The 54,825-nt window shown below is 65.7% G+C and carries 62 protein-coding genes (2 of these 62 only partly in view); 44 read left to right on the top strand and 18 right to left on the bottom strand.

The genetic code is table 11. The annotated features are described in order from the left end of the window. The 8 genes from ABS45_RS13425 to ABS45_RS13390 form a co-directional block, all read right to left on the bottom strand. A protein-coding gene (locus tag ABS45_RS13425) for an aromatic ring-hydroxylating dioxygenase subunit alpha (RefSeq protein WP_291556188.1) crosses the window boundary here: on the bottom strand, positions 1-398 show its 5' end (the start). It extends 715 nt beyond the left edge of the window; only the first 398 of its 1,113 coding nucleotides appear in the window; its start codon is at positions 396-398; its stop codon lies off the left edge, out of view. After that, positions 395-865 (bottom strand): FkbM family methyltransferase, encoded by a 471-nt coding sequence (locus tag ABS45_RS13420; protein ID WP_291556186.1) that lies wholly within the window; start codon positions 863-865, stop codon positions 395-397. Before ABS45_RS13420 ends, ABS45_RS13425 begins: the two co-directional genes overlap by 4 nt. A 12-nt stretch (positions 866-877) precedes the next feature. Next, positions 878-1,552, bottom strand: a complete 675-nt coding sequence (locus tag ABS45_RS13415) for a hypothetical protein (protein WP_291556184.1) — start codon at positions 1,550-1,552, stop codon at positions 878-880. A gap of 24 nt (positions 1,553-1,576) precedes the next feature. Further along, entirely contained in the window at positions 1,577-2,221 is a 645-nt protein-coding gene (locus tag ABS45_RS13410) for a NeuD/PglB/VioB family sugar acetyltransferase (protein ID WP_291556182.1), read from the bottom strand. 6 nt (positions 2,222-2,227) lie between these two features. Next, the gene (locus tag ABS45_RS13405) at positions 2,228-2,995 is read right to left on the bottom strand and encodes an SDR family oxidoreductase (RefSeq protein ID WP_291556180.1); all 768 of its coding nucleotides are present in this window, start codon (positions 2,993-2,995) and stop codon (positions 2,228-2,230) included. Between the two features lie 90 nt (positions 2,996-3,085). Further along, a complete protein-coding gene (locus tag ABS45_RS13400) occupies positions 3,086-4,123 on the bottom strand; it encodes a ketoacyl-ACP synthase III (RefSeq protein WP_291556178.1) in 1,038 nt (345 codons plus the stop codon). 19 nt (positions 4,124-4,142) lie between these two features. Next, the gene (locus tag ABS45_RS13395; protein ID WP_291556176.1) at positions 4,143-4,370 is read right to left on the bottom strand and encodes an acyl carrier protein; all 228 of its coding nucleotides are present in this window, start codon (positions 4,368-4,370) and stop codon (positions 4,143-4,145) included. Positions 4,371-4,469: 99 nt separating this feature from the next. Further along, positions 4,470-5,699: a flagellin gene (locus ABS45_RS13390; protein ID WP_291556174.1), complete on the bottom strand. Its 1,230-nt coding sequence runs from the start codon at positions 5,697-5,699 to the stop codon at positions 4,470-4,472. A gap of 327 nt (positions 5,700-6,026) precedes the next feature. Between ABS45_RS13390 and ABS45_RS13385 the strand changes: the two genes are divergently transcribed. From ABS45_RS13385 to ABS45_RS13325, 13 genes are all read left to right on the top strand, one after another. Next, the gene (locus tag ABS45_RS13385; RefSeq protein WP_291556172.1) at positions 6,027-7,238 is read left to right on the top strand and encodes a flagellin; all 1,212 of its coding nucleotides are present in this window, start codon (positions 6,027-6,029) and stop codon (positions 7,236-7,238) included. Between the two features lie 180 nt (positions 7,239-7,418). Further along, positions 7,419-8,750: a flagellar filament capping protein FliD gene (fliD, locus tag ABS45_RS13380; protein WP_291556170.1), complete on the top strand. Its 1,332-nt coding sequence runs from the start codon at positions 7,419-7,421 to the stop codon at positions 8,748-8,750. 86 nt (positions 8,751-8,836) lie between these two features. Next, a complete protein-coding gene (fliS, locus tag ABS45_RS13375) occupies positions 8,837-9,250 on the top strand; it encodes a flagellar export chaperone FliS (RefSeq protein ID WP_291556168.1) in 414 nt (137 codons plus the stop codon). Positions 9,251-9,253: 3 nt separating this feature from the next. Next, positions 9,254-9,553: a flagellar protein FliT gene (locus ABS45_RS13370; RefSeq protein WP_291556167.1), complete on the top strand. Its 300-nt coding sequence runs from the start codon at positions 9,254-9,256 to the stop codon at positions 9,551-9,553. 121 nt (positions 9,554-9,674) lie between these two features. Then, positions 9,675-10,535, top strand: a complete 861-nt coding sequence (gene motA, locus ABS45_RS13365; RefSeq protein WP_291556165.1) for a flagellar motor stator protein MotA — start codon at positions 9,675-9,677, stop codon at positions 10,533-10,535. A 28-nt stretch (positions 10,536-10,563) separates the two neighbouring features. Next, the gene (gene motB / locus ABS45_RS13360; protein WP_291556164.1) at positions 10,564-11,523 is read left to right on the top strand and encodes a flagellar motor protein MotB; all 960 of its coding nucleotides are present in this window, start codon (positions 10,564-10,566) and stop codon (positions 11,521-11,523) included. Positions 11,524-11,591: 68 nt separating this feature from the next. Continuing rightward, the gene (gene cheY / locus ABS45_RS13355) at positions 11,592-11,984 is read left to right on the top strand and encodes a chemotaxis response regulator CheY (protein ID WP_291556162.1); all 393 of its coding nucleotides are present in this window, start codon (positions 11,592-11,594) and stop codon (positions 11,982-11,984) included. Then, on the top strand, positions 11,981-12,616 hold the full coding sequence (locus ABS45_RS13350) for a protein phosphatase CheZ (RefSeq protein ID WP_291556160.1): 636 nt from the start codon (positions 11,981-11,983) through the stop codon (positions 12,614-12,616). The genes cheY and ABS45_RS13350 overlap by 4 nt, the downstream gene beginning before the upstream one ends. A 174-nt stretch (positions 12,617-12,790) precedes the next feature. Then, a complete protein-coding gene (locus ABS45_RS13345) occupies positions 12,791-13,948 on the top strand; it encodes an EscU/YscU/HrcU family type III secretion system export apparatus switch protein (protein WP_291556158.1) in 1,158 nt (385 codons plus the stop codon). Next, on the top strand, positions 13,945-16,029 hold the full coding sequence (gene flhA / locus ABS45_RS13340; RefSeq protein WP_291556155.1) for a flagellar biosynthesis protein FlhA: 2,085 nt from the start codon (positions 13,945-13,947) through the stop codon (positions 16,027-16,029). Before ABS45_RS13345 ends, flhA begins: the two co-directional genes overlap by 4 nt. After that, positions 16,026-17,537 carry a flagellar biosynthesis protein FlhF gene (flhF, locus tag ABS45_RS13335; RefSeq protein WP_291556153.1) on the top strand — a complete coding sequence of 504 codons (1,512 nt, stop codon included), beginning with the start codon at positions 16,026-16,028 and terminating at the stop codon, positions 17,535-17,537. The genes flhA and flhF overlap by 4 nt, the downstream gene beginning before the upstream one ends. After that, positions 17,530-18,291, top strand: coding sequence for a hypothetical protein (locus ABS45_RS13330; protein WP_291556152.1), 762 nt, complete (start codon positions 17,530-17,532; stop codon positions 18,289-18,291). Before flhF ends, ABS45_RS13330 begins: the two co-directional genes overlap by 8 nt. Positions 18,292-18,300: 9 nt before the next feature. Continuing rightward, a complete protein-coding gene (locus tag ABS45_RS13325; protein ID WP_291556150.1) occupies positions 18,301-19,026 on the top strand; it encodes an RNA polymerase sigma factor FliA in 726 nt (241 codons plus the stop codon). 160 nt (positions 19,027-19,186) lie between these two features. Here the strand turns inward: ABS45_RS13325 and ABS45_RS13320 are convergent, their stop codons facing one another. The 3 genes from ABS45_RS13320 to flgA form a co-directional block, all read right to left on the bottom strand. Then, entirely contained in the window at positions 19,187-19,534 is a 348-nt protein-coding gene (locus ABS45_RS13320) for a hypothetical protein (protein WP_291556149.1), read from the bottom strand. Positions 19,535-19,550: 16 nt separating this feature from the next. Continuing rightward, the gene (flgM, locus tag ABS45_RS13315) at positions 19,551-19,892 is read right to left on the bottom strand and encodes a flagellar biosynthesis anti-sigma factor FlgM (protein ID WP_291556147.1); all 342 of its coding nucleotides are present in this window, start codon (positions 19,890-19,892) and stop codon (positions 19,551-19,553) included. Positions 19,893-19,992: 100 nt separating this feature from the next. Further along, positions 19,993-20,718, bottom strand: a complete 726-nt coding sequence (gene flgA / locus ABS45_RS13310) for a flagellar basal body P-ring formation chaperone FlgA (RefSeq protein ID WP_291556145.1) — start codon at positions 20,716-20,718, stop codon at positions 19,993-19,995. A gap of 214 nt (positions 20,719-20,932) precedes the next feature. Here flgA and flgB point away from each other — a divergent pair, with 214 nt between their 5' ends. Genes flgB through ABS45_RS13270 form a run of 8 tightly spaced genes read left to right on the top strand, consistent with a single transcriptional unit; the run spans position 20,933 to position 27,005 of the window. Then, positions 20,933-21,343 (top strand): flagellar basal body rod protein FlgB, encoded by a 411-nt coding sequence (gene flgB, locus ABS45_RS13305; protein ID WP_291556143.1) that lies wholly within the window; start codon positions 20,933-20,935, stop codon positions 21,341-21,343. A gap of 21 nt (positions 21,344-21,364) precedes the next feature. Further along, on the top strand, positions 21,365-21,769 hold the full coding sequence (gene flgC / locus ABS45_RS13300; RefSeq protein ID WP_291556140.1) for a flagellar basal body rod protein FlgC: 405 nt from the start codon (positions 21,365-21,367) through the stop codon (positions 21,767-21,769). Positions 21,770-21,785: 16 nt separating this feature from the next. Further along, positions 21,786-22,448, top strand: coding sequence for a flagellar hook capping FlgD N-terminal domain-containing protein (locus tag ABS45_RS13295; protein WP_291556138.1), 663 nt, complete (start codon positions 21,786-21,788; stop codon positions 22,446-22,448). 30 nt (positions 22,449-22,478) lie between these two features. Continuing rightward, the gene (flgE, locus tag ABS45_RS13290) at positions 22,479-23,735 is read left to right on the top strand and encodes a flagellar hook protein FlgE (RefSeq protein ID WP_291556136.1); all 1,257 of its coding nucleotides are present in this window, start codon (positions 22,479-22,481) and stop codon (positions 23,733-23,735) included. 26 nt (positions 23,736-23,761) lie between these two features. Next, positions 23,762-24,502, top strand: a complete 741-nt coding sequence (gene flgF / locus ABS45_RS13285) for a flagellar basal-body rod protein FlgF (protein ID WP_291556133.1) — start codon at positions 23,762-23,764, stop codon at positions 24,500-24,502. A 12-nt stretch (positions 24,503-24,514) separates the two neighbouring features. Continuing rightward, positions 24,515-25,297: a flagellar basal-body rod protein FlgG gene (gene flgG / locus ABS45_RS13280; protein WP_291556131.1), complete on the top strand. Its 783-nt coding sequence runs from the start codon at positions 24,515-24,517 to the stop codon at positions 25,295-25,297. A gap of 12 nt (positions 25,298-25,309) precedes the next feature. Further along, on the top strand, positions 25,310-26,014 hold the full coding sequence (locus ABS45_RS13275; protein ID WP_291556129.1) for a flagellar basal body L-ring protein FlgH: 705 nt from the start codon (positions 25,310-25,312) through the stop codon (positions 26,012-26,014). Positions 26,015-26,021: 7 nt separating this feature from the next. Beyond that, a complete protein-coding gene (locus ABS45_RS13270) occupies positions 26,022-27,005 on the top strand; it encodes a hypothetical protein (protein WP_291556127.1) in 984 nt (327 codons plus the stop codon). Between the two features lie 86 nt (positions 27,006-27,091). Here ABS45_RS13270 and ABS45_RS13265 read toward each other — a convergent pair whose 3' ends face one another. Continuing rightward, positions 27,092-28,036, bottom strand: coding sequence for an IS1595 family transposase (locus ABS45_RS13265; RefSeq protein ID WP_291556125.1), 945 nt, complete (start codon positions 28,034-28,036; stop codon positions 27,092-27,094). 212 nt (positions 28,037-28,248) lie between these two features. On the opposite strand from ABS45_RS13265, the gene ABS45_RS13260 reads away from it, so the two are divergent. The 8 genes from ABS45_RS13260 (at position 28,249) to ABS45_RS13225 (ending at position 37,707) form a co-directional block, all read left to right on the top strand. Then, a complete protein-coding gene (locus tag ABS45_RS13260; protein WP_291556123.1) occupies positions 28,249-29,370 on the top strand; it encodes a flagellar basal body P-ring protein FlgI in 1,122 nt (373 codons plus the stop codon). After that, positions 29,370-30,281: a flagellar assembly peptidoglycan hydrolase FlgJ gene (gene flgJ, locus ABS45_RS13255; protein ID WP_291556120.1), complete on the top strand. Its 912-nt coding sequence runs from the start codon at positions 29,370-29,372 to the stop codon at positions 30,279-30,281. The genes ABS45_RS13260 and flgJ overlap by 1 nt, the downstream gene beginning before the upstream one ends. Before the next feature lie 13 nt (positions 30,282-30,294). Continuing rightward, positions 30,295-32,250: a flagellar hook-associated protein FlgK gene (gene flgK, locus ABS45_RS13250; RefSeq protein ID WP_291556118.1), complete on the top strand. Its 1,956-nt coding sequence runs from the start codon at positions 30,295-30,297 to the stop codon at positions 32,248-32,250. 11 nt (positions 32,251-32,261) lie between these two features. Continuing rightward, entirely contained in the window at positions 32,262-33,521 is a 1,260-nt protein-coding gene (gene flgL, locus ABS45_RS13245; RefSeq protein WP_291556116.1) for a flagellar hook-associated protein FlgL, read from the top strand. 71 nt (positions 33,522-33,592) lie between these two features. Beyond that, positions 33,593-34,825 carry an HDOD domain-containing protein gene (locus ABS45_RS13240; RefSeq protein ID WP_291556115.1) on the top strand — a complete coding sequence of 411 codons (1,233 nt, stop codon included), beginning with the start codon at positions 33,593-33,595 and terminating at the stop codon, positions 34,823-34,825. A 23-nt stretch (positions 34,826-34,848) separates the two neighbouring features. Beyond that, positions 34,849-36,300, top strand: coding sequence for a nitronate monooxygenase (locus tag ABS45_RS13235; protein ID WP_291556113.1), 1,452 nt, complete (start codon positions 34,849-34,851; stop codon positions 36,298-36,300). 63 nt (positions 36,301-36,363) lie between these two features. Next, complete coding sequence (locus tag ABS45_RS13230) at positions 36,364-36,963, top strand: LysE family translocator (RefSeq protein WP_291556111.1); 600 nt, start codon at positions 36,364-36,366, stop codon at positions 36,961-36,963. A gap of 72 nt (positions 36,964-37,035) precedes the next feature. Further along, positions 37,036-37,707, top strand: coding sequence for a histidine phosphatase family protein (locus ABS45_RS13225; protein ID WP_291556109.1), 672 nt, complete (start codon positions 37,036-37,038; stop codon positions 37,705-37,707). Here ABS45_RS13225 and ABS45_RS13220 read toward each other — a convergent pair. The 3 genes from ABS45_RS13220 to ABS45_RS13210 all read right to left on the bottom strand — a co-directional run bounded on the left by ABS45_RS13220 (position 37,698) and on the right by ABS45_RS13210 (position 39,469). Continuing rightward, positions 37,698-38,528 carry a creatininase family protein gene (locus tag ABS45_RS13220; protein ID WP_291556106.1) on the bottom strand — a complete coding sequence of 277 codons (831 nt, stop codon included), beginning with the start codon at positions 38,526-38,528 and terminating at the stop codon, positions 37,698-37,700. The genes ABS45_RS13225 and ABS45_RS13220 overlap by 10 nt on opposite strands. A gap of 13 nt (positions 38,529-38,541) precedes the next feature. Beyond that, positions 38,542-39,030: a copper chaperone PCu(A)C gene (locus ABS45_RS13215; protein WP_291556104.1), complete on the bottom strand. Its 489-nt coding sequence runs from the start codon at positions 39,028-39,030 to the stop codon at positions 38,542-38,544. Between the two features lie 76 nt (positions 39,031-39,106). After that, the gene (locus tag ABS45_RS13210; RefSeq protein WP_291556102.1) at positions 39,107-39,469 is read right to left on the bottom strand and encodes a hypothetical protein; all 363 of its coding nucleotides are present in this window, start codon (positions 39,467-39,469) and stop codon (positions 39,107-39,109) included. A 201-nt stretch (positions 39,470-39,670) separates the two neighbouring features. Here ABS45_RS13210 and ABS45_RS13205 point away from each other — a divergent pair, with 201 nt between their 5' ends. Next, positions 39,671-41,734, top strand: a complete 2,064-nt coding sequence (locus tag ABS45_RS13205; RefSeq protein WP_291556100.1) for a protein-disulfide reductase DsbD domain-containing protein — start codon at positions 39,671-39,673, stop codon at positions 41,732-41,734. Positions 41,735-41,746: 12 nt separating this feature from the next. On the opposite strand, the gene rsmI is transcribed toward ABS45_RS13205, so the two are convergent. Beyond that, positions 41,747-42,673, bottom strand: a complete 927-nt coding sequence (gene rsmI, locus ABS45_RS13200) for a 16S rRNA (cytidine(1402)-2'-O)-methyltransferase (RefSeq protein ID WP_291556097.1) — start codon at positions 42,671-42,673, stop codon at positions 41,747-41,749. Here rsmI and ABS45_RS13195 point away from each other — a divergent pair. Next, on the top strand, positions 42,673-43,065 hold the full coding sequence (locus tag ABS45_RS13195; protein ID WP_291556095.1) for a YraN family protein: 393 nt from the start codon (positions 42,673-42,675) through the stop codon (positions 43,063-43,065). The two genes, rsmI and ABS45_RS13195, sit on opposite strands and share 1 nt — an antisense overlap. 24 nt (positions 43,066-43,089) lie before the next feature. On the opposite strand, the gene ABS45_RS13190 is transcribed toward ABS45_RS13195, so the two are convergent. Next, positions 43,090-43,458: a DsrE family protein gene (locus tag ABS45_RS13190; RefSeq protein WP_291556093.1), complete on the bottom strand. Its 369-nt coding sequence runs from the start codon at positions 43,456-43,458 to the stop codon at positions 43,090-43,092. Positions 43,459-43,610: 152 nt separating this feature from the next. Next, on the bottom strand, positions 43,611-43,922 hold the full coding sequence (gene fliE / locus ABS45_RS13185) for a flagellar hook-basal body complex protein FliE (RefSeq protein ID WP_291556092.1): 312 nt from the start codon (positions 43,920-43,922) through the stop codon (positions 43,611-43,613). Positions 43,923-44,095: 173 nt separating this feature from the next. Between fliE and fliF the strand changes: the two genes are divergently transcribed. From fliF to fliR, 13 genes are all read left to right on the top strand, one after another. After that, positions 44,096-45,793: a flagellar basal-body MS-ring/collar protein FliF gene (gene fliF / locus ABS45_RS13180; protein WP_291556090.1), complete on the top strand. Its 1,698-nt coding sequence runs from the start codon at positions 44,096-44,098 to the stop codon at positions 45,791-45,793. A 27-nt stretch (positions 45,794-45,820) separates the two neighbouring features. Next, positions 45,821-46,816 (top strand): flagellar motor switch protein FliG, encoded by a 996-nt coding sequence (gene fliG, locus ABS45_RS13175; RefSeq protein ID WP_291556087.1) that lies wholly within the window; start codon positions 45,821-45,823, stop codon positions 46,814-46,816. A gap of 12 nt (positions 46,817-46,828) precedes the next feature. Continuing rightward, a complete protein-coding gene (locus ABS45_RS13170; RefSeq protein ID WP_291556085.1) occupies positions 46,829-47,551 on the top strand; it encodes a FliH/SctL family protein in 723 nt (240 codons plus the stop codon). Then, positions 47,541-48,944, top strand: coding sequence for a flagellar protein export ATPase FliI (gene fliI, locus ABS45_RS13165; RefSeq protein ID WP_291556083.1), 1,404 nt, complete (start codon positions 47,541-47,543; stop codon positions 48,942-48,944). Before ABS45_RS13170 ends, fliI begins: the two co-directional genes overlap by 11 nt. An 8-nt stretch (positions 48,945-48,952) precedes the next feature. After that, the gene (gene fliJ, locus ABS45_RS13160) at positions 48,953-49,417 is read left to right on the top strand and encodes a flagellar export protein FliJ (protein ID WP_291556082.1); all 465 of its coding nucleotides are present in this window, start codon (positions 48,953-48,955) and stop codon (positions 49,415-49,417) included. A gap of 3 nt (positions 49,418-49,420) precedes the next feature. Further along, the gene (locus ABS45_RS13155) at positions 49,421-50,845 is read left to right on the top strand and encodes a flagellar hook-length control protein FliK (RefSeq protein WP_291556080.1); all 1,425 of its coding nucleotides are present in this window, start codon (positions 49,421-49,423) and stop codon (positions 50,843-50,845) included. A gap of 202 nt (positions 50,846-51,047) precedes the next feature. Further along, on the top strand, positions 51,048-51,635 hold the full coding sequence (locus ABS45_RS13150; RefSeq protein ID WP_291556078.1) for a flagellar basal body-associated FliL family protein: 588 nt from the start codon (positions 51,048-51,050) through the stop codon (positions 51,633-51,635). A 24-nt stretch (positions 51,636-51,659) separates the two neighbouring features. Beyond that, complete coding sequence (fliM, locus tag ABS45_RS13145; protein ID WP_291556075.1) at positions 51,660-52,664, top strand: flagellar motor switch protein FliM; 1,005 nt, start codon at positions 51,660-51,662, stop codon at positions 52,662-52,664. Then, positions 52,654-53,115 (top strand): flagellar motor switch protein FliN, encoded by a 462-nt coding sequence (gene fliN / locus ABS45_RS13140; protein WP_291556074.1) that lies wholly within the window; start codon positions 52,654-52,656, stop codon positions 53,113-53,115. Before fliM ends, fliN begins: the two co-directional genes overlap by 11 nt. Continuing rightward, on the top strand, positions 53,099-53,425 hold the full coding sequence (locus tag ABS45_RS13135) for a flagellar biosynthetic protein FliO (RefSeq protein WP_291556072.1): 327 nt from the start codon (positions 53,099-53,101) through the stop codon (positions 53,423-53,425). Before fliN ends, ABS45_RS13135 begins: the two co-directional genes overlap by 17 nt. After that, positions 53,418-54,182 carry a flagellar type III secretion system pore protein FliP gene (gene fliP, locus ABS45_RS13130; protein ID WP_291556070.1) on the top strand — a complete coding sequence of 255 codons (765 nt, stop codon included), beginning with the start codon at positions 53,418-53,420 and terminating at the stop codon, positions 54,180-54,182. The genes ABS45_RS13135 and fliP overlap by 8 nt, the downstream gene beginning before the upstream one ends. Positions 54,183-54,195: 13 nt before the next feature. Next, positions 54,196-54,465: a flagellar biosynthesis protein FliQ gene (fliQ, locus tag ABS45_RS13125; protein WP_291556068.1), complete on the top strand. Its 270-nt coding sequence runs from the start codon at positions 54,196-54,198 to the stop codon at positions 54,463-54,465. 9 nt (positions 54,466-54,474) lie between these two features. Next, on the top strand, positions 54,475-54,825 hold the beginning of the coding sequence (gene fliR / locus ABS45_RS13120) for a flagellar biosynthetic protein FliR (protein WP_291556066.1). Its footprint extends 417 nt past the window's final position; the window shows 351 of its 768 coding nt (coding positions 1-351); the start codon lies at positions 54,475-54,477; the stop codon falls past the right edge of the window.

The following is a 54,825-nucleotide window of genomic DNA, read 5'->3' as shown; positions in this document are numbered from 1 at the left end:
ACGGCTTCGCAGGCAAATTCGGTCAGGCGGAATTTTTCCGGGGACGCCGTGACCTGTGGGAAAGCCTGCCGGCAGGGAATGCCTGTCGGCATGCCTTCCTGGTCAAAGACCCAACTGTGGTAGGGGCAGCGCACTGGCCCGGCATGCACTCCAGGCTCGCACAACTGGGCTTGGCGGTGGGTGCAGACATTCAGGAAGGCGCGCGGCCGTCCCTGTTTGTCGCGCTGCAAAAGTAGCTCGGTATCCCCTAGTCGCACGCCGTAATGCGCTTTTGCTTCGAGTTCTAGCAGGAGGCCGGCGAAGAGCCAGCTGGTGTGAAACAACGTTTGCGATTCACGCAGGTGGTGTTCTGGTGCGCGATAGGCCTCTGGATTGACACGGTGGGTGGAATCAGTCATGCAGCAGTATCAATAGGATGCCAGTCTTTGCGGGGCGTGGCGTACAGGATGGTGTCGAAGTGGTAGCCGAGATGGTGGCGCAGATACAGGGTGTATCCGGGTGCCAGATCATCCAGCGTTTGTGCGATGTCAAGAATATCGGTGGCGTAGTGGTAAGCCGCGATGGCCAGGCGCGGGCGATGTTGTTGCAGTAATCGCTGCGACCCACGCAGTGCGCGTGACTCGAAACCTTCGACGTCAAATTTCATGAAGCTGGCTTTTTCCACCCAGTCGTCCACAGGAACGCATTGCACGCTGACCGCTCCTTGTTCAGACATATGGCTGCTGACGGTGCCGGTTTGGTGAAAACGCAGCGTTTGCGCTTTTTCAGCCACTGCGCATGGGTGTGGGTAAAAACGCTCCAACGGCCACGGCGTCGGCTGCGCCAACACGGCAAAATTTTCTGAATCAGGCTCGAACGCATGCAAACTGGCATAGCGTCAAGAAGTGATGCCCAGCAGCTTGTGTAGCACTGTGCCGCGGTGGGCCCCGCAATCGACGAAGTGCTCTTGGTGCCCGAGGATGAAGGTGTTGCTGTCTGCATTTCCGAAATATTCATCACGGCCGTCAAGGCGAATGTCAGCAGCCCAGTTCCGGTCATGCTCCAGGCGCTGCAGAAGCACGGCATACAGGGTTTCTCGGCTCCGATCATCTGCGAGGCGCTGCGCGAATTTCAGCCAGTCATCGGCCCGCGCGATGGTGCGGGCTCGATACGTGCGTACGCTCTCGTAGACCCCTACGGTATCGAAGTAGGCCTGCGCCTGGAGAAGATCGCGCAATTCGATGCCTGCACGCTCTGTGAGCGCCTTGAAATACCCTGTGCTGTAGGACGATTGGGTGAAATCAATGGCGACTACGTCGGCAGGAAGCCTCTTGGCGCGCTCCAGCAATTGTGCTGAGGTGATGACGGGTATGCCTTCAATGTGCGAAGCCGTGCAGTAGTCATCCACCGCCCATTCAAAGCGGGCTCCAGCTTGCACAAGGGGCTTCAGTTTGCTCAGTCCCAAGGACGAATTCGGTCCTAGGGCGATGAATGATCGAGCAGCGATATCGGCGGGGCTGATGGGTTCCGCAGAGCGCTCAAGCGATGCGATGAGGGGTGCAAGGAGGCTCATGGAGTTGTCGATACCGGAGTTGTATTAACGAAAAGAAAAGCGACGCGCCGGATTGCCCAACACCGTGATGCCGTCAGGAATACGGCCGATGACCGCACTCCCCGCCGCCACGGTGACACCATCGCCAATCACGGCGCCGCTGGTAACAACGCAATTGGGATGGATGGTGACGAAGTCGCCAATGTGGGCGCCGCCCGCAATGGAGCAGTGGCTGTTGATCTGGCACCAGTTGCCTACGCGCGCATCGTGGCCCACCACGGTGTATTCCTGCAGGTGGCTGAATTCCCCGATCTGCACGTCGACGGAAAGGCTGACGCGCGGCCCGATGATGCAGCCGTGGCGCATGCGGGCGTGCCGATTGATGTGCGCGCTCGGATGAGCCACCGTTGCGAAGTCCGCGTGGTGCACGTCGCGTAGTGTGGCGGTGTACTTGAAGCGCTGCCGCGGATCGCCAAGGGCGGCGAGGAAGACCTCGTCGGGCGCCGGTTCATAGGTCAAGGGGTCGCCGACGATGGGGGTATCGCGCGGCGTGGCGTCCAGCGCGTGGGCTCGGCTATCGAGGAAACCCTTGACGCGAAACAGCGGGTTGTCGTCTTCGATGTAGCTCAACACCTCGCGCCCGAACCCTCCGGCACCAACGATCAAGGCCCAACGGCGAGTGTCCGACATGTTGGCCTAGCTTATGGTGAGCCCGCCATCCATCACCAGCGTGGTTCCGGTGATCCAGCGACTGGCGTCCGACAGCATGAAGATGGCCGCATGGGCCACGTCTTGCGGTTTGCCGAACCCCAGCGGGTAGTTGCTGCGCTCTTGCTCCATCGAGCCGATCATGGTGGCCGTGGCATCGAGCAGTGGCGTTTCGACCAGCGCCGGTGAGAGGCAATTGGCGCGGATGCGCCGCTTGACTACTTCCATGGCCAGGCAGCGCACCATGGCCAGCAGTGCGGCCTTGGTGCCCGAGTAGGCGGCAACGCCGGGGACGCCGATGTGTGCCGCGATGCTGGCGATGAACACCATGGAACCATCCGTGGCCACCAGGTTGCGCTTGAGCAGGGCTTGCGTCAGCAGCATGGGCGCGTCCACGTTGATCGCTTGCACTTCTCGCAGGTGTTGCTCTGTGATCATGCGCACCGGGCTCAGGCGTGAGATGCCTGCGCTGTGCACCACGCCATCGAGTGGCGCCTGACCTGCGGCGGCTACCAAGGCATCGCGCCCTCGTGCTTGGGTCAAATCAGCCTGTACGGCCAGGTGCGCGCGTGCGGAGATGGTTTGCAATTGCGCCAGGGTGTGTGCCAGGCGCTCGCTATCCCGTCCGGTGACGATCAGTTCAGCGCCCATGTGGGCGCAGGTGATGGCGATGGTTTTGCCCAAGCCAGAGGTCGATCCAGTCACCAGAATGCGTTTGCCTTGGAGCGAGAACGGGTTTTTGAATACATCAGTCATTTTTTGCTCTGACGCCCGCGTAATATGCGCAGAATGCTACTTTTTTGGAGTTGTGGCAGAAGAAATTTTCGCGGCGCCATACCATGCAGCTCACGCCTCCAGCATCGCCGGAAAGCGTGCGCCTTCGATATCCAGGACCACCGAACCCCACGACAGCCCGATGCCGAAACCGCTGAGCAGCAGCTTGTGCCTGCCTTGCGCCAAGGTGTCATGCAGCCGAGCCGTCATGGTGATGGGCAGCGAGGCACCGCTGGTGTTGCCCAGGTCGTGCAAGGTGCTGGGTACTTTTTCTGGCGGCAGCTGCAGCTTTTTGCGGATGGTCTCGTTGATCATCCGGTTGGCCTGGTGGAAGACGAAATAATCGATCGCGTCCTTCTCCAGCCCGGTGTACTCCAGCAGACGCTGCACGGCAGGCGGTACGCGTTGCGTGGAAAAGCTCAGCACGGCCGGGCCATCGAGGATCAAGTCGCCGGGCATGACGGTGTTTCCGTGTTCGTCGCGCGAGGGGATGGCGTGGCGGATGCTGTAGGGCTCGCGGTGCCCGCCTGCCGGCAGCATGATGGCGCGCTGGCCGCTGCCGTCGCTGTTCAAATCAAAGTACATCGGCGGCGCGCTGGCGTCGAATTCCAGCGCGGTGGCAGTGCCCGCGTCGGAAAACAAAGGGTCTTTCACGTTCGCGCATTTATCGCCCACCAGCAGCAGCGCCTTCTTCACCCCGCCGGCGCTGATCATGCTGCCCAGCAGGTGCAGGCCGAACGGGTAGCCCGAGCAGCCCAGGTTCACGTCAAAGGCAATCGTCGAATGCGCCAGCCCCAGGCGGTCCTGCACGATGATGGCGGTGGCCGGGGTCAGGTAATCGGGCGATTGGGTGACGACGATCAGTGCGTCGATCTCCTCGCGCTGCCACTGCAGCTCCTCCAGCAGCTTTTCAGTGGCGACGCAGGCCAGGTCTGAGAAGGTCTGCCATTCGGGGCAGATGCGCCGGGTCTGGATGCCGATGTTGCGCACCAGGCGCTCGCGCTCGGAGCGCTGCGAGGGCGGGCAGTCGCGCAGGTTGTCGAGCACGCGGTGCGGCACGCAGCTGGCAATGCCGGCAAAGCGCACGTGGTGCAGCGTGGAAAGTGCCATGGTGCGTCTCCCGAAGTGGTCAACCAAGCAGCCGGTGCAGGTCGGCGATGGTGGTGCAGGCCTTGATGTCGTCGCCGGTGATGGTTTTGCCGAATTCCACGTCAAACATCACGATGACGCCCAGCGCGGCGAGCGAATCCCATTCGGGCAGGCTGCGCAGTTCCGTGTCGGCGGTGACTTCGACGGGCTCCTGAAAGTCCACGGCGGTCTGGAATTGATCGATGAAATCAGCGATGGCGATTGTCATGGTGTGCGCTAGGTGCTATGGAAAATGAAAAAAGCCGTTCTGTCGCCATGATAGACGCCAGAACGGCCGAGGCCTTGGAAAAACCTTGCAGAGGGCTGCTCAGCGCTGCAGCAACTGCAGTACCTGCTGCGGTATGGCGTTGGCCTGGGCCACCATGGCGGTGCCGGCCTGCTGCAGGATCTGCGTGCGGCTGAGGTTGGCGGTTTCCTTGGCGAAGTCGGCGTCGATGATGCGCCCGCGCGAAGCCGCCAGGTTTTCCACCTGGATATCGATGTTGTTCACCGCGTTTTCAAACCGGCTTTGCAGCGCGCCCAGTTCTGCGCGCGCGCCGTTGACCTGGTCGATGGCGCTGTCGATCTTCTTGAGCGCGATCCAGGCGTCTTTCTGGGTGGCGATGGTCAGCTGGTCTATGCCCTTGATGTCGGTGCCGGTGGCTGGGCTCAGCATGGCGTTCATTGCCGCATCGGTCAGACCGGTGGACGCAGCCTGGAAGCCGGTGAAGGTGACGGCTTCCGGCATGGGCGGGGTCGCACCGTCCAGCTTGGACGACATGAATTCAATCTTGTAGCTGCCGTCCGGGTTCTTGGTCATGAAGGCCGTCACCCCGGTATCGGCGGATTTGTTGTTGATGGCCGCCACCACATCACCCAGGCGCTGCACGCCTGAGCCGGCGGGGCGGATTTCGCCGATATCCACCGCCGGGGCGCTGCCGACTTGAATGGTGAGCGAGCCGGCGTCGATCTTGGCGGCGAAGGTACTGACCGTGGCATCGGTGGCATCTACCGCCGGCAGCGAGCCGGTAGAAAACATGATGTTGGACAGGCCGGCGGCGCGTGTGTCGGTGAGTGCGCCGACGGTGACGTTGTCGCCAGAATTGGCGCCCACCTGGAAGACTGCGCCGATGAAGCTGCCATCGAGAATCTTCTGGCCGTTGAAGGTGGTCTGCTTGGCCACGCGGTCGATTTCGTCGCTGAGTTGCTTGACTTCGGCCTGCAGGGCCTTGCGGTCATCGGCGCTGTTGGTGGCGTTGCTCGATTGCACCGCCAGTTCACGCATGCGCTGCAGCATGTCGCCGATCTTGCCCAGCGAGCCTTCGGCCGTCTGCGCCAGCGAGATGCCGTCGTTGGCGTTGCGCGAGGCCATGGTCAGGCCCTTGATCTGGGTGTTCATGCGCTCGGCGATGGCCAGGCCGGCTGCGTCGTCCTTGGCGCTGTTGACCCGCAGGCCCGAGGACAGGCGCTGCATGGAAACGGCCAGCGACGCGCTCGACAGGCTCAGGTTGCGCTGGGCGTTGAGCGATGGGACGTTGGTGTTGATAGTGGCAGCCATGTCGGGAAACCTCCACGTTGATTGGGCTTGTTCATCGCCGAAATCCCGGGTTGGGGGACGGTCGAGCAATCGGCAAGCCCGGCGATGGAGGTGATTCTTCCCAATTGCCGCTGTGCCATAAGGGGGAAAAAAGCCGGGAACGGGCGCTATCTCGGCGGTTCTGAAGGCGGCCCGCAAGGCAGGGCCGACAAAATTTGTTTCAAAACCCTCAAGTTCCCCGGCACCGCCCCGATAACCCTGATAACAAATTCGCGTGAATTTGTCGGTAGCCGGGCTCAGCCGGTGCAAGCAATCGAGGCGCTGGACCGCCTCTCAAGGAGTGAGATCATGGCAATGACCATCAATACCAACGTCGCATCGCTCACGGCCCAGCGCAACCTGGGTCTTTCCGGGGCTTCGTTGTCCATATCCATGCAGCGCATTTCGTCGGGCTTGCGCGTCAACAGCGCCAAGGACGACGCGGCCGGCTTGGCGATTGCCGAGCGCATGACGACGCAGATCCGCGGTTTCACCGTCGCCTCACGCAATGCCAACGACGGCATCTCGCTGGCGCAGACGGCTGAAGGTGCGCTGGGCAAGGTGGGCGACATGCTGCAGCGCATGCGTGAACTGGCGGTGCAGGCGAGCAACGCCACCAACAGCAAGGCCGACCGCGAGGCGCTGCAGGCGGAAGTCAAGCAGATGACCAACGAAATCGACCGCGTGGCGAAATCGACCACATTCAATGGTCAAAAAATCCTGGATGGCTCTTTTGCAGGTGCGCTGTTCCAGGTGGGCGCCAATGCGGGCGACAACATTACCGTCGGCGCGCTTGCGGATACCCGCACCAGCGGGTTGTCCAGTGTTTCCTATGCCGAAGGTTCAGTGGCAAGTATTGACACTGCGGCAGCGGGTTTCACGGGCTACAACACGGAAATCGCCGCCAATACGCTGACCATCACGACAACGGGCTCCGCCGGTACGACGGTCGATCTGGGTGTCATCAAGGCGGCCGGCTCGACGACCGAGCGCTTGGGGCAAGTGGTGTCGGCGATCAACAACAAGTCTGCCGATACCGGGGTGACGGCCTTCCTGACCAAGAACGACGATGGCACTTACAAGCTGGAGTTGATGTCATCGAAGGTGGATGCGACCACCGGCAATGCGGACGTGCCGGCGCTCGCTGGCTTCACGGTAGCCAATTCTGGTTTCGCCACCCCCACCTTGGCCGCGAAGAACAGCCAGAAGGGCATCGATACCCTGACGGTCGATACGCAAAAGGATGCTTGGGTAGCGCTCAAGAAGATCGACAAGGCGATCGACCAGGTGAACACCGCCCGTGCTGACTTGGGTGCCTTGCAAAGCCGCTTCGAGAACTCGGTGAACAACATCGACATCATGGTCGAGAACGTGTCCGCCTCGCGGGGTCGCATCACGGATGCCGACTTCGCCAAGGAAACCGCGAACCTGAGCCGCTCGCAGATCCTGCAGCAGGCCGGCACCGCGATGGTGGCGCAGGCCAACCAGCTGCCGCAGCAAGTGCTCTCGCTGCTGCGGTAAGCAAATCGGGCAGGAGGCCGCCTTGGGCGGTAAGCCAAAGCCGGGCAGCAATGCCCGGCGCTCAAAGCGGCTTCAGGCAATGCCTGAGGCTGCTTTTTGTGCTTTTGGCGGCAGGCTTTGCCGCCACAATGGCGGGCGGTGGCACACACTGCCGCATGCGCGAGTCGCAAGGAGTCTGACATGGCAACGATTTCATCCATAGGCGTGGGCAGCGGGCTCGACGTGCAGGGCATCATCTCCAAGATGGTGGATCTGGAGAAGCAGCCGCTCGCGGGCCTGCAGGCCAAGCAGGCGGGCATCCAGGCGCAGGTGTCCACCTATGCGCAGATCAAGTCGCTCACCAGCAAACTCTCCGATGCAGTCTCCAAGCTGACGCTGGACAGCGGCTGGAATGCGCTGGCCGCCAAGTCCAGCAGCGATGCGGTCAGCATGACGGTATCTGGTCTGGCGCAGGCGGCCAGCTATGACATCGGCGTGAGCCAGCTGGCACGCGCCCAGACTTCGGTGAGCGACGCGTTCACGCCTGGCGCCAAGCTGACCGCGGCCGGCACCCTGCAGCTCACGCCCCAGGGTGGCACCGCCATCAGCATTGCCTATACGGGCGACGACACGCTGGAATCGCTGGCCGGCAAGATTAACGATGCGGTGGGCAGCGTAACCGCCACCATCATGCGCGATGCCACGGGCGAACGGCTGATGTTGCGTTCCAAGACCACCGGGGCCGATGCCGCCTTCACGGTGACTGGCGACCTGAATTTCACCGCGAGCCAGACGGCGCAGAACGCCCGGATCACCGTCAATGGCGTGGCCACGGAATCGAGCACCAACAGCTTTGACAGCGTGCTGCCGGGTCTGAAGATTGCCGTCAGCCAGGTGACGACCACGGATGCGCATGTGAGCGTGGCCGCCGATACGGCCGCCACGCGCAAGAACATCCAGGCTTTCGTGGATGCCTACAACGAGCTCAATGGCTTGCTGGCGGATTCGACCAAGTACGACGCCGATACCAAAACCGCCGGTTTGCTGCAGGGAGATTCCGCCACGGTGGGCTTGCAGAATGCGCTGCGCATGCTCACCATGGGCACGGCGGGCAATGCCAGCGGCAGTCTCAAGCGCCTGGCGGACGTGGGCATACAGATGCAGGCCGGCGGCAAGCTCACGGTGGATGACACCAAGCTGAGCAAGGCATTGCAGGAATCTCCGGACGACCTCAAATCGCTGTTTGCCGCCAAGGCGTCGTCCGATGGCTCCGGCGGCGGCATCGCGGTGAATTTCAAGCAGTACACCAGCCAGCTGCTGGCGTTTGATGGCACGCTCAACAGCAAGAGCGATTCGCTGGCCTCGCGCATCAAGTCCAACCAGAGCGACCAGGACAAGGTCAACGAGCGTGCCAGCGTGCTGCAGGCGCGCCTCACGCGCCAGTATTCGGCGCTGGATACGCAGATGGCGGCGCTGCAGTCGCTCAGTACCTACATGCAGCAACAGGTGGCCAATTGGAACAAGAAGACTTGAGGGTGCGAACGTGGGGTTTGCACTTCAGTTTCGGGAGCGTTTGCCGAAAAGATAAGGCAAGACGTTGACTACCAAGGATGGCCGATATGTACACCCCCACGAGCTCCCGCGCCGCCAATGCCTACCGCCAGGTGGGCGTGCAATCGGCGGTCACCGACGCCACGCCGCACACGCTGGTGCAGATGCTGTTCGACGGTCTGATGCAGCGCCTGCAGGCGGCGCGCGGCGATTTGCAGCGTGGCGACGTGCAGGCCAAAGGGCTGCATTTGGGGCAGGCCGTGCAGATCATGGGCGAGGGGCTGAAGGCGTCGCTCAACACCGAGCAGGGCGGAGAGCTGGCGCAGAATCTGAACGCCTTGTACGACTACTGCATTCGCCAGCTGACCCTGGCCAATTTGCACAACGACGTCAAGCCGGTCGAGGAAGTCATCGCGCTCATCGAGCCGGTGGCCCGCGGCTGGAAGGAAATCGGTACCTCCGGCCAGGCCGCGGAGGGCTGAGTGATGGAGCAGTCCTTGATCGATCTCTACCGCGCCATTGAAGACAGCAGCGCCGCCATGCTGGCTGCCGCATCCCGCGAGGATTGGGGCGGTGTGATGCACCATGAGGGCACCTGCGCCGTGCTCATCGAGCAGTTGCGCAGCAGCGCGCAAGGCCATCGACTGGCGCCACAGCTGCGCAAGGAGAAGGCCCGCATCATGCGGCGCATTCTGGACAACGATGCGCAGATCCGCATCCTGGCCGAGCCTTGGCTTGCCAGCCTGGATCCGCTGCTGCAGGGGCGACCGCAGTTCGTGCACTGACGCGTGCCGCCGGCGGGGTCAGTGATAATGCCCCGCGCCCGGCGGCTCTCTTGATTGGGCTGCTTTGTCAAGCCTGATCGCGCGTTTGCAGCACGCGGCGACCTGACACAATCCACGCACCATGTTCATCATCATCGGCTACGTTGTCGTCTTCGGAAGCGTGTTTGGCGTTTTCGTCGCGCATGGCGGCAACATCCATGTGTTGCTGGAGGCGTTGCCGTTCGAGATGATCACGATCGGCGGCGCTGCGTTCGGCGCCTTCGTGGTGAACAACCAGACCAAGGTGCTCAAGGCCACGCTGTCGGCCCTGCCCAAGCTCTTCAAGGGCAGCAAATACACCAAGGCACGCTACCTTGAGCTGCTGGCAATGCTCTACGAGATCTTGCAGAAGGCGCGCAAGGAAGGGCTGATGGCGATCGAGGCGGATGTGGAAGAACCGGAAAAATCCGAGCTGTTCAAAAAATTCCCCTCGGTAGGCACGGACCACCATGTGCTCGAATTCACCACCGACTACCTGCGCATGATGGTCTCGGGCAACCTCAATGCGCATGAGATCGAGGCCTTGATGGACAGCGAAATCGAAACCCACCACCAGGAGGCGCATGGCCCGGTGGCGGCGCTCACGCGCCTGGCGGGCGCGCTGCCGGCCTTCGGTATCGTGGCGGCGGTGCTGGGCGTGGTCAATACCATGGGTTCGGTGGGGCAGCCGCCGGCCGTGCTGGGCGGCATGATCGCCTCGGCGCTGGTGGGTACCTTTCTGGGCATTTTCCTGGCCTACGCCGTGGCCGAGCCGCTGGCGGGGCTGCTGGAGCAGCGCAACGAAGATGCGAGCAAGGAGTTCCTGTGCATCAAATCGACGCTGCTGGCGAGCATGCAGGGCTACAACCCGGCGACGGCGATCGAGTTTGGCCGCAAGGTGCTTTTCTCCGATGTGCGCCCGAGTTTCAATGAGCTCGAGCAGCACGTGAAGGGCAAGAAGTAGGCGTCGGGCTTGCTTCGGCATGGCTGTTATGGCTGACAAGCTGCAACCCATCATCATCAAGCGCGTCAAGAAGGGCGGGCACGGCGCGCATGGCGGCGCGTGGAAGATCGCCTACGCCGACTTCGTGACGGCCATGATGGCCTTCTTCCTGCTGATGTGGCTGCTGGGCTCCACCGCCAAGGGCGATCTGCAGGGGATTGCCGAATATTTCGCATCGCCCATGAAGGTGGCGATGCAGGGGGGGGACGGCGCTGGCAACAGCTCCAGCGTGATCCAGGGCGGCGGCACCGATCTGGCCCGGGTGTACGGCCAGATGAAACGCAGCGAAAGCGATGCGAGCAAGGGCCATTCCAGCCAGCAGCAAAAGCAGACACAAAGCATCGAGGCGCAGCGCGCCGAGCGCGCCCGCGTTGACGCGCAGCGCATCAAGGAATTGCAGGGCAAGCTCGAATCCGTCATCACGCAGGACATGGCGCTCAAGGAATACCGCTCGCAGATTCGCATCGACGTGACGCCCGATGGCCTGCAGGTGCAGATCGTCGATGACCAGAACCGACCGATGTTCGACAGCGGCAGCGCGTTGGTCAAGAACTACATGCGCAGCATCCTGCGCGCCATCGGCGGGGCGCTGGGCGGAGTGGAAAACCACGTCAGCATTGCCGGTCATACCGACTCCACGCCGTACGGCAATGGCGATCGCGGTTACAGCAACTGGGAGCTGTCGGCCGACCGCGCCAATGCCTCGCGCCGCGAGCTGGTGGCCGGTGGCATGCCCGACAGCAAGCTGGTGCGCGTGGTCGGTCTGGCGTCCAGCGATCCGCTGGAGCCGCAGGACCCGCGCGCGGCATCCAACCGGCGCATCACGATCACCGTGCTCACCAAGGAGGCGGAAGAGCGCCTGATGAGCCGCGACTTGCCAACGATCACCGTGCCTGCCGAACCTGAAGACAAAAAGCCCGACAATTTGGTCAAGGCTGCGCCCGGGTAAGCGCTTGGCGCGTGCTCCGGTTGCAATGACAATCGTATTCACCTGTTTTTCGACCGAAAGGGTCTCTTGTGTCTTCACCCCTTCGTTTTCTGATCGTTGACGATTTTTCGACCATGCGCCGCATCGTGCGCAATCTGCTCAAGGAGAGCGGATTCACCGAGGCCGATGAGGCCGAAGACGGCGTGGTCGCGCTGCAAAAATTGCGTACCACCAAGTTCGATTTCGTCGTCTCGGACATCAACATGCCGAACATGAACGGCTTTCAGCTGCTGGGCGAGATCAAGAAGGACGACGCCTTGAAGCACTTGCCGGTGCTGATGGTGACGGCCGAGGCGCGCAAGGAAGACATCGTGGCCGCGGCGCAGGGCGGAGCGGCGGGTTATATCGTCAAGCCCTTCACCAAGGCCACACTGGAAGAGAAAGTCACGCTCATTCTGAAAAAGCTGGGGCTTGCCGCATGAGTGAGGATGAACCCAGGGCCGATCCACCCGCTGCCGAGGCCGACGACGTTCACACCCGCATAGGCCAGCTCACACGCCAGCTGCACACGGCGCTGACCGAGCTCGGCTACGCCAACCAGCTGCGCGGCACCATGGGTGAGCTGCCGGATGCGCAAAGCCGCCTTTCCTACATCTCGCGCCTGACCGGGCAGGCGGCAGAAAAGGTGCTGGGCCGCGTGGAGATGGCCAAGAACATCCGCGACCAGGTGGCCGATGACGGTGCGCGGGTGCTCAAGTCCCTGGTGGCCGATCCGGTGGCCGTGGTGGCCAGGGGCGAGGTCTACAACTTCCTCGTGGACCTGGGCAAGGCGGGGGACGCGCTGGATTCGCACCTGACGGAAATCATGATGGCCCAGGATTTCCATGACCTGACGGGCCAGGTCATCGCCCGCGTGGTGACGCTGGCGGCAACGATTGAAGAGCAGCTGTTGCATCTGGTGGTGCAGACGGCGCCGCCAGGCAACGTGCCGGTGCCCGCAACGCCCCAGGCGCCTGCGGCATTGCAAGGTCCGGTGGTGGACCCGGCACAGACGGCAGACGTAGTGACCGACCAGTCGCAGGTGGACGATCTGCTGGCCAGCCTCGGTTTTTGAGTTGTTGAGATGAAAATACGGCTTTGCGCAGGATGGACAAGCGCAAGCAGCTATCAATTTGCTGTTTTCCGCAGCACGGTCTTCCTGCTGAATAGCGGCGCACTCCACCCCCTGTTCGCGCTTTAGTCCTTCGCGCTTGTTCCGACAATGGGCTGACCTGAAAGCAGGCCAGTCATGGACTCCAGCGAAGACAAACAACTACCGGCAACGGAGCGCAGGCTCCAGAAAGCGCGCGAAGACGGGCAGGCCCCGCGTTCGCAGGAGTTGTCGCACCTGGCGGTCCTGGGCGTGCTGGGGCTCATCCTCTGGACCTTCTTCCCGACGATGATCGATGCCCTGTTGCGCGAGATGGTGCGCCAGTTCACTTTTGATGCCGCCACCGTCCAGGTGCCGGCCAGCATGCTGGCGCGGCTGCAGCCCATGCTGCTGGCGGGTCTGGTGATCAGCCTGATCCTGGCGCTGCTGGCGGCGGTGGCGGCTGTCGCTGCCAGCCTGGGCTCGGGCGGATGGATCTGGAGCCTGAAGGCGCTGCAGCCGCAATTCAGTCGATTGAGCCCGTTGCAAGGTGCCAAGAACCTGGTGTCCGGGCAGAAGATGGCCAACCTCGGCAAGATGCTGTTGCTGGCCACGGTGCTGGTCTGGGCGGCGTGGAAGTACATGGCCGGCAGCGCCGAGAGAATGGCGCAGCTGGTGCTGCAGCCCAGTGCGCCGTCGCTGCGCGAGGCGGGCGAGTGGATGGGCACCGGCCTGGCACTGCTGCTGCTGGTGGTCTTTCTGTTTGCCGTGGTGGACGTGCCGCTGCAGCAGTACCTGCACAAATCGCGCCTGAAGATGAGCCACGAGGAAGTCAAGCAGGAGCACAAGGATTCCGACGGCAATCCGCTGATCAAGCGGCGTATTCGCCAGAAGCAGCGCGAGGTGGCGGAGCGCGCCAGCGTGCGGCGCGTGCCCGAGGCGGATTTTGTCGTGATGAACCCGACGCACTATGCGGTGGCGCTGCGCTATGACGATTCCACCATGAGCGCGCCGCAGGTGATTTCCAAGGGAACGGATCTGGTGGCCTTTCGCATCCGCGATCTGGCCAATGAACACAAGGTGCCGGTGCTGCGCTCGCCCATGCTGGCGCGGGCGCTGTACGCGCATGCGGATCTGGAACAGCCCATCCCGGCCCAGCTCTACACCGCGGTGGCGCAGGTGCTGGCCTATGTGTACCGGCTCAAGGCGGCGCTGCGCGGCGAGGCGCGCATGCCCGACACCGAGCCCATCCCGGATGCTCACATTCCACCCGAGCTCGATCCCCATTCGCCCCTGGCGCAAGGTAGCGCACGATGAGCCCTTCGATCCAATCCGTCCGTACCTGGGCCGGCGACAACCGGTCCGCGCTGCAGGGGCTGTCCATCCCCGTGCTGGTGGTGGCCATCCTGGCGCTGATGGTGCTGCCCTTCCCGGCGTGGCTGCTCGATACCTTCTTCACCTTCAACATCGCCGTGGCGCTGATGGTGATGATGGTGGCAGCCTACATGATCAAGCCGCTGGATTTTGCGGCATTCCCGGCGGTGCTCTTGCTGACCACCCTGATGCGGCTGTCGCTCAACGTGGCGTCGACCCGGGTGGTGCTGCTCGATGGCCACACCGGCCCGGGCGCGGCCGGCGCGGTGATCGAGGCCTTCGGCCACTTCCTGATCGGCGGCAATTTCGCCGTCGGCCTGATCGTGTTTGCCATCCTCGTGGTGATCAACTTCGTCGTCGTGACCAAGGGCGCGGAGCGCATCGCCGAGGTGTCGGCGCGCTTCACGCTGGATGCCATGCCGGGCAAGCAGATGGCGGTGGATGCGGATCTGAACAGCGGCCTGATCGACGAGAAAACCGCCAAGCAGCGGCGCATCGATATCCAGGATGAGGCCAATTTCTTTGGTGCGATGGATGGTGCGAGCAAGTTCGTGCGCGGCGATGCGATTGCCGGCATCCTGATCCTCATCATCAACATCATCGGCGGCTTTGCCATCGGCATGCTGTCGCATGGCCTCTCCGCGAGCCAGGCGGCCAACAGCTACATCCTGCTGGCGGTGGGCGATGCACTGGTGGCGCAGATTCCGGGCCTCTTGATCTCCGTGGCGGCGGCGATGGTGGTTTCGCGCGTGGGTGCGCGCGACGACGATGTGGGCAAGCAGATCCTGCAGCAGGTCTTCATGTCGCCGCGTGTGCTGGGCATGGCCGGCGGCATTCTGGTGCTGCTGGGGCTGATCCCGGGGATGCCGCATGCGGTGTTCCTCATCATCGGCAGTGGCCTGGGCTGGATCGCCTGGATGCTGTTGCAGCGCCAGAAGAAGCCGGCGGCCGAGGAAGCGGCGCCAGCGCCCGTGAGCGATGGCGAGGCGAGCTGGGACGATCTGCAGCCCGTCGATCTGCTGGGCCTGGAGCTGGGCTATCGCCTGATCGCGCTGGTGGACAAGAACCGCCAGGGCGACCTGCTCACGCGCATCAAGGGCGTGCGGCGCAAGTTTGCGCAGGAGGTGGGCTTTCTGCCGCCGGCAGTGCATGTGCGCGACAACCTGGAGCTCAAGCCCAGCGGCTACCGCATCCTGCTGCGCGGCGTGGTAGTGGGCGAGGGCGAGGCCTTTCCCGGCATGTTTCTGGCGATCAACCCCGGTGGCATCAGCACGCCGCTGATCGGTACCGCGACCACCGACCCGGCCTTCGGTCTGCCCGCGCACTGGATCGATGCGGCGCAGAAGGAAGCGGCGCAAATGGCGGGCTTTACCGTGGTTGATTCGGAAACCGTGATGGCCACCCATTTGTCACACTTGATGCAGGTGCAGGCGGCGCGGCTTCTGAGCCGCACCGAGACACAGCAACTGGTCGAACACGTGATGCGTCTCGCGCCCAAACTGATTGAAGAAGTGGTGCCCAAGATGGTCTCGATCACGACGTTCCAGAAAGTGCTGCAGCTCTTGCTGGAAGAGGCCGTGCACATCCGCGACATCCGCACCATCATCGAAACCCTGGCCGAATTCGCCGGCAGCACGCAGGACCCGGCGGAGCTGGTCAGGCAGGTGCGCATCGCCCTGGCGCCCGCCATCGTGCAGCAGATTTACGGTCCGACCAACGAGCTCAGCGTGATCGCCATCGAACCCGGCCTGGAGCATCTGCTGGTGCAGGCGCTGGCGGGCAGCAATGGCCCGGCGCTGGACCCCGGCGTGGCCGACCTGCTGACGCACAAGGCGGCCGAAGTCGCCAACAAGCAGGAAGAGCTGGGCATCCCCGCCTGCCTGCTGGTGCCCGATGCGATCCGCAGCACGATTGCCCGGCTGGTGCGCCGCATGGCACCGCGCCTGCAGGTGCTCTCGCACAGCGAAATTCCTGAATCCCACACCATCCGCATTGGTCCCGTCCTCAAAGGAGCAACTTCATGAACATCCAGCGTTTTCACGCCCCCACCGCGCGCGAGGCCCTGGCGAAGGCACGCATGACCTTTGGCGATGGCACGCTCATCCTCTCCAACCGACCGGTCGACGGCGGCGTGGAAGTGGTGGCTACGGCAGAAGACACCTTGCCGGAAGCACAAAGCCAGATGCAGGCGCGCCTGCAGCCGGTGAGCGCGCCGCCATCGCAGCCGCGCGGGCGCCTGCAGGAGCGCGCCGATGATTTCGCGGCGAGCCCGCTGCGCAGCCAGCACGCCTCGGAAGGCCTGGTGCGCAGCTCGGTGGCCAAGGACACGGAAAAGCTGGCGATGAGCACGCTCTCGTTCCAGGACTATGTGCGCGAGCGTATGCTGCGTCGTCGGCATGAGGCGCTGCACGGCGGCGCTGCGCCAGCGGGTGCTGAAGCGGCAGCAGCGTCGGCCCCGGCCGCTACTGTGCGACGCAGTGAGACTGCGCAGCCGCTGTCCGAGCGCGCGCTGCCAACGCCCGCGCCGCGGCGCAGTGCACCAGCCTCCAGCGCACCCACGCTGGCCGCAGGGGTGGGCCAGCAGCACCTGATGCAGGAGCTGCAGGCGATGAAAGACCTGATCGAGGACCGCTTCAATACCCTGGCGTGGCTGGGGCAGGCGAGGCAGAACCCGATTCAATCCAGTCTGATGCTCAAGCTGATCCGCTCCGGCTATTCGCCCGCGCTGTCGCGTGCGGTGCTGGAGCACCTGCCCGACAACCTGCCGGCAGCCAATGCGCTGCACTGGCTGATGGCGGTGCTCGAGCGCAATCTCAAGACGGACGCGTTGCAGCTGCCGCTGTACGAAGAGGGCGGCATCTACGCGCTGGTGGGCGCGACCGGCGTGGGCAAAACCACCACTGCTGCCAAGTTGGCGGCGCTGTGCGCCCGCGTGCACGGGCCCGGCAGCGTCGGCCTGATCACGCTCGATACCTACCGCGTGGGCGCGCACGAACAGCTGCGCTCGTATGGCCGCATGCTGGGCGTGGTGGCGCACCTGGCGCATGACCGCGCGGCGCTGCAGGATTTGCTGGGTTTGCTGTCGTCCAAGAAGATGGTGCTGATCGACACCACCGGCATCGCCCCGCGCGATCCGCGCCGCCAGGAGATGCTGCAGCTGCTGGACCTGCCAGGCATCCGCCGACTGTTGGTGCTCAACGCCTGCAACCACGGCGATACCTTTGACGATGTGCTGGCCGGCTTCAAGACCACGGGCGCGCAGCAGGCCTTGCTTTCCAAGATCGACGAGGCGGTGAAGCTGGGGCCGGCGATCGATGCGCTGATTCGCCACCAGATGGTGCTGCGCGGCGTGACCAATGGCCAGCGCGTGCCCGAGGACTGGCAGGCTGCCGATGCGAATCAGCTGGTGGCCGCGTCCATGCGCAGCACGGTCAAGTCGGCGTTCGACCCCAAGGACATCGAACTCAACTACTTTTTCACCCAGGCGCCGGTGGCGCTGACGGCAGACACGGAGCTGGCGAGTGTTGCCTGAGATTCACCAGGGCGCAGGGTTGCTCGGCTTTGCCGCCGGGCAGGGGCCTCGTCTGCTGCCGGTGCTCAGCCATCCCGAGGCGACGATGGAGCTGGAAGTGCTGTGGCAATTGGCGATGCAGTTGCAGCAGCAGGGCTATCCGGTGCTGGTGCTGGATGCCACGGCAGAAGAACAGGCGCAGGAGCCGGGCCTTGCGCCGTGGCTGGCACGCCAGGCATCCCCGCGATCCGACGACATGGGTATGCCGACCGTGGTGCCTGCCGCGCGCGGGCTGGCGCAGCTGATGGATGGGGAAGGCGCCGCGGCGGTGCAGGCGCTGGCGGATGTCGTCCACCCGTTTGCGGTGGTGCTGCTGTATGCGACGGCGCCTACCGTTGCCGCACTGATGCGTGACCAAGCCGTGACCCCGCTCATCATTGCCACGCCGGGTGAGGCGGCGCTGCTGCGCAGTTATTCGCTGCTCAAGCAGATGGCGGCCTGCAGTTCCCTGCCGTGCACGGTGGCCGTGGTGCAGGCGCCGGGCAGCCGGCGCGACGGTGGCGAGCGGGTGTTGCAGGCGCTGCGCCGAGGCAGTGCGCAGTGGCTCGGCACCCGTTTGCGCGGGGGGGTGGTGAACGCAGGTGACGAGGCAGAGCTCGGTGCGCTGGCGCTGCAGCTGCTGGAAAACGCCTGCACCATGGCTGGCCGGGAGGTCGGCACGGCGCCGGCGTACAGCCCGGGCGCAACGCGCTACCATCTTGGCCAGCCGCATTGAATTTTTCGCATGTACACCGCCAAAGGCCAGCTCGACCGCGACGCTTTGTTTCACCAGCATGTGCCGCTGGTGCGGCGCATTGCGCACCACATGATCGCGAAGCTGCCGCCCAATGTGGAGCTGGACGATCTGATCCAGGTGGGCCTGATCGGGCTCAATGATGCGCTGACGCGCTACGAAGTCACGCAAGGCGTGCAGTTCGAGACCTTTGCCACCCAGCGCATCCGCGGCGCCATGCTTGACGAGCTGCGCGAGAACGACTGGATGAGCCGCAGCTCGCGCAAGAGCCAGAAGGACATCGAACAGGCGGTGCGCCGCGCGGAGCAGAAGGCCGGCCGCTGCGCCACCGAGTCGGAGATTGCCCGGGAGCTGCAGATGGAGCTGGCCGACTACCAATCGCTGCTGGGCAAGGTGCGCGGCGCACAGCTGGTCTATCTGGAGGACATGGGCCACGCGAGCGATGAGGACGGTGGCAGCGACGGGTTTCTGGATCGCAACGTGGCCGACGAGGGGGCCGATCCGGTCACGCTGCTGCGTGAACAGGGCATACGCAGCGCGCTGGTGGCCGCCATCAAGCTGCTGCCCGAACGCGAGCAGCACATCATGGGCATGTACTACGAAGAGGACATGAACCTCAAGGAAATCGCCGCGGTGCTGGGCGTGACCGAATCGCGTGTGTGCCAACTGCACAGCCAAGCCGTGGCGCGCCTGCGCAACAAGATGCGCGAGCATTGACTTGATCGGCACATGCCTCAGGTGGCTGTTGCTCCTTCCCCATTGGGGATCTGCAGCACCTGAAGGTCAGCGTTCTGCGTGTGCGGGCCCCCATCCATGCCTTCCCCCAAAGGGGGAAGGAGTCTGAAATACGGCACGCATCTGGTGGCTTGGTCAGGATTCAACCGGGCGCGCGGTAGATCCTCGCCTTGCTGGCGTTCGATGGCCCATAGGTGACGGCATCGGCCGGGGGAAGCAGCGATGCCGCTTGCTGCCCGGTGATTGCCAGCATGCGCGCCAGTTGCTCGCGGGTGCTGCCCAGCCGTGCGCCCAGCGCCTGCAGGCGCAATGCGCAATCATGCGGCCGCTGGCTCTCGGTGGTTTGGGCCATCCAGTCGGCCAGTGCGCCCATAGCGGCGCGAACGGCCTGCGCACGCGCTGGCACGGCATCGGGGTTGGGCGAGGCAATGCTGGCCTGGAGCTCGGACAGCGCAGCTTCCAGTTGGTCCAGCGGGGTGCCCACAGGCATGGAGCCGTCTTGGGGTTCAGTGACTGCGACGCGCCTGCGCGTAGGACAGGGTTTCGGCGGCGTTTTCCAGCATCTTGTCCGCCACCGCTTCGGCGTTCACGCGAAAGCTCCCCTTTTCAATGGCGCTTTTGACGGCGGCCACCTTCTCGGCATTGAAATCGGTGGCGCTGCGCCCCAGCGCGGCCGTGAGCACGTTCTCTGAGAGCGTGACCGGCACGCCGGCGTTTCCCGCCTTGGCAGCGGAGCGTGCAGCGGTTTCAGCGGCAGGGGCGGGCGTGGCTGCAACCTTGGCCTGTTGCTTGGCGGCAGCGGTGTGCGACAGCGTGCTGGCAAGGTCTGCGTTGTTTCCGATTTTCATGACACTCTCCGCCGCCCCGGACATGGCATGGGGCCTGTAGGCAGGTTAACGGCAACTCCGCATCGATCTTGAGGGAATTTGTTGGCGGAGCACCAGTGCATCATAAAGCCGCTTCAATTGTTCCGTCAAAATTGACAATGCCGGATATTATCTTGCCATTGGCCATGCGTATGCGCACATTTTGCCCCGCAGCGCCGGCAGCCATTGCCTGGCCCGACGAGGTAACGGCAAAGCCCGGCCCCTGTACCCGGATCTGTACCGGCGCGCCGGCCTTGAACAGATAGGGCGCGCGCACCATGTTCTGGCGCAGTGCCTGCCCGGCGGAGAGCGGCAGTGCAGCGACCTGGCCCACCCAGGCCTGCGGGTTGGTCACCACCGCGGCGGGGTTGGCGGCCCAGTCCACTTCGGACTGCATGGCATCGCTTTCGGTCAGCGTGGCGCCGCTGGCGACGTTGCCGGTGAGCACCCAGGCCGGGCCAAAGGCCTGCACCGTGAGCGGCAGGAAAACGTTCCAGCGGGTTTCACCCTCCAGACAGCGCAAGCCCAGCCGGGTGCGCCCCCACAGGCGTGCGCCCGGGGGCAGATAGGGTTCCACGCGTTGGCACGGTGCGAGCCGCAGGCGTGAGTCGAGCTGCCCGACCTGGACCTGCATGCGCAGTGGCGAGGCATCGGCGGGCAGCTGGGCCAGCGCCTGGTCCACCCATTGCTGCGTCAGCGCCACCAGGTCCTGCGGCGTGTTCACCTGCTGCTGTGCATGCGCAGGCCACGCCAGCAGCAGCGAGAGAGCCGCGACGGTCATGACGTGCATCAGGCGAAATAGCTTCATGGTGCCCAACCTCCAGTCTTGCTTCAGTCCCGCACAGGGACTATGGGACGCCTGCCACTGTAGGGCAGTTGCCGGTGCGCTGAAGCGGGAAACAGCGGCCGGCAGCCAGCGCTTATTGCCCTTTAGAAATCGGCCGCGGTTTCCATAATCGACGCACGCCATGAAGTCCCCGTGGCCCTGACGACCCATCCTCTGCACCATGCGAGGCCAAAGCATGCTCGACAAACTGACCTCTTCGCTGAATCTGCAAGGCAACGCGCTGATGCTGCGCTCCGAACGCCAGCGCGTGCTCGCGAGCAATATTGCCAATGCCGATACGCCGGGCTACAAGGCGCGGGATTTCAAATTTGCCGACGCCTTGCAGCAGGCGGATGCGTCGTCGGCCGGCAGCCGGCTTGCCGCGCAGGGCACGAGCAACCCGCGCCATATCCCGCTGCATCCGGTGGCTTCCGGGCCGCAGCAGCCCGGCTATGCGCTGCAGACCGAGCCGGCGCTGGACAACAACAGCGTGGACATGGACCGCGAGCGTGCGGCCTTCATGGACAACGCGGTGCGCTACGAGGCCACGCTGCGCTTCATCAATTACCAGTCGCGCACGCTGCAGAGTGCGATCACCGGCCAGTAGCCGCTGCACTGAGGAGCCGCCATGTCGATGTTCTCCATCTTCAACATTTCCGCCAGCGCCATCGGCGCGCAGGCGCAGCGCCTGAACGTGGTGGCCAGCAATCTGGCCAACGTCGACGCGGTGGCAGGCCCCGATGGTCAGAGCTACAAGGCGCGCCAGGTGGTATTCCAGACCACGCCCATGGGCACGGATGGCGCTGCCGGCGTGAAGGTCTCCACCATCCAGGAAAGCGATACGCCCGGGCGGCGCGTGCTGGATCCGACCAACCCGCTGGCCGATGGGGAGGGGTATGTGACGCATTCCAACGTCAACGCGGTGGAGGAGATGGTCAACATGATCTCCGCCTCGCGCGCCTACCAGAACAACGTCGAGGTGATGAACACGGCCAAGGGGCTGCTGCTCAAGACCTTGCAGATGGGCCAGTGAGCCCCGGAGCCATCCCATGTTCATGAGCCCCATAGACACCAGCGCGCTCGATGCCGGCGCCGCGAGCACGTCCAGCACCACGCAGAAAAATACCGACCCGAACGCGATGCAGGACCGGTTCCTCAAGCTGCTGGTGGCGCAGCTGCAGCACCAGGACCCGATGAATCCGATGGACAACGCGCAAATGACGACGCAGATGGCGCAGATCAACACCGTCACCGGCATTCAGCAGCTCAACCAGACGGTGCAGTCGCTGTCGCAGCAGTTCGCCGGCATGCAGCAGCTGGCGGGCGTCTCGCTGATTGGCCGCTCGGTCTTGGCCGAGGGCGATGCATTGAGCGTCAGCGCCGGCAAGGGCCAGGGACTGTTCGATCTGGACCAGGCGGCGACCGACGTGAAGGTGGAAGTCGTCACCCCCGGCGGCAACGTGGTTGGCAGCGTGCCGCTGGGTGCGCAGGGCGGCGGACGCCACGCCTTTGAGTGGGATGCGAGCGGCTACAGCGGCGACGCCAGTGCGCTGCATTACCGCGTCGTTGCCGCCAACGGCAAGGATGCCGTGACCGCCACGCCGCTGATGCAGCAGCCGGTGCTCGCCACGGGTACCGACGCCAAGGGCCTCACGCTGACGTTGGGCAATGGCTCCACCGTCGCCTATTCCGCCATTCGTGGCGTTGTCTGACACCAGCCCAGCGATTTTCAGGAGCACACCATGGGATTCCAGCAAGGATTGACCGGTCTCAACGCTGCCAGCAAGAACCTGGACGTGATCGGCCACAACATCGCCAACTCGCAAACCGTGGGCTTCAAGGCCTCGCGCACCGAGTTCGCCGAGATGGTGGCCACGGCCATCGGCTCGGCGGGCGGCAACAACGCCGGCATCGGCGTGCAGGTGGATGCGGTGGCGCAGCAGTTCACCCAGGGCAATATTTCCATTACCGGCAACAACCTGGATGTGGCCATCAACGGCAATGGCTTCTTCCAGGTGAGGCAGCCCGATGGCAGCATGGCCTACACGCGCGCCGGCAATTTCAAGCTCGATGACAAGGGCAACGTCCTGACCAACAACATGGCGCAGCTCATGGGCTACCCGGTCGATCCGCTGACGGGGCAGCGCAGCGCCAGCTCGCCCACCCCGATGGTGTTCCCGGCCGGTGCGCCGATCGCGGCCAAGGTGACGGAGAACGTCGTGGTGTCGATGAACCTGGATGCGCGCGCCACCGATGCGGCGGGCAGCGCCGGCCCGCCCCCGATTGCCGCGACGCCGCGCTCGGCCTATGGCACTTCGGTCAACGTCTACGACAGCCAGGGCGTGGCCGTGCCTGTCAGTCTGTATTTCCAGAAGACGGCAACGTCCAACACCTGGGACATCTACGACAAGCTCGATGACCCGACGGCGACGCCGCCCGTGGTGGCGACGCCGGTGGGACAGCTGGTGTTCGACGGCACGGGCGTGCTGACCAGCGGCTCGCCACTGACGCTGACCGTGGACCCGGCACTGACCAACCCGAACAACCCGCCAGCGCCGTTCCCGGTCACCATTGACCTGAGCAAGGCGACGCAGTTCGGCACCAAATTCGCCGTCACCGAACTCACCCAGGATGGCTACACCTCGGGGCAGCTGACCGGCATCAACATCGGCCCGGATGGCACCATTCTCACGCGCTATTCCAATGGCGTGAGCCGCCCCGAGGGGCAGATTGCACTGGCCTCGTTTCGCAACACGCAAGGCTTGGCGGACGTAGGCAACAACCTGTGGATGGAGACCTTCAGCTCGGGCCAACCCATCATGGGCACTCCGACCAGCGGCAACTTCGGCGCCCTGCGCGCCGGGGCGCTGGAGGATTCCAATGTCGACCTGACGGCCGAACTGGTGAACATGATGACCGCGCAGCGCGCCTACCAGGCCAATGCGCAGACCATCAAGACGCAGGACCAGGTGATGTCCACGCTGGTCAACCTGCGGTGATGAAGCAAGGCTGAGGAGCACGCGCCATGGATCGCATCATCTACACCTCGATGACGGGCGCCAACGCCTCGATGAACCGCCAGGCGGTGCTGGCCAACAATCTGGCGAATGCCTCCACCACGGGTTTTCGTGCCGAGATGGCGAATTTCCGCTCGGTGCCCATGCAGGGCGACGGCGCCAAGACGCGGGTGTTTGCGCTTGAGGCGACATCCGGCCATCGCACCAGCGCCGGCCCGGCGCAGACCACCGGCCGGCCGCTCGATGCCATGGCGGTCGGCAATGCCTGGTTTGCGGTGCAGGGACTCGACGGTACCGAGGCCTACACGCGCGCCGGCGACTTCCAGGTGACGGCGCAAGGGCAACTGGTCACCGGCAACGGTTTGTCGGTGCTTTCCGACGGCGGCGCGCCGATCGACATCCCGCAGGGGGCCGACATCGTGCTCGGTGGCGATGGCACCGTCACTGCCAAGCTGCAGGGCCAGCCGGCGCAGGCGGTGGGGCGGCTGAAGCTGGCCACCGAAACGGCCGATACGCCGCTCAAACGCGGCGATGACGGATTGTTTCGCACCGCGGCCGGTGACCCGCTGGCGCAGGACCCGAACGCCCAGATGCGCGCCGGCATGCTCGAAGGCTCCAATGTGAACGCGGTGGAGTGCATGGTCGGGATGATCGCGGCGGCGCGGCAGTTCGAGCAGCAGATGAAGCTCTTGCAGACGGCGGAGAGCGACGACAAGAGCGCCGGGCGCTTGCTCAGCCTCAACGGATAAGGAGTTTTCGCCATGATGAATTCGCTCTGGATCGCCAAGACCGGCATGACGGCGCAGCAGACGCAGCTGGACGTGATCTCGCACAACCTGGCCAACGTCTCCACCACCGGCTTCAAGCGCAACAACGCGGTGTTCGAGGACCTCGTCTATCAGAACCTGCGCCAGGTCGGCGCGCAGACCGACGAGCAAAACCAGCTGCCCACCGGATTGCATCTGGGCCTGGGCGTGAACGTGGTGGCCACCAGCCGCAAGTTCACGCAGGGCAGCCTGCAACAGACCGACAACAATCTGGATGTGGCGATCGACGGCAAGGGTTTCCTTGAAATTTCCATGCCCGATGGCACCACGGCCTACACGCGCGATGGTTCGTTCAAGCTCGATTCCCAGGGGCGGGTGGTCACTTCCAACGGCCTGCCCGTGGCGCCGGGCCTGACGGTGCCGCCGGACACCAAGGCCATCAGCATTGCGCAAGATGGCACGGTCTCGGTCACCGTCGCCGGCAATGCCGCGCCGCAGCAGATTGGTCAGCTCACGATGTCCAGCTTCATCAACCCGGCCGGACTGGAGCCGGTGGGGCAGAACCTGTTCAAGGAGTCGGCCGCCTCGGGTGCGCCACAGCAGGGCCAGCCCGGCACCAATGGGCTGGGGATCATCAAGCAGGGTTTCGTCGAGAACTCCAACGTCAACGTGGTGGAGGAACTCATCAACATGATCCAGACCCAGCGCGCCTACGACCTCAACTCCAAGGCGGTGCAGACCAGCGATCAGATGCTCTCGCGTCTGTCGCAACTTTGACGGGGGGCCACCATGCTTGTCCGCTTGCTTTCCTGCGCCCTGGCATTGCTCGCTGCCGGCTGTGCCAGCATCAATCCGCCGCCACCGGTGGATGTGCTGCCCACCGAGCCGCCGCGCCTGGCGCCCGCACCGCAGGCCACGGGGCCGGCCTCTGGCAGCCTTTTCAACTCCGCTACCTACCGCCCGGTGATGGAGGATCAGCGCGCGCGGTTCGTCGGCGATCTGGTGACGATCGAAATCCTCGAAACCATAGATGCCAAGCAAAACAGCCAGTCCAACGTCGGCCGCACCTCCAAAAACAGCGGCAGCATCACGGCGCTGCCGCTGCTGGCGCCCGGGGCGGTCAGCAAGATTGCCGGGCGCAGCGGCATCGGCGCGGGCTACGACAGCGACTTCAGTGGCAAGGGCGATACCAGCAGCACCAACCAGTTCAAGAGCAGCGTCACCGCCATCGTCTCCGAGGTGCTGCCCAACGGCAATCTGGTCATCACCGGCGAAAAGCAGGTGGGCGTGAACCGCGCCGTCGATGTGCTGCGTTTTTCGGGCATCGTCGATCCGCGCCATCTGCGCCGCGGCCCCAACGGGCACACCGGCAACGTCATCGATTCGCAGTATGTGGCCAATGTGCGCGTGATCTCGCGCGGTCTGGGCGAGCAGGCCGAGGTGCAGGCCATGGGCTGGCTGGCACGCGCGTTCAACAGCATTACCCCCTTCTGAGGCCGTGATGCGGTGGGCGACTCTGGCGCGCTGGTGGTTGCTGTGGCTGTGCTGCAGCCTGACCGTCGGTGCAGGCGCGCAGGATTTTCGTGATCCGGCGCAGCAGCGCTTTGCCGTCTGGCCCAACATCGCGGTGGTGCGCGCCTCCGACCTCGCCGAATACGCGCAGGATCGCCAGGCGATTGCCAATCTGCACGCGGGCAAGGGCGATCCGGAAAAGTTGGTCGCCGCTCTGCAGGCGGTCGACACCCTGCAGGCACATGCCCAGCAAGGCGCACTCAACGAGCTCGGGCGCAGCCTGAACGTGCAGCTGATCGCCGAGCTTGATGCGCTCGCGCGCCAGCGCGGGATGGCCAACCCCAAGCTGCATTTTGATTTCGCCGACATCACGCCGCAGCAGCTGCAGCGGCCCATGGTGCTCGATGACCTCAAAAAGCGCATCGACCGCGTGCAGCTGGCGGGCTACATCACCTATACACGGCTGGATGGCAACCTGGTGCAGGCCACGTTCACGCTGGTGAAGCTGCGCAGCGGCGCCTCGCAAAGCTTTTCTGCCACGGTGCCGGTGAACCTGCTGGCCAAGACGCTGGCCACGCAGGTGTTCGACTATTTTGAGGGCGCGCGCTTTTCCGCCCACCGCCGGCCCGCCAGTGCGGGCGAGTGGATTGCCGCCGCGCCCGGGCATATGGACCGGCTGGTGTCGCGCGAGGTGGCGGTGCGCTACTGCGCCACGCAAGGCGCGGTGCTGCCCACCGCCGCCGAGCTGGAGATGGCCGAGGCGGCGGGCTTTTATGGCGGCGGCGTGGCCTTGCGCGAAGGCGGTATGTACCACGTGCAAAGCGGCCTGTACGACACCGCGCTGGCGCAGGATGGCGATTCGCGCGTGCGCCCGAATTTCATCGCCAGCGTGCCCAATGGGCTGTATTACTGCGTGCGCCATGCGGCGCCCGTGCAGGCGGCCAAGGCGGTGCGAGGCAAAGCGCAACAGTGATTCATGAAAGATAGCTGGTAGCGATTGACTACAGGGCGTTTGAGCCACTTTTCAGGCTCTTTTAGCGATTATTGATGATGCATCCGTTACCCCATCGCCAAAGCCAGCATTGCAGCGGGTTGCACGCCGCCAGCAGGCGCGCGATCGAGCACGCGAAACCAGCCCAGGTAAGAAGCGAGGTACTTGGTGCAGACCCCCTTGAAGCGCACCATCCACTGACGCAGGCGACTGACAAAGGCGTTGACGTTCTGCACATGCCACGGCCCACTGACCGGCCCATGCCTGCTGACGTTGACCGCGCGGTGTTCAACACCAAGGGCCCGGGCGGCGCACGCCAAGGTGCGGCTTGCATCAGTGCACAAGATGGCGTCACGTGCCAGTCGCGGCCCGAGAGCCGCTTGCACGCTCTGCGCCTTGCTCGTGTCCAGGATCAGATTGGCTGTCGCCCCAGAGCGATCGCGGGCCATGAGCACCGGGGTGTATTCGCTGCCCTTGCAGCCAGCAAGGGCCTTGCCCCCGCGTCGACGCGCCCGGCGCAACAGCCCCCTTTGCCCCTTGGCGGAGACGAGAAAGTAGGACTCATCGGCCTCGGCAATGCCGCGCAAGCTCTTGGCCTGCAGCGCCTTGGCGCAGCAGAGAAACCGATGGCGCCAGCGAAAGGCGGTGCTTTGCGCAACGTGCAGGCGCCGCGCCACCTGGCTCAATGTCAGGCCTTGGCTGAGCGCACTGGCATGCGCCGCCCATTTGCCGCGCAGGTGCAGGTGCGCCAGAGGTGTGCCGCTGAGCGCATTAAAGGTGCGCTGGCACTGGCGACACTTGTAGCGCTGCAGACCACTGGCCGAGCCGTTTTTGACGATATGCGTGCTGGCACAGTGCGGGCAGGCAGGGTGCTCGCCAATGCGTGCTTGAGCGACGGCGCTGGCCAGGTCGCGTGCGCTCAATGCTTCAAGCGCTTGCATGAGCGCCTGGCGCTGATGGTGCGTGAGCGCAGGCAAGCGACCCATGAGTCGCGCCATCTGCTGCTGTCTCATTGCTTTCTCCCAGAGCGGGCGCTTGCGCGCCCTCACTCCCAAGGTGTGGGCAAAAGAGCGCTGAGCAAGAGGCATCACTAATATCCGCTATAAGAGCCACTTTTCATCAAAACTCTGCAATGCTGCAAAAGCAGCGCTCAAACGCCCAACAGCGCGATGAAAGCCTGGTTTTTCGCACTTTAGAAATCCGCCAGGCTGCCCACAATGGGCGCATGAGATCCCTGTCACCATCCTCCTTGTTGCCGTGGCTGCTGGCCTTGCTGCTGCTGGCGTGGCTGGCTCCCGCACAAGCGGCGCGGGTCAAGGAGATCGCGGCGGTGCAGGGTGTGCGCAGCAACCAGCTTTCGGGCTATGGCCTGGTAGTGGGGCTGGACGGCACGGGCGACCAATCCACGCAGATGCCGTTCACGGCGCAGGCCATGGCCAACTACCTGCAGCAGATGGGCATCTCGCTGCCGCCCGGCACTACGGCGCCGCAGCTCAAGAACGTGGCCACCGTGGTGGTCACGGCGGAGCTGCCGGCCTTTGCGCAGCCCGGGCAGGCGATTGACGTGGTGGTGTCTTCCATCGGCAATGCCAAATCGCTGCGCGGCGGCACGCTGATTGCCACGCCGCTGCGCGGTGCCGATGGGCAGATCTACGCGCTGGCGCAGGGCAACCTGGTGGTGGGCGGCGCAGGTGCGTCGGCCGGTGGCTCCAAGGTGCAGATCAACCATTTGAGCGCCGGGCGCATCCCCGAGGGTGCGCAGGTGGAGCGCAGCGTACCCACGCCGCTGAACGATGGTGACACGATCACGCTGGGGCTCAATGCCTCGGATTTCCAGATGGCGCGCAAGGTGGCGCTGGCCATCAATGCACGCTCCGGTCCCGGCACGGCGATGGCGCTCGATGGCCGCACGGTGCAGGTGAAGGCGCCGGTGAATCCCGGTGCGCGCGTCGCCTTCATTGCCGAGCTGGAGGAGTTGCAACTGCCCGATTCCACGCCCGCTGCCAAGGTGGTCATCAACGCGCGCACCGGCTCGGTGGTGCTCAATCAGGCGGTGACGCTGGGACCCTGCGCGATCGCGCACGGCAACCTCTCGGTCACGATCAGCAGCACGCCCGTCATCAGCCAGCCCAACCCGCTGTCGCAGGGCCAGACCGTGGTGGCGCAGCAAAGCGCGATCACCATCCAGCAGCAGGGCGGGCAGGTGCAGCAGATGCCAGCCTCGCCGCAGCTGGCGGACGTGGTGCGCTCGCTCAACGCACTGGGTGCCACGCCGCAAGACCTGCTGGCCATCCTGCAGGCCATCAAGGCCGCGGGCGCGCTCAACGCGGAGCTGGAGGTGATTTGATGGCTCTCTCGCCGACAGTCGTGGGTTCTGCAGGCCTGGCCGCCGATGGCCGCGGCCTGGATGCGCTCAAGCTGCAGGCGGCGCAGGGCGATGTGCAGGCGCAGCGCGCCGCGCTCAAGGAAGCCTCGCGCCAGCTTGAATCGCTCTTCATGCGCGAGTTGCTCAAGAGCATGCGCGAGTCGACCAAGCAGCTCAATCCCGACAGTGGCGGCGAAGGGGGCCTGGCCACGGATTTGTTCGATCAGCAGATGTCGGTGCAGATGGCAGGCCAGCCCGGTGGCCTGGCGGGCCTGATTCAGCGCGAGCTCTCGCGTCAGCTGGGCGCCAGCGAGGCCGCCAGCGCACCGGCCGGCGCGGCTTCAGCGCTGGGCAAGAGCACGTTCCGCTTTGCCGGTACGGCCGCACCCACGGCGCCATCGAAAGGCCGTGACGATTTCGTTCAGCAACACCGCGCCGCGGCGGAGCGCGTGGCGCAGGAAAGCGGCATTCCCGCCGCCTTCATGCTCGGTCAGGCGGGGCACGAAACCGGCTGGGGCAGGAGCGCCATCCAGACGGCGGGCGGCGGCAACTCGCACAACCTGTTCGGCATCAAGGCCACCGGTGGCTGGACCGGCAAGGTGGCGCAGGTGACCACCACCGAATATGTCGATGGCGAGCCGCGCAAGGTGGTGGCGAAGTTCCGCGCCTACGACTCCTACGAGGAATCGTTTCGCGACTACGCGCGACTCATCACGGACAACCCGCGCTACGAAAAGGCGCAGGCGGTGGCGAAGTCGGGCTCGGCCCAGGCCTATGCGGCCGAACTGCAGAAGGCCGGCTACGCGACCGATCCGCAGTACGCCAGCAAGCTCAGTCGCGCCATCCAGAGCACGCTGTCAGTGGCGCGCGGCGCAGGCGGTACACAGGCATGACGAGGGCTGAGCCATGAGTGGGCTTCTTGACGTCGGCGCACGCGCCCTGATGGCCAACCAGGTGGCGCTGCAGACCGCGGGCCACAACATTTCCAACGTGAATGTGGCGGGCTACTCGCGCCAGAAGGTGGTGCTCAATTCGGTGGAAGGCCAATTCACCGGCGGCGGGTACATCGGCAAGGGGGTGAGTGTCACCACCGTGCTGCGCGACCACGATGAGTTGCTGACGCGCCAGGCGGCGGCGGCGCAATCGGTGCAGGCGGGTGATGGGGTGCGCTCGCAGCGCCTGCTGCAGTTGCAGAACATCTTTCAGGGCGGAACGCAGGGCCTGGGGGCGTCGATCAACGACATGCTCAATTCGCTCGGCGATGTCGTCAGCTCGCCGACCGACCTCACCGCCCGCATGGTGTCGCTCACGCGCATGGACGAGATGGCGGCGCGCATGCGTTCGGGCGCCCAGCAGCTGCAGGAGCTGGGTTACGCGGTGGACCAGCAGCTGGCGAGCGACATGGACCATGTCAATACGCTCGCCAGAAACATCGCCGCCGTGAACGAGCAGATTGCGAGCGCCAAGGGCAATGGCCAGACGCCCAACGACCTGCTGGACAAGCGCGACCAGCTGATCCGTGAGCTCAACCAGTATGTGCAAACGACGCAGATACCGGCCGATGACGGCACCATGGGTGTGTTCGTCGGCGGCAGCCAGGCGCTGGTGCTGGGCAACGTGGCCGCCAGCCTCTCGGTGCGCGAGTCGCAAAGCTTTCCGGGCAGCGGCCAGCGCGCGCTGTACTTCACGCCACCGGGTGGCAGGCCGATAGAGATGAGCACGGATTTGCTCGGCGGCGGGGAAGTGACCGGTCTGATGCGCTTTGCCAATACCGATTTGACGGACGCCGGCAACATGCTGGGGCGCATGGCGCTGAGCATTGGCCAAACCCTCAATGCCCAGCAGGCCAACGGACTGACGCTGGATGGCGTGGCCGGTAATCCGCTGTTTTCGGTGCCGGTCAGCATGCCCGGATACAGCAGCAACCCGGCGACGGTCGGGACGGTGGCCTTCACCAATCCCGCCGCGTTCGCCGCTTCGGATTACGAAGTGCGCTTCACCACGCCGCCGGCGGGCGTGGTGGTGCGCCTTTCGGACAACCAGGTCACGAACGTGGCTGATTTCACCGTCGGCCAGGTGGTTGATGGACTGAATTTCCAGTTCACCGCGCCAGGCGCCGCCGGTGAACGTGTGCTGTTCAAACCGTTTTCCAGCGCCGCGGGAAGCATTCAGGCTCTGGTGAAATCGCCGCGCGATCTGGCGGCCGCCAACCCGATCAACGCTGCCATGGGTACGACCAACACCGGCACGCTGCAGTTGGCGGGGCTGCAGGTGGGCGCGGGGTTTACCCCGCCGCCACTGGGCGATACGGCGCTTCCGCCGACCTATCCGGGCGGCATCCAGCTGCGCTTTACCGCGGCGGGGACGTTTGACGTGCTCGATCGCGGCAGCAACCCGCCGACCACGCTGGCCACGGCGCAGAGCTATGTGCCCGGCCAGCCGATCACGGTCAATGGCTGGAGCATCACCCTGCAGGGCACGCCGCAGGTGGGCGACACGGTGAACGTTGGCAATGCCAGCGATCCCCAGTATGGCGACTGGTATACGCGTGACGCGGGCAACGCCAAGGCCTTGATGAATCTGCGCGACACCAAGCTGTTTGACGAATCCACCATGGCCGACGGCTACGCCAGCCTCATGGCGCAAGTGGGTACGCGCACGCAAAGCGCGCTTTACGCGGCCCAGGTCTCCGGCCAGATCGCCGACAACCTGGAGGCGAGCCGCACCGCGGTCTCGGGCGTGAACCTGGACGAGGAGGCTTCCAAGCTGATCCAGTACCAGCAGGCCTACCAGGCCTCGGCCAAGGTGCTGCAGATTGCGCAGAACATCTTTGACAACCTGATCTCGGTCATCAGCCGATAGGGAGGACGGCCATGGCAGACAGTTTCTACCGCGTTGGCACGGCCAACATGTACGACAGCGCGATCCGCAACCTCGGTACGCGGCAGAAATCGCTGGTGGATCTGCAGGAAAACCTCACCAGCGGCAAGCGCGTGGTGCGACCCAGTGACGATCCGGTGGCTGCCGCCCAGGCCGAGCGCGCACTCACGCGGCTCACGCGTATCCAGGCCGAGCAGCGCCAGCTGGAAATCCAGAAGGGCAACGTGGCCCAGGCCGAATCGACGCTGGGCGACGCGGTGGGTCTGGTGCAAGAGATCCGCCAGGCCATCGTTGCGGCCGGCGGCGGTACGCTGACGCAGGACGATCGCAAGACCTACGCCATGCAGCTGCAGAGCCTGCAAGACCAGCTCAAGGAAGTCATCAACCGCAAGGATGTCAACGGCATGCCGCTGCTGGGGTCGCTGGGCAGTGCGCTGGCGCCCTTTGTCGGACCGCTGCCGGGCGCGCCGGACTATGTTTTCAACGGTCTGCCGGGCCAGGGCGCCAGCGAGGGTGTGGCGATAGCGTCGCAGATGGATGGCCATGCGGCGCTGATGTTCGATCCGGTACGCGACGGCGTCTACACCGCCACGCTTGCGCGTGGCAGCGCGACGAGCACCATGTTTTCCAGTGCGGTGCAGACCTCCAATCTGCCACAGCTCGATGGTGCAAGCTATGCGCTGCAGGTGACGGGCGTGACGAGCTCGGGTGGCACCACGTCAGTGAATTACTCGCTGACCAAGACTGCGCGCGACGGCACCGTGACCACCAGCACCGGCAGCACGCCGGCCGTGCTCAGCGGCCAGGCTATGCCGGTCACCATCACCGAGGGGCTGGATACGGTGCTGCAGTTCACGCTGCAGGGAACACCCGCCATAGGAGATACGGTGAGCGTTGCGCCCAGCGCCAGCCTGATGAGCAGCGTGCAAAGTGCCATCAACGGCATTGCCAATGCGCCCGACAGCATCCTGGCGGCGCAGGCCAGCAATTCGGCGCTCGCCAGCATCGATGCCGGCCTGCAGCGCCTGAGCAATGTGCGCGGCTATGCCGGCGAGTTGCTCAACCGCGCGGACCGCATCTCGGGCGACCAGGAGAGCCGCTCCATCCAGCTCGAAGGCGACCGCTCGCGTGCCGAGGACCTGGACATGGTCAAGGGCATTTCCGATTTTCAGAATGCCAATGTGGGCTACGAGGCCGCGCTCAAGTCCTACGCCTCGGTGCAGAAGCTGTCGCTGTTCAACTTCATCAATTGATGCACGGCCGCCTGCTCCGTGGGGCCGATCGCGGACAATAGCTCGAAGGCATCACCTTCGCTTCAAGGCCCATGGTTCAATCGGTTCTAGGCAGTCTGGTTCTGGGGTATCGCCCGTTGTGGAACGGGGCGCGCCGCATGGCGGGCGTGCAATTGTTCGTCGAAGGCGAGGCGCAGGTGGCCGTGGATGCGCTGCATCTGCTGCGCACGATAGAAGAACTGTGGACGTCTTCTTCCCCGCCGCTGCTGCTGGCGCCGCGTACGCCCCAGATCCTGGCCGACTGGCTGCAGCATGCGCCGCCCGGCTCGCCGCCGATCGAAGTGACCGACGCCTGGCTGGCCGATGCCGCCCTGCTGGCGCGTGCGCGCGCGGCGCAGCGCAGGGGGCTCAAGCTGGTCTGGAGCGGGCCACTGGCGCGCCTGCCTGAGCCGGAGGTCGCGAGCCTGTTCTACACCAGCATCCTCATGCTGGACCCCGGCGATGCCGTGGCGGCGTTGAACGCCGGCAAGGCCGCCGTCGCCAAGGCTGGCGCGTCTGCGGCCAGCCCCATCATTGCCGGGCAGATGTACGACGGCGTGGCCAGCCGCGCGCTGATGGCGCATTGCCTGGACCAGGGCAACGCTCTGGCACTGGCAGGCTGGCCGATCGAGGATGTGCTCTACAGCCTGCGCCACCAGCCGCTGCAGGCGGCACATGAGGTGGTGCTCAAGCTGCTCAAGGCGATTGACGACGAGCAGTCGATCGACGGCCAGGAGCAGATCCTGGGCGAAGACCCGCTGCTCGCCTACCGCTTCATGACCTACACCAATTCGGCCGCGCTGGGGCTGCGCACCGGGGTTGATTCGCTGCGCCGTGGCCTGGTGATGATGGGCTACGGCTCCATCAGCCGCTGGCTCGGTGACCAGCTGCCCAATGCATCCACCGAACCGGACCTGCGCCCGGTGCGCGAGACCATGGTGCTGCGCGCCCGCCTGGCCGAGCAGCTCATCGAAGCCGGTGTCGGCAAGGATCTGCGCGCCGAGATGTATCTGTGCGCGCTGTTCTCCCAGCTCGATGCGCTGCTGGGCGAACCGCTGGGCACGATCTTGCGCCGCCTGCCCTTGTCGGACCGCGTCTACGACGCGGCCGTGCTGCACACCGGCCCCTATGCGCCCAGCCTGGACATGGCGGTGGCGCTGGAAGGCGAGGACAGCGCCGTGGTGCGCCAGCTGTGCGAGGCGCACGAATTCGACCGCGAGCAGCTCAACCGCAATTTGCTGCACATGCTGCGCGCCTGCGTGGTCCAGCGCTCAAGAGGTGCATGATCGGGTTTCCGAAGGAGACCCCCGTGCCCGACATTCATTCGCTTGCAGCCACGCCACTGTGCCATTTGCTGGGCTGCCGCCAGCCGCTGATTCTGGCCGGCATGGGTGGCGTGGCACGCGCCGAGCTCGCAGCGGCCGTCAGCGGTTTTGGCGGCTTCGGCTTTCTCGGCATGGTGCGCGAGCCGCTGGCGCTCATCGAGCGCGAGGTGGCCCAGGTGCGGCGCCTGACGGACCAGCCCTTTGGCGTGAACCTGATTCCGGCGGGCACGGCGCGTGCGTTGCTGCGCTCGCAAGTCGACCTGTGCATCGCTTTGGGCGTGTCCGCGGTCGAGCTGTTCTGGGACATCGACGCATGGGTGATCGAGCGGCTGCGCAGCGCCGGTATCACCGTGGTGCACCAGGTGGGTTCGGCCAGGGACGCGCTGCACGCGCAAGCCGCCGGCGCGCACGCGCTGATCGCGCAGGGCGTGGAGGCTGGTGGCCATGTCTGGGGCCGCCAGCCTTTGCTGCCCTTGCTCGACGAGGTGCTGGGTTGCGTCGGCATTCCCGTGGCCGCGGCCGGCGGGCTGGCCGACGGCCGCGATGTCGGGCGCGTGCTGGCGCAGGGGGCGCAGGCCGCCGTGCTGGGCACCGCGTTGATGGCAACCACCGAATCGTTCGCGCACGAGGTGCACAAGCAGCGCCTGGTCTCGGGCAAGGCCGCAGACACCCTGCTGACCGAAGACTTCCATGTCAACTGGCCGCCCCACGCCGCGGTGCGCGTGCTGCCCAATGCGGTCACGCGCGGCGAGCGCGGCGACCCGTTCACCAGCGCGCCGCAGGTGATCGGCGAAGAAGAAGGCCGCCCGATCTACCTCTTCAGCACCGATTCGCCCTTGCGCTCCATGACCGGCGAGCTCGAAACCATGGCCTTGTACGCAGGCAAGGGCATTGATCGCATCAGCGCCATCGTCCCGGCAGCCGAGCGGCTGCGGCAGATCGCGGAAGCTGCGGCGGCGCACCTGCGCCTGGTGGGCAATGCGGTGCAGCCGCTGGCCTCGCCGGTCTGTTATGCCGCCGAAGTGCAGCAGGGTGAACGCCAGCCGGTGGTGGCTGCGCTGCAAGACTTGCTGCTGCGCGAGCGGGCGCTGACGCAGTTGGTGTTCGAGAGCCTGCGCGAGGCGCAGGGCACCGCCTTGCATCCATGCCTCGCATCCTTGCTGCACGAACAGGCCAAGGCGTGTGGGGTGCTGGTGCGCGCTTTGCGTGCCCTGGACGCCCGGCCGGATGCTGTGCCAAGCGGGCTGTGTGAACAGGGCCGGTCGATGCCGGACGTGCAGGAACGGTTGCAGTGGCTCACGGGTGTACGCCGTGAGATGGCGCAGCAATGGCAGGGGTTGGCAGGTCAGCTCGACGGCTCATGCGCGCTGGCCTGCGCGGAAGTGAGCCGCCTGTACCAGGCCGCCCTGGCGCCGGTGGAAATGGGCGGCGACTAGACCGGCGGCGGTCCGTCAAAAATTCCTATAGTGCATGCCTCGCTCGCGCACCATGCCGCCTTCATGCCCCTGACCGAATTCACCGCCCTGTTTCTTCTGGCCACGGCCATGAGCTTCACGCCCGGGCCCAACACCTCGCTGGCGACGGCGATTGCCGCCAACCGGGGGCTCAGGCCGGCGCTGCGCTTCGTGCTGGCGGTGCCGGTGGGCTGGTGTCTGATGCTGCTGCTGTGCTTTGCCGGGCTGGGCGCGGCGGTGCTGGCGCTGCCCGCGCTGCGCTGGGCCATCAAGGCGGCGGGCATTGCCTACCTGCTGTGGCTGGCCTGGCGGCTGACGCGCTCGGCGCGCATGGCGCAGGCGGATGGCTCGCATCTTTTGGTGGGTTTCTGGGAGGGCGTGCTGCTGCAGTTCGTCAACATCAAGGCGTGGCTGATGCTGCTGGCCATCGTGGCCAGCTGGATCATCGGCCGCGACGATGGCGGCGCGCGCCTGTTGCTGGTGATACCCGTCATGGCCGGCTTTGCCTTTGCCAGCAACTTTGCCTATGCGGCGCTGGGCGCGCTGCTGCGCGGCTGGCTGGCCCGGGGGCAGCGCCTGCTCTGGTTCAACCGCGGCATGGGGCTGGTGCTGGCGCTGACGGCGCTGTGGATGCTTGCCGCGTAGGTGACAGCAGGACGGGCCCGGCGTCGCCGCCGGGACAAGCGCGCGCCGGGGCGCTCGGGACAATCGCCGCTCATGGGAACGCTCCACCTTGTGCGCCACGGGCAAGCCTCGTTTGGCGCCGCCAACTACGACGAACTGACCGCGCGTGGCAGCGTGCAGGCGCGGCGCCTGGGCGCACACTGGCGCTCGCATGGCCAGCGTTTCGATGCGGTGTTCACCGGCACGCTCAAGCGCCACGCGCAGACGCTCGCCGGCATAGGCGAGGCATTGCCGGGCCTGCCCCCGGCCGTTGCGGTGCCGGGGCTGGACGAGTACGACAGCCTGGCGCTGATCCATGCTATCCACCCCGAGCCGCTGGAAAAGGCGGATACGCCCGAGCGCTATCGGGCGCATTTCAGGCTGCTGTGCGACGCGCTGGCGCAATGGATGGCGGGCACCATCAGCCCGCACGGCATGCCGGACTGGGAGGCGTTTTCCGCCGGTGTGCACGGGTTGCTGGAGCAAGTGCGCCATGGGCACAGGGATCAGCAGGTGCTGGTGGTGTCCAGCGGCGGGCCGATTTCGACGGCGGTGGCGCAGGTGCTGGGTCTGACGCCCGAAGTCGGCATCGCGCTCAACATGCGGCTGCGCAACAGCGCCATCAGTGAGTTGAGCATCAGCGCCAGGCGCCTGATGCTGCAGACCTTCAACACCGTGCCGCATCTGTCGGCGCCCGACGATGCGACTTTGATCACTCACGCCTGAGGTCGTCGCGCCAGCGTATCCGGCGCCAGTGCGTGCAGCTCGAGCAGCAATTGCGCCAGCGCCTTCGCCGCAGCCTGCACCACCTGCGCGCCCTTGTCGGCACTGGCCGATGGCGCATTGCCGACGGCACCGCTGGCGTTGTAGTCCTCGATGGCCCAACCCATCTTCGCGCTCTTGCCGTTGCCGAGGATGGCGTGGCGCGCGGCGCGGTCCTGCGAGCTTGAATGCCAGTCGCGCGCATGCTCCATGCGCACGAGGTGTGGCGCCAGGTGCAGCATCATCGAAGTCTCTATCGCCCCGGCGTGGATGCCGAAGCGGTGCTCTTCGGCGCTGAAAAGGTTCTCTACCGCTGCGGGCAGCGGCAGGTCAAACCAGCTGCAGCGGTAGACCAGCAGATCGTGGCGCTGGCGCAGCGTGCGCGCGGCGATGTCCATCGGCGCGACGTTGCCGCCGTGGCTGTTGAGCAGCAGCAGTTTGGAGATGCCGGCGCGCGCCACCGCGGCGCCGATCTCGCCCCAGAGCGCCAGCACGGTTTCTGGCGCCAGCGAGAGCGTGCCCGGGTAGGACAGGTGCTCGGTCGAAAGGCCTATGGCTTGCTGGGGCAGCAGCAGCAGCGGCAGATCGGCGGGCAGCAACGCCAGCGCGGCGTCGATCACGCCGTGCAGCAGTGCCGCATCCACGTTCAAGGGCAGATGCGGCCCGTGCTGCTCAATCGCCGCCACCGGCAGTACCGCCACGGTCCGCGCTGCAAGCCCCGAATCGCGCGCCTCGGCGAAATCGCGCGTGCAAAGCTCGGCCCAGTGGCGTGACGGATAGGACATGCGCCAATGGTAATCAAGAGCCGTGGTGCCCGTGCGCCGCGGCGGGGGCCGGGCCTGCGGGCGCCCGCTGGAGCACCGGCACCTGCAGCGTTTGCGTGAGCGCGGCGCCGGCGGCATCCTTGAACTGCAGGGTGATGGCAATGGTGCTGCCCGCCGCCAGCGGCTGCTTGAGATCCATCAGCATGAGGTGGTTGCCGCCGGGCGTGAGCGTGACGCTCTGGTGCGCCGGCAACGCCAGTGCGGGCAGGTGCTGCATGCGCATGGTGTTGCCCTCGAGTTTCATTTCGTGCACCTGGGCCACGCCAGCGACCGGCGTGGAGGCGCCCACCAGTTCGAGGGCCTGGGGTGATTGCAGCGTCATGAACGCGCCGGTGCCGCCCTGACCCGGGACGGTGGCGCGCACCCAGGCGCCGGAGATGGAGACAGCAGGGGTTTGGGCCAGCGCGCTGGAGGTGGCGCAGGCCAGCGCCACGATCGCGCTGCGCAAGAGAAATGGGGACATGGGAAGAGACTCTGAAAATGCGAAAACAGGCCTGGGGCGGCACAAGCGCCGGCACCAGGAGGCGTGGTTGTGGCAGTCAGAGCCCGGGTGATGCGCGCGCCGGCGGCAGGGCAAAGCGCCAGACGGCTGGCGTGCTGCCGGCAACGGGGCGCAATGCCACGGCGGGTGCCACGGCGGTGGCGGGTGGCATGCTCCACGCCGCGGGCGGCGGCGCCGTCGGCAGGCACAGCGGGCAGTGCATCAGCGCGCCGCCGGCCGGCAGGCCGTCAGCGCTCGCGGCTAGCGCGGACCCACCGGCGCTGCTGCAGACATCCGGCCAGCCCTGTGCGTAGGCCAGAGGCGCGGCCGCGGCGACCATCACCGTCAGGGTAAACCATGCCAGCAGCCCGCGGCCCGGCAGGCCGGCGGTCATCTGGCGAAGGCGCACGAAAAAGGGCATGGTGGCGCATGATAACCACGCCGGCAGCCATCGCTAAGATGCGCCAGTGCACCGCAGCCGGAACCAATTGCGGTGCACCCGCTCCCATGTAACGCCATGTTCAGTCGATTGCCGTCATTTTTCCGCCAATTTCTTTTTTTGATAGCTGCTGGCGCCCTGTGCACGGGCGCAAATGCCCAATTTCAGCTCAAAAAGACAGCCATGCCCGCTGCCAGCAGCGTGGTCACGACTGACCATGTGCGGGCCGAGCTCGTGGCGCAGGCGCCGGAGGGGGTGGCGCCGGGCAAGCCACTCACCCTGGGCCTGCTGCTCACGCACCAGCCCGAGTGGCACACCTACTGGCTCAATCCAGGCGATTCCGGCCTGCCCACGCAGTTGCAATGGCAGCTTCCGGCTGGCCTGGACGCAGGTGAGATCGCCTGGCCGTTGCCACGCAAGATCCCCATAGGCACGCTGGCCAACTACGGCTATGAGGGGCAAGTGCTGTTGCCGGTGCCGGTCACGGTCTCCAGCATGTTCCAGCCAGCGCCGGGAGAGACGCAAGCCACGTTTCATCTGCAGGCCGCCTGGTTGGTGTGCCGCATGGAGTGCGTGCCGGAAGAGGGCAACTTCACGTTGCAGGTGCCGCTGGCGGGCACGACGGCGCCCAATGCGGCAGCCTTTGCCGCGGCCGCGCAGGCACACCCGGGCGACATGAATGCCCGGGAGAGCAGCGCGCAGGTGGAGCAGGATGCGCTGGTGCTGCGCGTGCAGCATCTGCCGCAGACCTGGCAGGGCAAGCGGCTCGAGGTCTTTCCTGAAACGCCCGAGGTGGTGGATAACGCCAAGGACCCGGTGCAGCAGTGGGACGGTGCCACCTGGACGGCACGTGTGCCGATCTCGCCCGAGCGTGCCGCCAGCCCCGAGGCGATGGATCTGGTGCTGGCCCAGGGCGGCACGGGCTGGCGTGTGCGTCTGCCGGTGGCGGGCGCGTGGCCGGCGGTCAAGGCGCTGCCTGCCTCCCTGAGCGTGTCACAGACTGCGGCGCCGGTAGCAGCTCCAGTGCCCGGCCGTGCGCCGCTGGAGGCTTGGCTGCTGGCGCTCGTCGGAGCCTTGGTTGGGGGGGTACTGCTCAACCTCATGCCCTGCGTTTTTCCGATTCTGGCGGTCAAAGTCGTCGGCTTTGCGCGGCATGCGGGCAATCTGCGCGCGCAGCGCATGGGTGGGCTGGCCTACACCGCGGGCGTGGTGCTCTCCTTCCTGGCGCTGGGGGCGTTGATGCTCATGCTGCGTACGGCGGGCGAGGCCGTGGGCTGGGGCTTTCAGTTGCAATCGCCGCTGGTGGTGGCCTTGCTGGCCGCCTTGTTCACGCTGATTGGCCTGAACCTGGCGGGATTGTTCGAGGTCGGCATGCTGCTGCCTTCGCGCTGGGCGGCGACGCAGGCCAGGAATCCGGTGACCGATGCCTTTTTCACCGGCGTGCTGACGGTGGCGGTGGCATCCCCTTGCACCGCGCCTTTCATGGGTGCGTCGCTTGGTCTCACGCTGGCGCTGCCGGCGGTGCAGGCGCTGGCGATTTTTGCCGTGCTGGGGCTGGGTCTGGCGGCGCCCTATCTGCTGGCGAGCTGGTGGCCCGCGGTGGCAGGCTTGCTGCCGCGGCCCGGCGCCTGGATGCAGACGCTGCGCCAGCTGCTGGCCTTTCCCATGTTTGCCACCGTGGCGTGGCTGGTCTGGGTACTGGGCCAGCAAAGCGGCATCGATGGCGCAGGCGCGCTGCTGGTGCTGCTGGTGCTGCTGGCGCTGGTGGTGTGGGCCTTCACGCTGAGTGGCCGTACGCGTACGGTTTTTGCTTCTTTATCAATAGCGGCTTGCGCATGGCTGGCAAGCGCTTTGGGCCCGAAAATCATTGAAATGCACACGCCTGCGGCGGCGCAGTCTGCGCAGGCTGGCGGTTGGCAGCCGTGGCGCGCCGGGCTGCCGGCCGAGCTGCTGGCCCAGGGGCAGCCGGTGTTTGTCGACTACACCGCCGCCTGGTGCGTGACCTGCCAGTACAACAAGAAAACCACGCTGGCAAACGCCGGTGTGCGCCAGGATTTTGCGGACAAAAAGGTGGCGCTGCTGCTGGCCGACTGGACGCGGCGCGATCCGGCCATCACCGCCTCGCTGGCATCGCTGGGCAGGAGCGGCGTGCCGCTGTATGTGCTCTATGCGCCTGGCAGGCAGCCGGTGGTGTTCAGCGAAATCCTCGGGGTGCGCGAATTGCGGGACGCCATGGCGGCGCTTTGAGGCACCGCTGAATCAATCATTGCCGTCGCCTTGCAACGCCAGCGCGCGCTGGTAGAGCTGGTTGCGGCTGGCACCGGTCAACTCGGCCGCCAGCCGTACGGCGGTCTTGAGCGGCAGTTCGGCGAGCAGCAGGCGCAAGGTTGCTTCGCCCTGGTTGGCATCGGCACTGGCGGCATGGCTCCGGGGATGGATCACGATCGCGAATTCGCCGCGGCTGCGCTGCGCGGTCTCGGCCAGCCAGGCACTGCAGGCGCTGGCCGGCACGGTGGCGATTTCCTCGAACTGCTTGGTCAGCTCCCGCGCCAGCGTCACGGGGCGTTGGCCCAGCGGTTCCAGCTCACGCGCGATCTGGGCGATGCGGTGCGGCGCCTCCAGCAGCACCACCGTGCGTGACTCCTGCGCGATCCGTGCCAGCGCCGCCTTGCGCTCTGCCGCCTTGGTCGGCAGAAAACCGGCAAAGACAAATCCCGCCGCCGCATCGTCCGGCGCGACGGCACCGGCGCAGCTTAGCGCGCTGACCACGCTGCTCGCGCCCGGCAACGGAAGGCAGCGCAGCCCGGCCTGCTGCACTGCAGCCACCAGGCGCGCGCCCGGATCGCTCACGGCCGGAGTGCCGGCATCGCTCACATAGGCCACGCGCTGGCCCTCGGCCAGCCGGGCAAGCACGGCCTGCGTTGCCTGGGCCTCGTTGTGCTGGTGCAGCGCCAGCCATTGCCCGGGGCTTTTGTGGATGCCGTAGGCGCGCAGCAGCTGCTGCGTATGGCGCGTGTCCTCGCAGGCCAAGGTGTCGGCCAGCTCCAGCACATGCAGGGCACGCAGCGTGATGTCGGCCAAGTTGCCGATGGGTGTGGCGACGACGTAGAGCGCACTCTTTGGATAATCCTGCGCAGCCGCCACATCGCGGGCGGCGGCAAGTGCGGTGACATAGGAGGCGCTCAATGGGATTCCTTGGTGGCAGGCGCGATGGTGCAACAGAAACCACCCGCGTGCGTGGCCAGCAGGCGGAGGATGCGGCGCTGGCGTATCTGCGCGAGGCCGGGCTGGCGGTGGTCGAACGCAATTATCGAACGCCGGGACGCGGCGGCGGCGAGATCGATCTCATCATGCGCGAGCGCGATGGCACGCTGGTGTTCGTCGAGGTGCGCAGCCGCACCCGTGCCGATTTTGGCGGTGCCGGCGCCAGCATAGGCACGGGCAAACAGCGGCGCATCGTCTTTGCCGCGCGCCACTATCTGCTGCGCTGCAAGCCGCTGCCGCCCTGCCGTTTTGACGTGGTGCTCATCGAAGCGGCGGGCGTGCAGTGGCTGCGGGCGGCGTTTGACGCGGGCTGATGCGGCGCAGCCGCTGCCGGGTGCTTAGAAGCTGAGACTGGCGGCGCCGGTCTTCAGCCGCTCATGGATGGCGCTGGCGCCGCTGATCACCACGCCATCGATCAGGTCCTCTTGCGTGTAGCCGCGCGCCTTGACGCAGGGGGTGCAGGCAAAGATGGTGCCGCCGCGCGCCATGAAGTCGCTCATCAGGGCCATCAGCGGGTCCAGCGGTGCCACATGGGTGTGGTCGGCGCTGCCGCGGCGCACGAGATCGACGGCCGAGCTGGTCAGAAACGCGCTCACGCGCATGCCGGCGGTCAGGCCGCCGCAGGCAATGGTGAACGCCACCGACGACAGTTCATGGTCGGTGCCGTGGGTGATCAGTACCACCAGTTCTCTCGAATCCTGTGCCATGAGAAGCTCCTTGGGCCGAAATGACCCCTGTGCGAGGAGGGACATCCTGCGCCTCTCGTTCGAGTGCTGTCAAGACGCGGTGCACGCGCAGGCAGGAGCCACCGGCAGTCCCGATGGCCGATGCGGCCGGGGCGCAAGCCGGCGCCAGAGCGTCAGACCTGCATGTTCATGATGTCGGTATAGGCCTGCACCAGCCGGTTGCGTACATGCAGCGTGGCCTGAAAGCTGACCTGCGCCTTCTGGATCGCGACCATGGTTTCTTCAATGCTGACCTTGGGGTTTTCCAGCTGCACCTGTTTTTGCAGCTCGTTGGCCTGGTTCTGCGCCTTGCTGACGTCGTTCAGTGCGCCCTTGAGGGCGCCGGAGAAGCCGGCCTCTGACGCGCCGCCCTGCGCCACGGCATTGCGCCGCGCCGCCAGCGCGCTGGTGAGCGGCAAGGGGGTGCTGGTGATGCGCAAGTCCATGGCAGTGGGTCTGGTCTGAAGGTAGGCCTATCGTAGGGCGGTGCCCGGGCTGCAGCAGCGCAAACAGCCGGTCAAACCGGCGCCTTATTGGTGGAACGCGGCCGGGGGTGACGGGAATAATCATTGCACCGCCGCTGCCCCTGCGTGGCACTAGCCCTTGCCTGGAACTGACGATGCCCTCTGCTGCCGTTGCCGAAATGCCGATCGCTCCGCCGCTGGCCGGCGTGCCGTGGTCGCAGCGGTTTGCCGGCCTGGACCGCGCCGCGCGCCTGCGGCTGGTGCTGGGGCTGGTACTGTTTCTGGCCATGGTGGTGGCCGCCGCGTTCTTTGCCAGCCGACCCGATTACCGCGTGCTGTTTTCCAACCTGAGCGACAAGGATGGCGGCGCCATCGTTGCCCAGCTCACGCAGATGAACGTGCCCTACAAGTACACCGAAGGCGGCGGCGCGATCATGGTGCCTTCGGACCGGGTGCATGACGTGCGCCTGCGTCTGGCCTCGCAGGGTCTGCCCAAGGGATCGGTGACCGGGTTTGAAGTGACCGAAACCAGCCGTTTCGGCGTGACGCAGTTTCAGGAACGGCTCAATTTCCAGCGCGGCCTGGAGGGTGAGCTCACGCGCTCCATCCAGTCGCTCGCGCCGGTGCAAAGCGCCCGGGTGCACCTGGCGCTGCCCAATCAGAACGGATTCTTTCGCGAACAGCAGAAACCCTCGGCCTCGGTGCTCGTGAGTTTGTATCCGGGGCGTTTCCTCGATCGCACGCAGTTGGCCGGCATCGTGCATCTGGTGGCTTCCAGCGTGCCCGACCTCGCACCGGCGGCGGTCAGCGTGCTCGACGATACCGGCAAGCTGCTGTCGCAAACGCCCGATGGCGCAGGCGGTGGCGCGCCCACGGGCGAGCAGCTTGCTTACGTGCAGAAGCTGGAGCAGCAATATGCCCAGCGCATCACGGATATTCTCGCGCCGGTGGTCGGGCGCGACAACGTCAAGGCCACGGTCAATGCGGAGGTTGATTTCAACCAGACCGAATCCACCACCGAGCAGCACCGCCCCAACCTGGCTGCAGATGCCAGTGCCGTGCGCAGCCAGCAAGTGGTGGAAAACGCTGCCAAGCCGGGCGACAAGCTGCCTTCGGGTGTACCCGGGGCGGTGAGCAATCAGCCGCCGCAAAACGCCAACGCCCCTGTCAATGGCGCCAACCCGGCACCCGATGCCGGCGCGCAGGGCGGTGCGGGCGCCGGTGGCGGCAGCGTCGGCCACCGTGAAATCACCACCAACTACGAGGTGGACAAGACCACCAGCGTGACGCGCGCCGCTCAGGGCATGGTCAAGCGCGTCAACGCCGCCGTGGTGGTCAACTACCAGTCGGTGGCCGAGGCGGCGGGCAAGCCGCCGGTCGCCAAACCGCTCTCGCCCGAGCAGATCGAGCAGATGACGGCGCTGGTGCGCGAGGCGGTGGGCTACAACAAGGAGCGCGGCGATTCGGTCAATCTGATGAACGCGCCGTTCAAGGTCGATACGGCCACGCCGGTGGAGCTGCCTTTTTACAAGCAGCCCGAGGTGATCGAGCTGGCCCGCAGTCTGGGCATGCCGATCGGCCTGTCGTTGGCCGCAGCCCTGCTGCTGATGGGCGTGGTGCGCCCGGCGCTCAAGGCGGCGCGGCAGGGCGGCGCGGCGTCCGCGGCAACGCTGCACAAGGTGGATGCGATTGCCGCCGAGCAGATCGAGCGCCCGGCGCTGCCGGCGCCAGAGCAGGCCAGGGATCAGCCACCGACGCAGGAACAATTGCGGCTGTCGGAGGCGCGCACGCTGGCCAAGGCCAATCCGGTGGCCGTGGCCAATATCGTGAAGACCTGGATCAACGGCGAATGACGTTGATGCACACGGAGTGAAACCACCATGGACGATCAGGGCCTGAACGATGCCGCCATCCTGCTGATGTCCCTTGGCGAGGAAGAGGCGGGTGAAGTCTTCAAGCACCTCTCGCCCAAGGAGGTGCAAAAGCTCGGTGAGACGATTGCCCGCATGCGCACCGTCTCGCATGAGCGCGTGGACGAGGTGGTGTCGCGCTTCACCAGCGAGGCGGCGGCGCAGAGCCTGCTGGTGTCCGATACCGGCAACTATGTGCGTTCGGTGCTCAAGCGTGCACTGGGCGATGACAAGGCCGCCCTGTTGATCGACCGCATCCTGCAGGGTGGGGATGTCTCGGGCATAGAGCAGCTCAAGTGGATGGACCCCCTGGCGGTGGCCGAGCTGCTGCGCAACGAGCATCCGCAAATCATCGCCGCGATCATGGTGCACCTCGATCCGGAGCAGTGCGCCGACATCCTCGCCCAGTTCACCGATCGCCAGCGCGGCGAGATCATGTTGCGCATCGCCACGCTCGAAGGCATACAACCCACCGCGCTCAAGGACCTCAACGAGGTGCTGTTCAAGGTGCTCGCCGGTGGCGACAAGGTGCGCAAGAGTTCGCTGGGCGGCGTCAAGGCCGCGGCGGAAATCGTCAATCTGTTTCGCGGGGGCATGGACGGCGTGGTGATCGAGAGCATTCGCGAGCAGGACGCCGACTTGGCGCAGAAGATCATGGACAAGATGTTTGTCTTTGACGACGTGCTCAAGCTCGACGATCGCGCCATCCAGACCGTGCTGCGCGAAGTGGCGTCCGAAACCCTGGTGGTTGCGCTCAAGGGTGCCCAGCCCGAACTGCGCGAGAAATTCCTCAAGAACATGTCCACGCGCGCCGCCGAGGCGATGCGCGAAGACCTCGAGTCGCGCGGGCCGATCCGCCTGTCCGAGGTCGAGGCTCAGCAAAAGGAAATCCTCAAGACTGTGCGGCGCCTTTCCGACGAGGGCCAGATTGCTTTGGCCGGCGGCGGTGACGACGCCTTCGTCTGACGGGGATCCTCCATGGCGACTTCCAGCACCCGTCACTACACCCGCTTCATACCGGGCGAGGAGATCGCCGAGGCGGTGCAGTGGCGCTTTGGCGATGTCGGCCTGGGTGAGCCGGCCTTGTTGCCGATGCAGTCTGCCGAGGTCGAGCAGCAGCAGGTCGAGGAAGCGGCACAGGCCGCCGCCGCGCAGGCGCAGCAGGTGCACGACGCGGCGTTCGCAGAAGGTCTGCGCCAGGGTCAGGCGCAGGCGGCGCGCGAGTGGCAGCAGCGGCTGGATGACTATGTCGCTGGTCAGGGGCAGCAGGTGGCTGCGCAGCTGGCGAGCGTGGCCAATACCTTCGAGGAAAGCCTGGGGGGGCTGCAGCAGCAGATGGCCGAAAGCCTGATGCAGCTGGCGTGCGACATTGCGCGCCAGGTGGTGCGCCAGGAGTTGCAGGCCAATCCGCGCGCACTGCTGCCGGTGGTGCGTGAGGCGCTGGCCACCTTTGTGCAGGACAGCCGCCCGGCCACGGTGCGCCTGAATCCGGCGGATTGGCAAGCGCTGGAGGGCGCGCTGCGCGATGAATTCGGCAGTACGCGCGTGCAATGGCAAGCAGATGCGTCGATGGCACCCGGTGGCTGCAGCGTGGAATGCGCCGGTGCCGTCGTCGATGGAACGCTGGAAACGCGCTGGCGCCGAGCAATTGCGGCGCTGGGGCTGGTGTCCGCCTGGCGGGAGATGAGCGATGCCGATTGAAGCCAGCGCCGCCTGGGCGCATCTGATGGAGCGGGCCCGCATGCGTGCCGGCGGTGAAGTGCCGCTGGCATCGCGCGGCACGTTGACGCGTCTGACGGGGCTGGTGCTGGAGGCGGCGGGTCTGCGTGTGCCCGTGGGCGCGCAGTGCCTAGTGCGCCAGGGTACGCGCACGCCGGTGCTCGCCGAGGTGGTCGGTTTTTCCGGTGACAAGGCCTTTCTCATGCCAGCGGGGGATATCCACGGGCTGTCTTCGGGCGCTACCGTCACTCCCGCCGACGCCTATGTGCCGCCGTTGCGTCTGGCCAGTGATGCGGGCGGCGATCCTCCCGCAGGTGTGGGCGTGCTGCGTCTGCCCTTGGGCGATGGCTTGCTCGGTCGCGTGGTCGATGCCCAGGGACAACCGCTGGACCATGCGGGAGCGCTGCAGAACGTCGCGGCGCGCTCGCTGCGCCGCGAGCCGATCAACGCGATGGAACGCGCTCCGGTGCGCGAACCGCTGGATACCGGTGTGCGCGCGATCAATGCGCTGCTCACCGTCGGGCGCGGGCAGCGGCTGGGGCTGTTCGCCGGTTCGGGTGTCGGCAAAAGCGTGCTGCTGGGCATGATGGCGCGCTACACCGCCGCCGATGTGATCGTGGTCGGCCTCATCGGCGAACGCGGTCGTGAAGTCAAGGAATTCGTCGAAGACATCCTGGGGCAGCAGGACCGCAGCCGCGCGGTGGTGGTGGCGGCACCCGCAGATGCGCCGCCGCTGCTGCGCATGCAGGGTGCCAGCTATGCCACGGCAGTGGCGGAGTACTTTCGCGATCAGGGCAAGCATGTGCTGCTGCTTATGGATTCGCTGACGCGCTATGCGATGGCGCAGCGCGAGATTGCGCTGGCCATTGGCGAGGCGCCGGCCACCAAGGGCTATCCGCCGAGCTGTTTTGCGAAGTTGCCGGCGCTGGTCGAACGCAGCGGCAACGGCTTGAACGGCGTGGGTTCCATCACCGCGTTTTATACCGTGCTCTCGGAAGGCGACGACCAGCAGGACCCGATCGCCGACGCCTCACGCGCCATTCTGGACGGTCATATCGTGCTCTCCCGGGCGCTGGCCGAGGGCGGACATTTCCCGGCGATCGACATCGAGCAGTCGGCTTCCCGCGTGATGGTCAATGTCGTTCCCGCGGAGCATTTCGAGCTCGCGCGTGACTTCAGGGCCACTTGGTCGCGCTACCAGAAGAGCAGCGATCTGGTGCAGGTCGGCGCCTATGTGGCTGGCTCGGACCCGCAGCTCGACGAAGCCATCCGGCTGCAGCCGGCGATGCAGGCCTTTTTGCAGCAAGGCATGCGCACTGCGGCACCACTGGACGACAGCGTCGCCGGCATGGCGATCGCCCTCGGGCGGAGCTAGGAGGCGCCATGGCAGGACACCGCGCGTTCGAGGTGGCGATAGACATGGCTCAGCGCCAGCGTGATGCGGCCCGCCGCGTGCTGGTGCAGCAGCGCGGCCAGTGCGCCAATGCCGAAGCTCAGCTGGCCCAGCTCACCGGTTACGCCCAGGAGACGCGCCAGCGCTGGGGTGCGAGCGAAGGTGCGCGCCTGCTGCCGGAGGTGTTGCGCCATCAGTTGCAGTTCCTGCAGCGGCTGGAACAGACAGCGCAGATGCAGCAAGTCGTGGTGCAGGCGCAGCAGCAGCGTGTGCAGCAGGCCGTGCAGCAGCTGGCGACTGCCGAGGCGCGCCTTGCCAGTCTGCGCCACGTGCTGCAGCAGCGCGAGCAAGCGGCGCAGAGAGCGCAGCAGCGGCGTGAACAGAAGGAAACCGACGAATGGGCCATGCAGCGCCATGTGCGTGGCACTGGCCGCCAGTTGACACAGGGGATATGAGCCATGGAACAGGTACGACCCGCCAGCGCGCAGGCGCATGCACCGCAAAAGGCACAGGCCGCAGCCGGTGCAGCCCATGGCAAACCGTCCGCTGCAGAGGCACCGGCGTCTGGTGCCAAGGATGGGTTCTCGCTGCTGCTGGCGGCGCTCGGTGGGAGCGTGGTGCTTGCCGGTGAGGCGCAGGGCGATGGTTTGCCAGAGTCTGCCATGGACCCATCTGAATCCACCGTAGGTCAGCCCGAGACCGAACCGGCGGCAGCGGGCACCCCGCTGCCCGCAAGCGGCGCTCAGGACGCGTCGCAGCAACTGCCGCAGCCGCAGATGGGCCCGGCGCCTGCTTTGCAGCAGAGCGGCACGGCCGCCGACCCCGCAAAGGCGACGCCGGGGCCGGCAGGCGATCTGCCGGCCCCGCTGCCGCTGGCCGAACATTTGCACATGCTGCTGAACCAGGCGCAGCACGCCCTCGCGGGAAAGGGGCCGAGCCCTGACTCCATGGTGGCCGAAACGGCGCGCAGCGATGCCGCGGCGCGGCCGTTGGTGGGTGCGCTGCGGTCGTCGCACGGCGCAACCGGGGCACTGGCGCGCCTTTCGGGCCAGAGCCCTGGAGCCGTGGCTGCGGCGGCCGGGGGGGGCGATGGTTCAACCAGCCAAGGCGGTACTGCCGGCGCTCATGGGATGGCGCTGGGCGCAGACGATGCGGGCACACTTGCCGTCAGCGGCAAAGAGCCGCTGCCAACGTTTGGCTCCGGCCACGCTGCGGGTGATCCGCGCGTGCTGCTGCGCGAAGGTGGCGCGCTCGGTCAGTGGGCTGGTGATACGCTGGCCCACAGGGCGGCCTCTGCCATGCCCGCCGCGGTCGATGCCGCCCTGGCGGCGCGTCCCGCTCGCACCGCATCCGAGGGCAACGCTCAGGCCGGTACGCAGGGCGGCGCAGGGGGGGAGGCCGGGCTGCAGCAGGCGCCGGTGCAGCAGGGCGGGGTGGCCGGTGACGGCTCTGCACTGGCGGGGCAGGATGGCCAGTTGCCAGGCAATTTTCTGGAGAAACTGGGCGAGCAAGTGGCGTTCTGGGTACACCAGAAGAGCCAGCGGGCCGAGTTCACGCTGGACCAGGCTGGCCAGCCGGTGCAGGTGCAGGTGACGCTGGCCGGTGATACCGCCAAGGTGGCTTTCCTGAGCGACCATGCCAGCGTGCGGCAGGCGCTGGATGCCAACATGGAAGACTTGCGCGGCATGCTGCAGGAGCAGGGTCTTGCGTTGGCGGATGTGAATGTCGGGGTCGCCGGGGGCCGGGGAGAGGGCGCGGCGGGCGATGGCCAAGCCGGGCACCAGGGCAGCCGTCGGGGTGAGGCGCAGGTCAGCGTTCCGAATGCCCAGGCAGGTGCTGCCCGGCGTTCTGACGGTCAGAGAGCGCTGGACATCTTTGTCTGATCCTGCCCGATGGGCCGCGGCGCTGGCTGCGGTCCCTCTGCGTGGTCACCTGCAGGGGGTGAATATGCCGGGTTTGCAGCGTTATTCTGGCTATCACCGGGGCGTACCTGCCCAATAATCGTGCAACGGCTCGGTCGTGCCCCTGGTGGCGCTGTCGAGCTCTTGAACCCATGGCGCCCGCGTGGCGCGAGAAAGCTTGCACGTGGCCGAAGAAACTGCTGCACCCACACCTCCCAAGGGCAAGAAGAAGCTGATCATCATCATTCTGGCGCTGGTGGTGGTGCTGGCGATTGCTGCTGCCGGTGTGCTGTGGTACCTCGCCAAACAGCGCAGCGCCCATCTGGATGAGGACGGGGACGAAGCTGTCGCCCAAGTGGCAGAGTCCAAGACGCCGCCGGCGTTTTTGCCCATGGACAACATGGTGGTCAATCTGGCGGACCCCGGCGGAGACCGTTTTGCCCAGGTGGGCATCACGCTGGAACTGGCCGATGGCAAGACGTCAGAGAAGGTCAAATCCCTCATGCCGACGATACGCAGTGGCGTGCTGATGCTGCTGTCGCAACGCAGCTCCGAGGAATTGCTTTCGCGCGAAGGCAAGGAGAAGCTCGCAGCCGACATACGCGGCGAGGTGCTCGATGCGCTGGGGTATGTGCCGCCGCGAGCAAAAACACGCAAGAAACGTGCTGCCGCCGAAGAAGATGACCAGGAGGACACCAAGCCTCGCAAGGCGACTGTGGACAGCAACGCGCCGGTGCGTGCAGTGCTGTTCTCCAGTTTCATTGTTCAGTAGTGGGACCGGGCCGAGGAGGAAACCATGGCTGACAGCTTTCTGTCCCAGGAAGAAGTCGATGCTCTGCTGGAAGGCGTGACGGGCGAAAGCCAGAAAAACGTCGAGGAAGAGGTCGAATCGAGCGGCGTACGCAATTACGACATTTCCAGTCAGGAGCGCATCGTCCGCGGGCGCATGCCGACGATGGAGATCGTCAACGAACGCTTTGCGCGCAACTTGCGTGTGGGCCTGTTCAACTTCATCCGCCGCAGCCCCGAGATTTCCGTCGGAACGGTCTCGGTACAGCGCTACAACGCCTTCCTGCGCGAGATCGTGGTGCCGACCAATTTCAATATCGTGGCGATACGCCCGCTGCGTGGCAGCGGTCTGGTGGTGTGCGAACCATCGCTGGTGTTTGGTCTCATCGACACGCTGTATGGCGGCGCCGGGAAGTACCAGACGCGCATCGAGGGGCGTGATTTTTCCGCCACCGAGCAGCGCGTGATCCAGCGGCTGGTGGATGTGATCACCACCGAATACAAGAAGGCCTGGCAGGGCATCTACCCGCTTGAGTTGTCGTATCAGCGCTCGGAGATGCAGCCGCAGTTTGCCAATATCGCCACACCGAGCGAGATCGTCGTCTCGACCGCGTTTCACCTGGAAATCGGCGATCTGGCCGGCTCCATCCACATCACCATGCCCTACGCCACGCTGGAGCCGATCCGCGACGTGCTTTATTCCACCGTGCAGGGCGATGCGATCGAGGTGGACCGGCGCTGGGTCAAGGTGCTGTCGCGCGAGATGCAATCGGCCGAAGTGACGCTGGTGGCCGAGCTGGCGCGCGCGGATGCCACGGTCGAGCAGTTGCTGGCGATGCGCCCGGGCGATTTTGTGGAGCTCGAGCGCCTGCCGCGCATTCGTGCTTCGGTCGGCGGCATCGACCTGTTTGAGTGCCAGTACGGCACGCACAACGCCAAGTACGCGATTCGCATCGAAGAGCGCTTGCAAACCGGCGATGCCGGCTGGACGGGGAAAGACCATGGCTACTGATTCCAACACCTCCGAAGCGGTTGCTGCCGAAGGCGGCCAGGCAGCGGCCGATGATGCCTTCGCCGACTGGGCAGAGGCGCTCAACGAGCAAAAGTCAGCCACGTCCGACGCGTCCGCGCCAGAGCAGGGTGGCCCGCTCTCCGGCGGCGGTGCGCCAGCGTATGCCGGCAGTGGCGACCCCTCGGTGCACGACATCAACATGGTGCTGGACATTCCCGTGCAGCTGTCGGTGGAGCTGGGGCGCACCAAGGTGCCGATCAAGTACATCCTGCAGCTGGGTCAGGGCTCGGTGGTCGAACTCGATGCGCTCGCGGGTGAGCCCATGGACGTGCTGGTCAACGGGTATCTGATCGCGCAGGGGGAGGTGGTGGTTGTGAACGACAAGTTCGGCATTCGTCTCACCGATGTGGTCACGCCGTCGGAGCGCCTGCGCCGTGTCAGCCGGGGCTAGTTATTCGTCCTTGGTGTGGGTGGTGCTGTTCATCGGCGCCATCGCGCTCTTGCCGTGGTGGGTGCGGCGCTGGCAGCAGGGGCGTGACCAGTTGCTGCCGGATGCGGTGGCCGCGAATGCGCGCGTGCTTTCGTCCGTGGCCATAGGGCCGCAGCAGCGTGTGGTGACCGTGGAGGCCGGGGCCCCCGGGCAGCGGGTGGTGTTGATCCTGGGCGTGACGGCGCAGCAGATTACTTGCCTGCATGTGCGCGAGGCGGCGTCGTTTTCCGATGAAGTGGCCGCGGCGCGCGGCGCGGCATCCCATGCGTAGGCTGCCTCTGTGGCTGGGCTGGCTGGCGGTGGTCGCGGCGCTGGCGCTGCTGCCGGTCGGTGGCGCGCTGGCGCAGGATGCGGCGGGCACGCTGCCCATCATGATCGGATCGGGCCCGGGGGGCAACAGCTACTCGGTGCCGATTCAGACACTGCTGTTCTTCACCGCGCTGTCTTTCCTGCCGGCGGTGCTGCTCCTGATGACGAGCTTCACGCGCATCGTCATCGTGCTTTCGTTGCTGCGTCAGGCGCTGGGCACGCAGGCGGCGCCGCCCAACATGGTCATCATCGGGCTGTCGCTGTTTCTCACGTTCTTTGTGATGGGGCCGACGCTGGACAAGGTCTACCAGGAAGCCTACCTGCCCTATACCAACAATCAGCTCAACTTCGAGCAGGCGCTGCCCAAGGCCGAGGCACCGATGCGCAGCTTCATGCTCAAGCAGACGCGGCAGAGCGACTTTGCGCTGTTTGCCCGCCTGGCCAAGCTGCCGGCCGAGGTGACGGCCGAGACTGCGCCACTGCGGGTGCTGGTGCCTGCCTTCGTCACCAGCGAACTCAAGTCGGCCTTTCAGATTGCGTTCATGGTGTTCATCCCGTTTCTCATCATCGACATGGTGGTGGCCAGCGTGCTGATGTCGCTCGGAATGATGATGCTCTCCCCGGTGCTGGTGGCGCTGCCGTTCAAGCTGATGCTGTTTGTGCTGGCCGATGGCTGGAACCTGATCATGGGCTCGCTGGCCGCGAGCTTTGCCGGTTGAAAACGAGGTATTCATGACGGCCCAATTCGTTCTTGGCTTCGGCCACGATGCGCTGATGCTGCTTTTGATGATTGCTCTGCCGGCGCTCGGTGCGGTGATGGTCGTCGGCCTCATCGTCAGCATTTTTCAGGCGGTCACCCAGGTGCATGAGGCCACGCTGTCCTTTGTGCCCAAGCTGGTGGCGGCGGTGCTGGTGTTTGCGCTTGCCGGCCCCTGGATGGTGACGACACTGGTGGACTATGTGCGCAGCACGATAGAGAGCATTCCGAGCGTCGTCGGTTAGGCGCGCGCCGTGCTTACTTTCAATGAGGCGCAGCTCATGGCCTGGCTTTCGCCGGTGCTGTGGCCGTTTCTGCGTGTACTGGCGATGTTCACCGCCGCGCCCATCTTCTCGATGCGCGCCATTCCGGTGCGCCTGAAGGTGGCGCTGGCGTTTTTGGTGGCGGTCTGCGCGCAGGCGGCTTTGCCGGATCAGCCCGTGGTTGCGATCAACTCTAGCGCTGCCTGGGGCGCAATCGTGCAGCAAGTGGGCGTTGGCCTGTGCATAGGCTTTGCCGTGCGACTGGTGTTTGTCGCGATTGAGCTGGCAGGCGAAGTCATAGGCCTGCAGATGGGGCTGAACTACGCCTCGTTTTTCGATCCG

This window comes from Comamonas sp. SCN 65-56, assembly GCF_001724135.1.
Lineage (GTDB): Bacteria > Pseudomonadota > Gammaproteobacteria > Burkholderiales > Burkholderiaceae_C > Comamonas_C.
This window is presented reverse-complemented; position numbering and strand designations above follow the sequence as displayed.

Bases quoted from the DNA above. Each gene is read 5' to 3' on its own strand.
- ABS45_RS13410 (WP_291556182.1), bottom strand. From the start codon at position 2,221: ATGTCGGACACTCGCCGTTGGGCCTTGATCGTTGGTGCCGGAGGGTTC.
- ABS45_RS13400 (WP_291556178.1), bottom strand. From the start codon at position 4,123: ATGGCACTTTCCACGCTGCACCACGTGCGCTTTGCCGGCATTGCCAGC.
- ABS45_RS13210 (WP_291556102.1), bottom strand. From the start codon at position 39,469: ATGCCCTTTTTCGTGCGCCTTCGCCAGATGACCGCCGGCCTGCCGGGC.
- ABS45_RS13320 (WP_291556149.1), bottom strand. From the start codon at position 19,534: ATGCCTGTGGGCACCCCGCTGGACCAACTGGAAGCTGCGCTGTCCGAG.
- fliS (WP_291556168.1), top strand. From the start codon at position 8,837: ATGTACACCCCCACGAGCTCCCGCGCCGCCAATGCCTACCGCCAGGTG.
- fliM (WP_291556075.1), top strand. From the start codon at position 51,660: ATGGCTGACAGCTTTCTGTCCCAGGAAGAAGTCGATGCTCTGCTGGAA.
- flgF (WP_291556133.1), top strand. From the start codon at position 23,762: ATGGATCGCATCATCTACACCTCGATGACGGGCGCCAACGCCTCGATG.
- fliF (WP_291556090.1), top strand. From the start codon at position 44,096: ATGCCCTCTGCTGCCGTTGCCGAAATGCCGATCGCTCCGCCGCTGGCC.
- ABS45_RS13230 (WP_291556111.1), top strand. From the start codon at position 36,364: ATGCCCCTGACCGAATTCACCGCCCTGTTTCTTCTGGCCACGGCCATG.
- ABS45_RS13205 (WP_291556100.1), top strand. From the start codon at position 39,671: ATGCCCGCTGCCAGCAGCGTGGTCACGACTGACCATGTGCGGGCCGAG.
- ABS45_RS13345 (WP_291556158.1), top strand. From the start codon at position 12,791: ATGGACTCCAGCGAAGACAAACAACTACCGGCAACGGAGCGCAGGCTC.
- flgA (WP_291556145.1), bottom strand. From the start codon at position 20,718: ATGAAGCTATTTCGCCTGATGCACGTCATGACCGTCGCGGCTCTCTCG.
- ABS45_RS13265 (WP_291556125.1), bottom strand. From the start codon at position 28,036: ATGAGACAGCAGCAGATGGCGCGACTCATGGGTCGCTTGCCTGCGCTC.
- flgK (WP_291556118.1), top strand. From the start codon at position 30,295: ATGAGTGGGCTTCTTGACGTCGGCGCACGCGCCCTGATGGCCAACCAG.
- ABS45_RS13195 (WP_291556095.1), top strand. From the start codon at position 42,673: ATGGGATTCCTTGGTGGCAGGCGCGATGGTGCAACAGAAACCACCCGC.
- ABS45_RS13220 (WP_291556106.1), bottom strand. From the start codon at position 38,528: ATGTCCTATCCGTCACGCCACTGGGCCGAGCTTTGCACGCGCGATTTC.
- motA (WP_291556165.1), top strand. From the start codon at position 9,675: ATGTTCATCATCATCGGCTACGTTGTCGTCTTCGGAAGCGTGTTTGGC.
- flgL (WP_291556116.1), top strand. From the start codon at position 32,262: ATGGCAGACAGTTTCTACCGCGTTGGCACGGCCAACATGTACGACAGC.
- flgG (WP_291556131.1), top strand. From the start codon at position 24,515: ATGATGAATTCGCTCTGGATCGCCAAGACCGGCATGACGGCGCAGCAG.
- fliD (WP_291556170.1), top strand. From the start codon at position 7,419: ATGGCAACGATTTCATCCATAGGCGTGGGCAGCGGGCTCGACGTGCAG.
- fliN (WP_291556074.1), top strand. From the start codon at position 52,654: ATGGCTACTGATTCCAACACCTCCGAAGCGGTTGCTGCCGAAGGCGGC.
- flgB (WP_291556143.1), top strand. From the start codon at position 20,933: ATGCTCGACAAACTGACCTCTTCGCTGAATCTGCAAGGCAACGCGCTG.
- fliI (WP_291556083.1), top strand. From the start codon at position 47,541: ATGCCGATTGAAGCCAGCGCCGCCTGGGCGCATCTGATGGAGCGGGCC.
- fliQ (WP_291556068.1), top strand. From the start codon at position 54,196: ATGACGGCCCAATTCGTTCTTGGCTTCGGCCACGATGCGCTGATGCTG.
- ABS45_RS13170 (WP_291556085.1), top strand. From the start codon at position 46,829: ATGGCGACTTCCAGCACCCGTCACTACACCCGCTTCATACCGGGCGAG.
- fliE (WP_291556092.1), bottom strand. From the start codon at position 43,922: ATGGACTTGCGCATCACCAGCACCCCCTTGCCGCTCACCAGCGCGCTG.
- fliG (WP_291556087.1), top strand. From the start codon at position 45,821: ATGGACGATCAGGGCCTGAACGATGCCGCCATCCTGCTGATGTCCCTT.
- ABS45_RS13405 (WP_291556180.1), bottom strand. From the start codon at position 2,995: ATGACTGATGTATTCAAAAACCCGTTCTCGCTCCAAGGCAAACGCATT.
- ABS45_RS13390 (WP_291556174.1), bottom strand. From the start codon at position 5,699: ATGGCTGCCACTATCAACACCAACGTCCCATCGCTCAACGCCCAGCGC.
- flgJ (WP_291556120.1), top strand. From the start codon at position 29,370: ATGGCTCTCTCGCCGACAGTCGTGGGTTCTGCAGGCCTGGCCGCCGAT.
- ABS45_RS13295 (WP_291556138.1), top strand. From the start codon at position 21,786: ATGTTCATGAGCCCCATAGACACCAGCGCGCTCGATGCCGGCGCCGCG.
- ABS45_RS13240 (WP_291556115.1), top strand. From the start codon at position 33,593: ATGGTTCAATCGGTTCTAGGCAGTCTGGTTCTGGGGTATCGCCCGTTG.
- ABS45_RS13275 (WP_291556129.1), top strand. From the start codon at position 25,310: ATGCTTGTCCGCTTGCTTTCCTGCGCCCTGGCATTGCTCGCTGCCGGC.
- ABS45_RS13270 (WP_291556127.1), top strand. From the start codon at position 26,022: ATGCGGTGGGCGACTCTGGCGCGCTGGTGGTTGCTGTGGCTGTGCTGC.
- ABS45_RS13415 (WP_291556184.1), bottom strand. From the start codon at position 1,552: ATGAGCCTCCTTGCACCCCTCATCGCATCGCTTGAGCGCTCTGCGGAA.
- ABS45_RS13350 (WP_291556160.1), top strand. From the start codon at position 11,981: ATGAGTGAGGATGAACCCAGGGCCGATCCACCCGCTGCCGAGGCCGAC.
- flhF (WP_291556153.1), top strand. From the start codon at position 16,026: ATGAACATCCAGCGTTTTCACGCCCCCACCGCGCGCGAGGCCCTGGCG.
- ABS45_RS13385 (WP_291556172.1), top strand. From the start codon at position 6,027: ATGGCAATGACCATCAATACCAACGTCGCATCGCTCACGGCCCAGCGC.
- ABS45_RS13225 (WP_291556109.1), top strand. From the start codon at position 37,036: ATGGGAACGCTCCACCTTGTGCGCCACGGGCAAGCCTCGTTTGGCGCC.
- flgC (WP_291556140.1), top strand. From the start codon at position 21,365: ATGTCGATGTTCTCCATCTTCAACATTTCCGCCAGCGCCATCGGCGCG.
- flgE (WP_291556136.1), top strand. From the start codon at position 22,479: ATGGGATTCCAGCAAGGATTGACCGGTCTCAACGCTGCCAGCAAGAAC.
- ABS45_RS13370 (WP_291556167.1), top strand. From the start codon at position 9,254: ATGGAGCAGTCCTTGATCGATCTCTACCGCGCCATTGAAGACAGCAGC.
- ABS45_RS13260 (WP_291556123.1), top strand. From the start codon at position 28,249: ATGAGATCCCTGTCACCATCCTCCTTGTTGCCGTGGCTGCTGGCCTTG.
- ABS45_RS13215 (WP_291556104.1), bottom strand. From the start codon at position 39,030: ATGTCCCCATTTCTCTTGCGCAGCGCGATCGTGGCGCTGGCCTGCGCC.
- ABS45_RS13190 (WP_291556093.1), bottom strand. From the start codon at position 43,458: ATGGCACAGGATTCGAGAGAACTGGTGGTACTGATCACCCACGGCACC.
- ABS45_RS13395 (WP_291556176.1), bottom strand. From the start codon at position 4,370: ATGACAATCGCCATCGCTGATTTCATCGATCAATTCCAGACCGCCGTG.
- flgM (WP_291556147.1), bottom strand. From the start codon at position 19,892: ATGAAAATCGGAAACAACGCAGACCTTGCCAGCACGCTGTCGCACACC.
- fliJ (WP_291556082.1), top strand. From the start codon at position 48,953: ATGGCAGGACACCGCGCGTTCGAGGTGGCGATAGACATGGCTCAGCGC.
- ABS45_RS13325 (WP_291556150.1), top strand. From the start codon at position 18,301: ATGTACACCGCCAAAGGCCAGCTCGACCGCGACGCTTTGTTTCACCAG.
- motB (WP_291556164.1), top strand. From the start codon at position 10,564: ATGGCTGACAAGCTGCAACCCATCATCATCAAGCGCGTCAAGAAGGGC.
- flhA (WP_291556155.1), top strand. From the start codon at position 13,945: ATGAGCCCTTCGATCCAATCCGTCCGTACCTGGGCCGGCGACAACCGG.
- fliP (WP_291556070.1), top strand. From the start codon at position 53,418: ATGCGTAGGCTGCCTCTGTGGCTGGGCTGGCTGGCGGTGGTCGCGGCG.
- ABS45_RS13155 (WP_291556080.1), top strand. From the start codon at position 49,421: ATGGAACAGGTACGACCCGCCAGCGCGCAGGCGCATGCACCGCAAAAG.